Annotated in this window: 54 protein-coding genes, 1 tRNA gene and 1 riboswitch; of the genes, 48 read left to right on the top strand and 7 right to left on the bottom strand. The window is 39.5% G+C overall.

Annotated elements, in window-relative coordinates:
• The first annotated feature begins 255 nt into the window (after positions 1-255).
• The 11 genes from glnA to ACESTK_RS17175 all read left to right on the top strand — a co-directional run bounded on the left by glnA (position 256) and on the right by ACESTK_RS17175 (position 12,102).
• Complete coding sequence (glnA, locus tag ACESTK_RS17225) at positions 256-1,578, top strand: type I glutamate--ammonia ligase (RefSeq protein WP_148462972.1); 1,323 nt, start codon at positions 256-258, stop codon at positions 1,576-1,578.
• A gap of 19 nt (positions 1,579-1,597) precedes the next feature.
• Positions 1,598-2,152: an ANTAR domain-containing response regulator gene (locus ACESTK_RS17220; RefSeq protein WP_118578478.1), complete on the top strand. Its 555-nt coding sequence runs from the start codon at positions 1,598-1,600 to the stop codon at positions 2,150-2,152.
• Positions 2,153-2,256: 104 nt separating this feature from the next.
• Positions 2,257-3,588, top strand: a complete 1,332-nt coding sequence (gene aspS / locus ACESTK_RS17215; protein WP_148462913.1) for an aspartate--tRNA(Asn) ligase — start codon at positions 2,257-2,259, stop codon at positions 3,586-3,588.
• 78 nt (positions 3,589-3,666) lie between these two features.
• A complete protein-coding gene (gene gatC, locus ACESTK_RS17210; RefSeq protein WP_373120358.1) occupies positions 3,667-3,960 on the top strand; it encodes an Asp-tRNA(Asn)/Glu-tRNA(Gln) amidotransferase subunit GatC in 294 nt (97 codons plus the stop codon).
• Between the two features lie 11 nt (positions 3,961-3,971).
• Positions 3,972-5,444, top strand: a complete 1,473-nt coding sequence (gene gatA / locus ACESTK_RS17205; RefSeq protein ID WP_195991353.1) for an Asp-tRNA(Asn)/Glu-tRNA(Gln) amidotransferase subunit GatA — start codon at positions 3,972-3,974, stop codon at positions 5,442-5,444.
• Positions 5,441-6,880 carry an Asp-tRNA(Asn)/Glu-tRNA(Gln) amidotransferase subunit GatB gene (gene gatB / locus ACESTK_RS17200; protein WP_294423190.1) on the top strand — a complete coding sequence of 480 codons (1,440 nt, stop codon included), beginning with the start codon at positions 5,441-5,443 and terminating at the stop codon, positions 6,878-6,880. Before gatA ends, gatB begins: the two co-directional genes overlap by 4 nt.
• Positions 6,881-6,900: 20 nt before the next feature.
• On the top strand, positions 6,901-8,115 hold the full coding sequence (locus tag ACESTK_RS17195; RefSeq protein ID WP_195409683.1) for an LL-diaminopimelate aminotransferase: 1,215 nt from the start codon (positions 6,901-6,903) through the stop codon (positions 8,113-8,115).
• A gap of 83 nt (positions 8,116-8,198) precedes the next feature.
• Complete coding sequence (locus ACESTK_RS17190; RefSeq protein ID WP_178733193.1) at positions 8,199-8,528, top strand: cupin domain-containing protein; 330 nt, start codon at positions 8,199-8,201, stop codon at positions 8,526-8,528.
• 194 nt (positions 8,529-8,722) lie between these two features.
• Positions 8,723-9,985, top strand: a complete 1,263-nt coding sequence (locus ACESTK_RS17185; protein WP_373120357.1) for a M18 family aminopeptidase — start codon at positions 8,723-8,725, stop codon at positions 9,983-9,985.
• On the top strand, positions 9,978-10,847 hold the full coding sequence (locus tag ACESTK_RS17180; protein ID WP_373120356.1) for an HAD-IIB family hydrolase: 870 nt from the start codon (positions 9,978-9,980) through the stop codon (positions 10,845-10,847). The genes ACESTK_RS17185 and ACESTK_RS17180 overlap by 8 nt, the downstream gene beginning before the upstream one ends.
• 61 nt (positions 10,848-10,908) lie before the next feature.
• Positions 10,909-12,102 (top strand): M20 family metallopeptidase, encoded by a 1,194-nt coding sequence (locus tag ACESTK_RS17175; RefSeq protein WP_294423196.1) that lies wholly within the window; start codon positions 10,909-10,911, stop codon positions 12,100-12,102.
• A 9-nt stretch (positions 12,103-12,111) separates the two neighbouring features.
• Here the strand turns inward: ACESTK_RS17175 and ACESTK_RS17170 are convergent, their stop codons facing one another.
• Positions 12,112-13,056 (bottom strand): AEC family transporter, encoded by a 945-nt coding sequence (locus tag ACESTK_RS17170; RefSeq protein ID WP_294423198.1) that lies wholly within the window; start codon positions 13,054-13,056, stop codon positions 12,112-12,114.
• Positions 13,057-13,213: 157 nt separating this feature from the next.
• Here ACESTK_RS17170 and ACESTK_RS17165 point away from each other — a divergent pair, with 157 nt between their 5' ends.
• From ACESTK_RS17165 to ilvC, 3 genes are all read left to right on the top strand, one after another.
• Positions 13,214-14,293 (top strand): tyrosine-protein phosphatase, encoded by a 1,080-nt coding sequence (locus ACESTK_RS17165; RefSeq protein WP_195477482.1) that lies wholly within the window; start codon positions 13,214-13,216, stop codon positions 14,291-14,293.
• 194 nt (positions 14,294-14,487) lie between these two features.
• A complete protein-coding gene (gene ilvN / locus ACESTK_RS17160; RefSeq protein WP_118578468.1) occupies positions 14,488-14,985 on the top strand; it encodes an acetolactate synthase small subunit in 498 nt (165 codons plus the stop codon).
• 191 nt (positions 14,986-15,176) lie between these two features.
• Positions 15,177-16,196, top strand: coding sequence for a ketol-acid reductoisomerase (ilvC, locus tag ACESTK_RS17155; protein WP_118578467.1), 1,020 nt, complete (start codon positions 15,177-15,179; stop codon positions 16,194-16,196).
• Between the two features lie 133 nt (positions 16,197-16,329).
• On the opposite strand, the gene ACESTK_RS17150 is transcribed toward ilvC, so the two are convergent.
• Positions 16,330-17,205 carry a LysR family transcriptional regulator gene (locus ACESTK_RS17150; protein ID WP_373120355.1) on the bottom strand — a complete coding sequence of 292 codons (876 nt, stop codon included), beginning with the start codon at positions 17,203-17,205 and terminating at the stop codon, positions 16,330-16,332.
• 266 nt (positions 17,206-17,471) lie between these two features.
• On the opposite strand from ACESTK_RS17150, the gene leuC reads away from it, so the two are divergent.
• The 6 genes from leuC (at position 17,472) to ACESTK_RS17120 (ending at position 22,263) form a co-directional block, all read left to right on the top strand.
• Positions 17,472-18,740, top strand: coding sequence for a 3-isopropylmalate dehydratase large subunit (leuC, locus tag ACESTK_RS17145; protein ID WP_270413817.1), 1,269 nt, complete (start codon positions 17,472-17,474; stop codon positions 18,738-18,740).
• Positions 18,741-18,755: 15 nt separating this feature from the next.
• Entirely contained in the window at positions 18,756-19,244 is a 489-nt protein-coding gene (gene leuD / locus ACESTK_RS17140) for a 3-isopropylmalate dehydratase small subunit (RefSeq protein WP_118578464.1), read from the top strand.
• A gap of 345 nt (positions 19,245-19,589) precedes the next feature.
• A tRNA-Pro gene (locus ACESTK_RS17135) sits at positions 19,590-19,663 on the top strand.
• Between the two features lie 511 nt (positions 19,664-20,174).
• On the top strand, positions 20,175-20,360 hold the full coding sequence (locus ACESTK_RS17130) for a hypothetical protein (protein ID WP_347505972.1): 186 nt from the start codon (positions 20,175-20,177) through the stop codon (positions 20,358-20,360).
• A gap of 172 nt (positions 20,361-20,532) precedes the next feature.
• The gene (locus ACESTK_RS17125; RefSeq protein WP_373120353.1) at positions 20,533-21,909 is read left to right on the top strand and encodes a hypothetical protein; all 1,377 of its coding nucleotides are present in this window, start codon (positions 20,533-20,535) and stop codon (positions 21,907-21,909) included.
• 12 nt (positions 21,910-21,921) lie between these two features.
• Entirely contained in the window at positions 21,922-22,263 is a 342-nt protein-coding gene (locus tag ACESTK_RS17120; RefSeq protein ID WP_373120352.1) for a hypothetical protein, read from the top strand.
• A 155-nt stretch (positions 22,264-22,418) separates the two neighbouring features.
• On the opposite strand, the gene ACESTK_RS17115 is transcribed toward ACESTK_RS17120, so the two are convergent.
• Positions 22,419-23,393, bottom strand: coding sequence for an Abi family protein (locus ACESTK_RS17115; protein WP_373120351.1), 975 nt, complete (start codon positions 23,391-23,393; stop codon positions 22,419-22,421).
• An 860-nt stretch (positions 23,394-24,253) separates the two neighbouring features.
• Between ACESTK_RS17115 and ACESTK_RS17110 the strand changes: the two genes are divergently transcribed.
• Positions 24,254-24,718: a hypothetical protein gene (locus ACESTK_RS17110; RefSeq protein WP_373120350.1), complete on the top strand. Its 465-nt coding sequence runs from the start codon at positions 24,254-24,256 to the stop codon at positions 24,716-24,718.
• Between the two features lie 866 nt (positions 24,719-25,584).
• Here the strand turns inward: ACESTK_RS17110 and ACESTK_RS17105 are convergent.
• Positions 25,585-26,283 carry a hypothetical protein gene (locus ACESTK_RS17105; RefSeq protein WP_173770049.1) on the bottom strand — a complete coding sequence of 233 codons (699 nt, stop codon included), beginning with the start codon at positions 26,281-26,283 and terminating at the stop codon, positions 25,585-25,587.
• A gap of 184 nt (positions 26,284-26,467) precedes the next feature.
• A riboswitch (cyclic di-GMP riboswitch) is annotated at positions 26,468-26,543 on the top strand.
• A 70-nt stretch (positions 26,544-26,613) separates the two neighbouring features.
• Between ACESTK_RS17105 and ACESTK_RS17100 the strand changes: the two genes are divergently transcribed.
• On the top strand, positions 26,614-28,821 hold the full coding sequence (locus ACESTK_RS17100; protein ID WP_373120349.1) for a leucine-rich repeat protein: 2,208 nt from the start codon (positions 26,614-26,616) through the stop codon (positions 28,819-28,821).
• Positions 28,822-29,000: 179 nt separating this feature from the next.
• A complete protein-coding gene (locus ACESTK_RS17095; protein WP_373120347.1) occupies positions 29,001-29,243 on the top strand; it encodes a hypothetical protein in 243 nt (80 codons plus the stop codon).
• A gap of 1,568 nt (positions 29,244-30,811) precedes the next feature.
• On the opposite strand, the gene ACESTK_RS17090 is transcribed toward ACESTK_RS17095, so the two are convergent.
• Together ACESTK_RS17090 and ACESTK_RS17085 are read right to left on the bottom strand one after the other, a co-directional pair.
• On the bottom strand, positions 30,812-31,657 hold the full coding sequence (locus ACESTK_RS17090) for an ArdC family protein (protein ID WP_373120346.1): 846 nt from the start codon (positions 31,655-31,657) through the stop codon (positions 30,812-30,814).
• A 143-nt stretch (positions 31,658-31,800) separates the two neighbouring features.
• Complete coding sequence (locus tag ACESTK_RS17085; RefSeq protein WP_173767152.1) at positions 31,801-32,013, bottom strand: helix-turn-helix transcriptional regulator; 213 nt, start codon at positions 32,011-32,013, stop codon at positions 31,801-31,803.
• A gap of 367 nt (positions 32,014-32,380) precedes the next feature.
• Here ACESTK_RS17085 and ACESTK_RS17080 point away from each other — a divergent pair, with 367 nt between their 5' ends.
• From ACESTK_RS17080 to ACESTK_RS17010, 15 genes are all read left to right on the top strand, one after another.
• On the top strand, positions 32,381-32,659 hold the full coding sequence (locus ACESTK_RS17080; RefSeq protein ID WP_373120345.1) for a hypothetical protein: 279 nt from the start codon (positions 32,381-32,383) through the stop codon (positions 32,657-32,659).
• A gap of 45 nt (positions 32,660-32,704) precedes the next feature.
• Entirely contained in the window at positions 32,705-32,893 is a 189-nt protein-coding gene (locus ACESTK_RS17075) for a hypothetical protein (RefSeq protein WP_148462938.1), read from the top strand.
• A gap of 98 nt (positions 32,894-32,991) precedes the next feature.
• Entirely contained in the window at positions 32,992-33,159 is a 168-nt protein-coding gene (locus ACESTK_RS17070) for a hypothetical protein (protein ID WP_373120344.1), read from the top strand.
• A 74-nt stretch (positions 33,160-33,233) separates the two neighbouring features.
• Positions 33,234-33,554: a hypothetical protein gene (locus tag ACESTK_RS17065; RefSeq protein WP_373120343.1), complete on the top strand. Its 321-nt coding sequence runs from the start codon at positions 33,234-33,236 to the stop codon at positions 33,552-33,554.
• Between the two features lie 47 nt (positions 33,555-33,601).
• A complete protein-coding gene (locus ACESTK_RS17060) occupies positions 33,602-33,844 on the top strand; it encodes a hypothetical protein (RefSeq protein ID WP_373120342.1) in 243 nt (80 codons plus the stop codon).
• Positions 33,841-33,963 carry a hypothetical protein gene (locus tag ACESTK_RS17055; RefSeq protein WP_373120341.1) on the top strand — a complete coding sequence of 41 codons (123 nt, stop codon included), beginning with the start codon at positions 33,841-33,843 and terminating at the stop codon, positions 33,961-33,963. Before ACESTK_RS17060 ends, ACESTK_RS17055 begins: the two co-directional genes overlap by 4 nt.
• A 15-nt stretch (positions 33,964-33,978) precedes the next feature.
• Complete coding sequence (locus ACESTK_RS17050; protein ID WP_373120340.1) at positions 33,979-34,245, top strand: hypothetical protein; 267 nt, start codon at positions 33,979-33,981, stop codon at positions 34,243-34,245.
• A gap of 16 nt (positions 34,246-34,261) precedes the next feature.
• The gene (locus ACESTK_RS17045) at positions 34,262-34,417 is read left to right on the top strand and encodes a hypothetical protein (RefSeq protein WP_373120339.1); all 156 of its coding nucleotides are present in this window, start codon (positions 34,262-34,264) and stop codon (positions 34,415-34,417) included.
• Positions 34,418-34,521: 104 nt separating this feature from the next.
• On the top strand, positions 34,522-34,860 hold the full coding sequence (locus ACESTK_RS17040) for a hypothetical protein (RefSeq protein WP_373120338.1): 339 nt from the start codon (positions 34,522-34,524) through the stop codon (positions 34,858-34,860).
• A 9-nt stretch (positions 34,861-34,869) separates the two neighbouring features.
• Positions 34,870-35,148: a hypothetical protein gene (locus tag ACESTK_RS17035; RefSeq protein WP_373120337.1), complete on the top strand. Its 279-nt coding sequence runs from the start codon at positions 34,870-34,872 to the stop codon at positions 35,146-35,148.
• Entirely contained in the window at positions 35,145-35,657 is a 513-nt protein-coding gene (locus tag ACESTK_RS17030; protein WP_373120336.1) for an HNH endonuclease, read from the top strand. The genes ACESTK_RS17035 and ACESTK_RS17030 overlap by 4 nt, the downstream gene beginning before the upstream one ends.
• Positions 35,658-35,673: 16 nt before the next feature.
• Entirely contained in the window at positions 35,674-35,904 is a 231-nt protein-coding gene (locus ACESTK_RS17025; protein ID WP_373120335.1) for a hypothetical protein, read from the top strand.
• Between the two features lie 81 nt (positions 35,905-35,985).
• The gene (locus ACESTK_RS17020; RefSeq protein WP_373120334.1) at positions 35,986-36,222 is read left to right on the top strand and encodes a hypothetical protein; all 237 of its coding nucleotides are present in this window, start codon (positions 35,986-35,988) and stop codon (positions 36,220-36,222) included.
• Positions 36,223-36,327: 105 nt separating this feature from the next.
• Complete coding sequence (locus ACESTK_RS17015; RefSeq protein WP_373120333.1) at positions 36,328-36,873, top strand: Uma2 family endonuclease; 546 nt, start codon at positions 36,328-36,330, stop codon at positions 36,871-36,873.
• A 14-nt stretch (positions 36,874-36,887) separates the two neighbouring features.
• Positions 36,888-37,694 carry a Uma2 family endonuclease gene (locus ACESTK_RS17010; RefSeq protein WP_373120332.1) on the top strand — a complete coding sequence of 269 codons (807 nt, stop codon included), beginning with the start codon at positions 36,888-36,890 and terminating at the stop codon, positions 37,692-37,694.
• A gap of 51 nt (positions 37,695-37,745) precedes the next feature.
• Here the strand turns inward: ACESTK_RS17010 and ACESTK_RS17005 are convergent, their stop codons facing one another.
• Complete coding sequence (locus ACESTK_RS17005) at positions 37,746-38,765, bottom strand: helix-turn-helix transcriptional regulator (protein WP_347505609.1); 1,020 nt, start codon at positions 38,763-38,765, stop codon at positions 37,746-37,748.
• A 589-nt stretch (positions 38,766-39,354) separates the two neighbouring features.
• Here ACESTK_RS17005 and ACESTK_RS17000 point away from each other — a divergent pair.
• The 10 genes from ACESTK_RS17000 (at position 39,355) to ACESTK_RS16955 (ending at position 46,838) form a co-directional block, all read left to right on the top strand.
• Entirely contained in the window at positions 39,355-39,618 is a 264-nt protein-coding gene (locus ACESTK_RS17000) for a hypothetical protein (RefSeq protein ID WP_373120331.1), read from the top strand.
• 77 nt (positions 39,619-39,695) lie between these two features.
• Positions 39,696-39,962, top strand: a complete 267-nt coding sequence (locus ACESTK_RS16995; RefSeq protein ID WP_148462949.1) for a hypothetical protein — start codon at positions 39,696-39,698, stop codon at positions 39,960-39,962.
• Complete coding sequence (locus tag ACESTK_RS16990) at positions 39,959-41,026, top strand: hypothetical protein (protein ID WP_373120330.1); 1,068 nt, start codon at positions 39,959-39,961, stop codon at positions 41,024-41,026. The genes ACESTK_RS16995 and ACESTK_RS16990 overlap by 4 nt, the downstream gene beginning before the upstream one ends.
• 65 nt (positions 41,027-41,091) lie before the next feature.
• Entirely contained in the window at positions 41,092-41,283 is a 192-nt protein-coding gene (locus tag ACESTK_RS16985; protein ID WP_373120329.1) for a hypothetical protein, read from the top strand.
• A gap of 67 nt (positions 41,284-41,350) precedes the next feature.
• Positions 41,351-41,956, top strand: a complete 606-nt coding sequence (locus ACESTK_RS16980) for a hypothetical protein (RefSeq protein ID WP_195409649.1) — start codon at positions 41,351-41,353, stop codon at positions 41,954-41,956.
• 76 nt (positions 41,957-42,032) lie between these two features.
• Entirely contained in the window at positions 42,033-42,464 is a 432-nt protein-coding gene (locus ACESTK_RS16975; protein ID WP_373120328.1) for a hypothetical protein, read from the top strand.
• A 72-nt stretch (positions 42,465-42,536) separates the two neighbouring features.
• Positions 42,537-43,208 carry a hypothetical protein gene (locus tag ACESTK_RS16970; protein WP_373120327.1) on the top strand — a complete coding sequence of 224 codons (672 nt, stop codon included), beginning with the start codon at positions 42,537-42,539 and terminating at the stop codon, positions 43,206-43,208.
• Positions 43,209-43,255: 47 nt separating this feature from the next.
• Positions 43,256-43,444, top strand: a complete 189-nt coding sequence (locus ACESTK_RS16965) for a DUF5659 domain-containing protein (protein ID WP_148462956.1) — start codon at positions 43,256-43,258, stop codon at positions 43,442-43,444.
• 4 nt (positions 43,445-43,448) lie between these two features.
• Positions 43,449-45,023: a DEAD/DEAH box helicase gene (locus tag ACESTK_RS16960; protein ID WP_373120326.1), complete on the top strand. Its 1,575-nt coding sequence runs from the start codon at positions 43,449-43,451 to the stop codon at positions 45,021-45,023.
• Between the two features lie 1,200 nt (positions 45,024-46,223).
• Positions 46,224-46,838, top strand: coding sequence for a hypothetical protein (locus ACESTK_RS16955; protein ID WP_373120325.1), 615 nt, complete (start codon positions 46,224-46,226; stop codon positions 46,836-46,838).
• Positions 46,839-46,913 lie beyond the last annotated feature (75 nt).

Genomic DNA, 46,913 nt, shown 5'->3' with positions numbered 1-46,913 from the left:
CTGTTGATGGAAGCATTATACTACATTGGGACATTTTCCTTTATGGTATATTAGGACATTATCATAAATGGTTCATACTGATATGGTAAAGTGGTAAAAAATAAGTTGACAAAGCATGACCTCATTGCTATAATTACCTCCATGAACAAGGGCGTTCTTCAGAAGGGTATCTTTTTGAAGTGCGCCTTTTTTGTTTAAATAAGTCATGCGTAATGGATGGATGAGGGCATGAGAGTGAAAGAAGGAGAGAACACCATGGGGAATTACACCAGAGAAGAAGTGTTACAGATGGCAGAAGACGAGGATGTAGAATTCATTCGTCTTCAGTTTACCGATATGTTCGGTACTTTGAAAAATATTGCGATTACAGCTCGGGAGCTCCCCCGGGCACTGGATAATGAATATGTAGTAGACAGCTCCTACATTGCCGGAATAGCAGGGGAGAAAGAGCCGGATATGTATTTACATCCGGACTATAATACTTTCACCATTCTTCCGTGGCGTCCGCAGCAGGGAAAGGTAGCCAGACTGCTCTGTGATATCTACCGCTCAGATGGAACGCCGCTTGAGAAAAGCCCGAGATATATTCTGAAACAGGTGGTAGAGATGGCTGCTAAGGAAGGCTATGTTTGTGAAGTGGATCCGGAATGTGAGTTTTTCTTATTTCACACAGATGATAACGGAGTTCCCACTACACTGACTCATGAAAAAGCCGGATATCTGGATATCAGCCCGCTGGATCTGGGAGAAAATGCAAGACGTGATATGGTTCTGAATCTGGAAGATATGGGATATGAAATTGAATCTTCCCATCATGAAACCGCTCCGGCACAGCATGAGATTGATTTTAAATTTTCCGGTGCAAATGAAATGGCTGACTGTGTGATGACTTTCAAAATGGCAGTCCGCACCATTGCAAAACGGCATGGACTTCATGCAACCTTTATGCCAAAGCCGAGAGCTGAGGTGAATGGTTCCGGTATGCACATTCATTTTGCATTGTATAAAGATGGAAAAAATATATTTGCTGATCCTGATGATGTAAATGGTCTCAGCGAGGATGCTTATCATTTTATCGGTGGTCTTCTTGCACATAGTGAAGAGATGGCCGCCATTACCAATCCGCTTGTGAATTCCTACAAGAGACTTGTACCTGGCTATGATGCTCCTACAGAACTGACCTGGACAAAGAATAACCAGAACTCTCTGATCCGTATTTCCAATTTAAGATCAGACAGCCTGGCAATCGAGCTTCGAAGCCCGGATGCATCTGCAAATCCTTACCTTGTGTTTGCTGTTTGTATTGCAGCCGGTCTGGATGGAATTCAGCAGAAATTATATCCTACCAAGGCATCGGATCGTTCTTTTTCCGAATCTGACCAGAAAGCTATGAATATTGGAAATCTTCCGCTGAACCTGGATGATGCCCTTACACATTTCGAGAATAGCACCTGGATCCAGAGTGTACTTGGTAAAAAGTTCTGTGAGGAATATGCAGCTGCCAAGAAGGAAGAATGGCTGAATTATATGAGACAGGTAAGCGAGTGGGAAATCAGCCAGTATTTATACAAGATTTAAGATAAGAGAGTAGCATGGTATGAACAGCAGCATTGTAATTGCATTACCGAAAATCGATGACGCAAAGAAAATACGTACCATATTGAACCGGCACGGTTTTTCTGTAGCTGCGGTATGTTCAACTGCTTCAACAGCACTTGCCAGCATGAGTGAGTTGGACGGAGGTATTCTGATCTGTGGTTATAAGCTGACGGACCGGTATTACCGGGATGTGCTGGAAGATATTCCTTCATATTTTGAAATGCTGTTGCTGGCATCTGGAAGAGTGATTGCGGAAGCGCCTACATCCGTCCTTACTGTGGAAATGCCAATGAAAGTCAGCGACCTGGTAAACACGGTGGATATGATGTTGTCCCAGATCGAGCGGCGGCTAAAAAAAGAGAAGAAGAAACCGAAAACGCGTTCCTGGAAAGAGCAGAATTACATTTCCAACGCAAAGTTTCTTCTTATGGAGCGAAACCATTTAAGCGAAGAAGATGCATACCGGTACATTCAGAAATGCAGTATGGATTCCGGGACAAATATGGTAGAGACAGCTCAGATGGTTCTGATGCTGTTATATGATGAGGTATAGTCTAAGGCAGAATTCTAATCCTGTTGTATAGGATTTTTCAGAAATTCTGGCTGGGGTTTTTATAAGATATATTTTTATGATTTTAGGAAATGGAGGATGAGGAAATGGAGTTTTTGGATGGAAGCTGGAAAAAAGAAGTGAGCAGCTGGGATGCACTGATGGGAGAAGAACTTCTGAATCAGGAAGCCATCCTGGAGGGCGCCATTCACAGTATCCGCAACATGGGAGATGTTGCATTTGTAATTATCAGAAGAAGAGAGGGTCTGTTTCAGACCGTTTTAGTAAATGAGGATGTTGATTTTTCCATTCATGATCTGAAAGAAGGCATGACAGTAAGAGTAAAAGGTGTTGTAAATAAAGAAGAGAGAGCGCCTCATGGCAGAGAGCTTCACATTCGTGAAATTCAGGTGCTGTCTTCTCCGGCTGAACCTCTTCCTCTTGCAATCGATAAATGGAAGCTGAATACTTCTCTGGAAGCCAAATTAAATTACCGTTCCCTTTCCCTCCGCAATATTCAGGAGCGCGCAAGATTTAAAATCCAGGAAGCTTTGACAAGGGCTTTTCGTGATTATCTCTATGAAAATGGATTTACGGAAATCCATACGCCGAAGATCGGAGCCAGAGGTGCTGAGGGAGGCGCGAACCTGTTTAAACTCAGCTATTTCCATAAACCGGCTGTTCTGGCTCAGAGCCCACAGTTTTACAAACAGATGATGGTGGGAGTTTTTGACAGAGTATTTGAGACCGGACCTGTTTTCCGTGCTGAGAAACATAACACCAAAAGACATTTAAATGAATATACGAGTCTTGATTTTGAGATGGGCTATATTGATAGCTTTGAAGAGATCATGGCTATGGAGACTGGCTTTTTGCAGTATGCAATGAAGCTTTTAAAAGAGGATTATGCAAAAGAACTGGAGATCCTGAAGGTTGAGCTTCCAGATGCTTCCAGGATTCCGGCAGTTCGTTTTGATGTGGCAAAAGAGCTGGTTGCGAAGAAATACAACCGTCAGATCCGTAATCCATTTGATCTGGAGCCGGAGGAGGAAGCCCTGATTGGTCAGTATTTTAAAGAAGAATATAATGCGGATTTTGTTTTTGTTACCCATTATCCATCTAAGAAGCGTCCGTTCTACGCAATGGATGATCCAGAGGATACCAGATTTACGTTAAGCTTTGACCTGCTTTTCCATGGCCTTGAGATCACAACAGGAGGACAGAGAATTCACGATTACAATGCCCTTCTGAAAAAGATAGAGGACAGAGGTATGGAGACAGAAGGAATGGAACAGTATCTGGATACATTTAAATACGGTATGCCTCCTCATGGTGGTCTTGGAATCGGTCTGGAGCGTCTTACCATGCAGCTTCTCGGGGAAGAAAATGTCCGTGAGGCATGCCTGTTCCCAAGAGACCTGAACAGACTGGAGCCATAAAAAAGCTGGATATCCAGAAAAGATTTTGGTATGGATCCAGAGTGGAGCGTAATAATTTCTGTGCAGGAGGATGAGAAAATGGCAAAACAGATTGACGATGAAACCATGGAAAATGTCTGCATTCTTGCAAAACTTTCCCTTACAGAAGAAGAGAAGGAAAAGGCAAAAAAAGATATGCAGGAAATGCTTGATTATGTAGATAAGCTGGATGAACTGGATACATCCAGTGTTGAACCAATGTCCCATATTTTTGGCGACCAGAATGTATTTCGTGAGGATGAAGTTACAAATGGTGACAACAGCGGGGCAATGCTTGCAAATGCGCCAAAAGCCAAAGAAGGACAGTATCAGGTTCCAAAGACCATAGGATAGGAGACATTCACATGGAATTAGAAAAATTAACAGCCTTACAGCTGGCTGATAAGATTAAAAAACATGAGGTCAGTGTTCTGGACGGCGTCAAGGATGTCTTTTCTAAAATAGAGGAAAAAGATAACAGAATCCACGCATATCTGGACACTTATAAAAAAGAAGCGTATGCAAGAGCAAAAGAGGTGGAAAAAGGCATTGAGGACGGAACTTATACCGGTCCTCTTGCCGGTGTTCCCATTGCCATCAAAGATAACATTTGTGTACAGGGAAAACCTACTACCTGTGCGTCAAAAATTCTGGAAGGATTTGTTCCCCAGTATCAGGCAGAGGTGATCAGCCGGCTTGAAAAAGCAGGAATGATCATTATCGGAAAAACAAATATGGATGAGTTTGCCATGGGAAGTACGACGGAAACTTCTGCCTATGGCATTACCAGAAATCCATGGAATACAGAGCATGTTCCAGGCGGCTCATCAGGTGGCTCCTGTGCAGCTGTAGCAGCAGGAGAGGCTTATCTGGCACTGGGCTCTGATACAGGAGGTTCCATCCGTCAGCCAAGCTCTTATTGCGGTGTGACAGGAATGAAGCCTACTTATGGTACGGTTTCCCGTTACGGGCTGGTTGCATATGCCTCTTCTCTGGATCAGATCGGACCGATTGGAAAAGATGTGGCAGATTGCGCAGCACTTCTGGAAGTGATCGCTGGCCATGATCCGAAAGACAGTACTTCCATTGACCGAAAAGACCTGGATTTTTCCAGTGAGATGACAGATAAGATTACAGGAATGAAATTTGGTGTTCCGAAGGAATATCTGTCAGAGGGAATTTCGCCAGAGGTAAAAGATGCCTTTATGGAAACCTTGAAAGTGCTGACCCAGATGGGAGCAATTGTAGAATTTTTCTCTGTCAAAACTATGGAATATATGATTCCGGCATACTATATTATTGCCAGCGCAGAAGCAAGCTCCAACCTGGAGCGCTTTGATGGCGTAAAATATGGCTATCGTGCAAAAGAATATGACGGTCTTCATGATATGTATAAACGTACTAGAACGGAGGGCTTTGGAGAAGAAGTAAAACGTCGTATCATGCTTGGTTCCTTTGTTTTAAGCTCTGGTTATTACGATGCTTATTATCTGAAAGCCCTGCGCACCAAAGCACTTATTAAAAAAGAGTTTGATCAGGCTTTCGAAAAATACGACGTGCTTCTTGCCCCGGCAGCTCCTTATACAGCGCCGAAGATCGGAGAAAGCTTAAAAGACCCTATGGCAATGTACCTTGGGGATATTTATACAGTTGCCGTAAATCTTTGCGGACTTCCAGGAATTACAGTTCCCTGCGGAAAAGACAGTGCCGGACTTCCAATCGGAATCCAGATGATCGGAGACTGTTTTATGGAAAGGAAGATCCTTCGTGCTGCCCATGCCTATGAAAGCGTAAGAGGGAATTTTGGAACACCAGAGGAAGGAGGTAAGAGAGCATGAAACAGTATGAGACTATTATCGGACTTGAGGTTCATGTAGAACTTGCCACCAGAACAAAGATTTTCTGCGGCTGCTCCACAGCATTTGGAGGGGCACCCAATACCCACACCTGTCCGGTGTGTACTGGTATGCCAGGTTCTCTTCCGGTATTAAACAAAAAGGTGGTAGAATTTGCCCTGCGCGCAGGACTTGCCACAAACTGCAGCATCAATCAGTATTGCAAATTTGACCGTAAGAACTATTTTTATCCGGATAATCCGCAGAACTACCAGATTTCCCAGCTGTATCTGCCAATCTGCCATGATGGATTTGTGGAGATCGAGACAGAAGCTGGTAAGAAAAAAGTCCGGATCCATGAGATGCATATGGAGGAGGACGCAGGTAAGCTGATCCATGATGAGTGGGAGGACTGCTCTTTGGTAGATTACAACCGAAGCGGTGTTCCTCTGATCGAGATCGTTTCTGAGCCGGATATGAGAAGTGCAGATGAGGTTATCGCTTATCTGGAGAAGCTTCGTTGTACCATGCAGTATCTGGGTGTTTCCGATTGTAAGCTTCAGGAGGGCTCCATGCGTGCTGATGTGAACCTTTCTGTGAGAGTGGCAGGAAGCGATACACTTGGAACCAGAACAGAGATGAAGAACCTGAACTCTTTTAAGGCCATAGCACATGCTATTGAGGGCGAAAGAGAGCGTCAGATCGAGCTTCTGGAGATGGGTAAAAGCGTTACCCAGGAGACCAGAAGATGGGATGACAATAAAGAGTCTTCTCATGCAATGCGTTCTAAGGAGGATGCAAAGGATTACCGCTATTTCCCGGATCCGGATCTTCCGCCGATCCATATTTCCGATGAGTGGATCGCAAAAATCAGAAGTGAGCTTCCGGAGTTCCGGGAGGAGAAGGCTGCCCGTTATCAGAGTGTGTTTGGTCTTCCGGAGTATGATTCCCAGATTCTTACAGAGTCCAGACATCTGGCTGCTTTGTTTGAAGATGTGGCTACGCTGAGCGGCAACCCGAAAAAGGCGGCAAACTGGTTTATGGTGGAAGTGCTTCGTCTTATGAAGGAAAAAGGCATTGAGGCTGAGAAGTTAAGATTTACACCGCAGCATCTTGCAGATCTTCTCACTATGGTCGATAAGAAAGAGGTAAGCCCACAGAACGCCAAGAAGGTATTTGAAAAGGTATTTGATGAGGATGTTGATCCGGTAGCTTATGTGGAAGAGCATGGTTTAAAGATCGTGGAGGATACCGGGCTTCTTAGCAGCACCATCAGCAGGATTCTGGATGAAAATCCTGGACCGCTGTCTGAGCTTCTTGGAGGTAAAGAGAAGGTTATGGGCTTTTTTGTCGGTCAGATCATGAAGGAAATGAAGGGCAAGGCAAACCCGGCAAGCGTGAGAGAGGCGCTGCTGGCTGAGGTTGAGAAGAGAAAGTAGATTTACAGGAGGATAATCAGATGGTTACCGTTAATCATAATTATTTAAAACTGCCAGGAAGCTATCTTTTTTCTACAATTGGAAAAAAAGTGCGTGCCTATAAAGAAGAGAATCCGGATAAAGAGGTGATCAGCCTTGGTATTGGTGATGTGACACAGCCGCTGGTTCCGGCTATTATTGATGCTCTTCACGGGGCAGTCGAGGAGATGGCTCACGCAGAGACTTTTCACGGTTATGCGCCAGATCTTGGGTATGAATTTCTGAGAAGGGCAATCGCAAAGAACGATTACCAGGACAGAGGATGCAATATTGCAGCAGATGAGATTTTTGTTTCTGATGGTGCGAAAAGTGATTCTGGTAATATTCAGGAGATTTTTGGAACAGACAATAAGGTTGCTGTGTGTGACCCGGTTTATCCGGTTTATGTGGATACCAATGTTATGGCGGGCCGTACCGGAGAGTATAATACGGTTCATGAGAATTTTGACGGTGTGATCTATATGCCATGCCGCAAGGAAAATGGATTTTTGCCGGAGCTTCCATCAGAAGTGCCGGATCTGATCTATCTTTGCTTTCCAAATAATCCGACCGGTTCTGCTATTACAAAGGATGAACTGCAGAAATGGGTGGATTATGCCAACAAAAATGGCTGTGTGATTATTTATGATGCAGCTTATGAGGCTTATATCTCTGAGGAAAATGTACCGCACAGTATTTATGAGTGCGAGGGTGCGAGAACATGCGCGATTGAACTTCGAAGCTTTTCCAAGAATGCCGGATTTACTGGTGTTCGTCTTGGATTTACGGTTATTCCGAAGGAACTGGTACGAGATGGGGTATCACTTCACAGTCTGTGGGCAAGACGTCACGGCACCAAGTTTAACGGTGCTCCTTATATTGTACAGAAGGCTGGTGAGGCTGTCTATTCTGAGGCAGGTAAGGCTCAGCTGAAGGATCAGGTTGGCTATTATATGAGAAATGCAAAGCTGATCCATGATGAGCTGGCGAAAGCTGGCTTCTCTGTTTCCGGTGGTGTGAATGCGCCTTATATCTGGCTGGAAACACCGGATAAAATGACTTCCTGGGAGTTTTTTGATTATCTTCTTAAAAATGCAAATGTGGTTGGTACGCCAGGTTCTGGTTTTGGTTCTCATGGAGAGGGCTATTTCCGTCTGACTGCGTTTGGAACTTATGAGAATACTCTGAAAGCCATTGACAGGATTAAGAGTTTGTAATTATAATTGAAGAAGGCTGAAAAACAGGGCGCATCTCTGGCGAAAGCTGGGGATGCGCCCTTTTACGAAGGAGGAGTCTGGATATGAAGATTAATCGTGTTGAGCATATGTGCGAGGGAAATGGACATGTGATTATCAAGGAGCTGCTGGATGAGCAGCAGTTAAATGGGAAGTGCGGGCTTTATGCAGAGGTAACTCTGGAACCGGGATGTTCTCTTGGTTTTCATATGCATTATGGGGAGAGTGAGACCTATTATATTCTGACCGGGGAAGGGGAATATAATGACAATGGGACTTCCTGGAGACATGTGAAAGCAGGTGATATTACCTTTACACCAGATGGAAGAGGTCATGGACTGGCGAATACGGGGAATACGGATCTGGTGTTTATGGCGTTGATTATTAAAGATTGAGAGTGTTGCTATGCTCGCAAACCTGCCGAAAATCCCCAAGCCCCACAAGCAGTACCCGCTGCCACCTCCCCTGTGTATCGGTTGGAACTGGTTCAAATGTGGTATGACTTATCACTTTGGCGAGCGGGGCTCGCAAAACGATTGCGGGGGTGTGGCAAAGGGAAAAGTATAGAAAAATATTTAGGAGTTTAGAAATGAATCATACAGCAGAGAAATTACTTACATTTATCAAAGAGAGCCCTACTGCATTTCAGGCAGTGGAGATGATGAAAACAAGATTTACGGAGAATGGATTTACAGAGTTAAAGGAAGATGAGCACTGGGAGATAAAAAACGGTGGGAAGTATTTTGTGATCCGGAATCATTCGGCAATCATTGCATTTACCGTGCCGGAGGTTTCCAGCGACGTGTTCCATATTATTGCAAGCCACAGTGATTCCCCGTCTTTGAAGATCAAGGAGAATCCAGAGATGGTGGAAAATGGGTATGTGAAGCTGAATGTGGAACTTTATGGTGGTGCGCTTCTGGCTCCCTGGTTTGACCGCCCCCTTTCTGTGGCTGGACGTCTGATCGTGAAGGAGGATGAACAGATTTGTGAGAAGCTTGTGACTGTGGACAAGGATATGTTGATGATCCCGAATCTGGCTATCCATATGAATCGTGAGGCGAACAGCGGTTATAAGTATAATGTGCAGAAGGATATGCTTCCTCTTTATGGCCTGGAGAGCGCTAAGGGATCTTTCTTTAAAACTGTGGCAGAGGCAGCAGGGGTGAAAGAAGAGGACATTCTGGGACATGATCTGTTCCTTTATAACCGCATGCCTGGTACGGTTTGGGGCAGTGAGGAGGAATTTGTCTCTGCGCCAAGACTGGATGATCTGCAGTGCGCTTTTTCCTCTATGGAAGGACTGATTGCTGGAAAAAATGAGAAGAGCATCTGTGTACATATGGTAATGGATAATGAAGAGGTGGGAAGCGGCACCAGGCAGGGGGCTGCATCTACTTTCCTTCGGGATACCCTCCTTCGCATTAATCTGGGGCTTGGAAGAAGCTACGAGGATTATCTGATCTCTCTGGCAAAGAGCTTTATGATCTCTGCGGATAATGCACATGCGATTCATCCGAACTACCCTGAGAAGGCGGATCCGGTGAACCGACCGCATATTAATGCCGGAATTGCGGTGAAGTATAATGCGAACCAGAAGTATTGCACAGATGGTATTTCGGCAGCGATGTTTAAGGAACTCTGTAAAAAGGCAGGGGTATCCTGTCAGGTTTACGTGAATCGTTCGGACGTAGCCGGCGGCTCCACTCTGGGAAATATTTCCAATACGCAGGTGGCTTTAAATACAGTAGATATTGGACTGCCGCAGCTGGCTATGCATTCTCCTTATGAGACTGCCGGTGTGAAAGATACCTGCGACTTTGTAAAGCTTGCGGGGGTATTTTATGCCTGATAACATTTTCGAAAGAAGTTATAAAAGTGCTTCTTCTACAGGAAGCAGACAGCAGATTCACAAAAAAGCAGTGTTTTTTGATGCTGATGGTACGATCTGTGATATTGAAAAGGGGACACCGGCCAGTGCTGTAGAGGCGATTACAAAACTGGTAAAGAATGGCCATCAGGCATGGCTGTGTACAGGAAGAAGCAGGGCGTTTGTGCCTGATTATCTGGAACAGATCCCTTTTACGGGAATGATCAGTGCCTGTGGATGTACCATTGAGAAAGATGGCAAAAGGCTTTTTAACAAGGAGATGACCACGGAGGAGGCATGGCATTCGGTGGAGGTCCTTCGGAAATACGGCATGATTCCGGTGATGGAGGGTGCCGACTGGATGTACTACGATAAGGATGAGTATAATACAGATATTAACTGGTATGCTGATCTGATCACAAAGGCTCTGGGGGGGAAGTGGCGTCCTGTTAAGGGGTATGAACACGACCTTCATATTAATAAGATCAGTTCTAAGATCGTGCCGGGAAGTGATCCTGAGAAGGCCTGTGCGGAGCTTGAGGACTATTATGAGTTTATTGGCCATGTAGGGGAAGGTCTTGCCGGGGATACCATTGAGATGATCCCGAAAGGCTTTTCCAAGGCTGTTGGCATTGCAGCTGTATGCAGGATTTTTGATATTGCACATGAGGATACCATTGTATTTGGTGACAGCAATAATGACCTGTCTATGTTCGAATATGCAAAGACGAAGGTGGCAATGGGAAATGCGGCACCCGGAATCAAGAAGCTGGCTGATTACGTGACAACGGATATTTTTCATTATGGAATTAAAAACGGGTTGGAGCACCTGGGATTGATTTAGATGTTACTTTAGATCATTTCAGACAATTCGCGTACTCCGAGATAAGGGTAAAGGATAAAATATGGCAGAGCGATTAAATTACCAATGTAAATTTGAAAAATACAAAGAAGAGCTGATCAGATTGCGGCGTCATTTCCACAGGCATCCGGAACTGGGGCTTCAGGAGTTTGAGACATCTGCTTTTATACAGGAGTATCTGGGAAAATTAGGCTATCGGTTTCGGATTGTGGAGCCTACGGGGATCATTGCGGAGCATCCCTGTCAGGATGAGGCAGCTTTTGCCGGCAAAAAGAAGGTTGTGCTTCGCGCAGAGATGGATGCACTTCCTATACAGGAACAAACCGGACTGTCTTACGCATCGGAAAATGCCGGAGCCATGCATGCCTGTGGTCATGATGGCATAGTGGCTTCGGCGTTGGTGCTGGCGAGGATTCTGGCGGAAGAGGTAGAGGATTTTCCAGTGCGGATGCGGTTTCTTTTTGAACCTGCTGAAGAAATCGGTGAAGGTGCAAAGCGAATGCTGGCAGCAGGTGCCCTTGATGGAGAACCGGATTTTTTTCTAATGTTTCATTACGCAGTGGATCAGTCTTTTGGAATGGCAGTGCATGAGGGACAGGCTTCGGCTATGATCAATGGCATGGAAATCCGTGTTCATGGAAAATCCAGCCACTGGTGTGAGGCTCATAAGGGAATTGACAGTATTTATGCGGCTTCCCTGGTGGTAAAAGCCCTTCATGATCTTAATGAAGCGTATAAAGGAAAAGGTCCCTGCCTGATCGGAATCGGAACTATTCATGGTGGAGAGTACTCTAATATTATTACAGATCTTGTGACTCTGCGGGGAAATATCCGGGCTGCTTATGAAGAAGATTACCAGGTGCTGGATAAGCGGCTGAAGGAAACCTTGAATGAAATAGAAGCAAAGACGGGAACAAGGATCGAGTTGGAATATCCAAAGCCTGCGGTTCTGCCTTTTGCAAATGATCCGGAGCTTACCAGGATTGCGGAAACTGCAGGAAGGAAGATATTTGGAGAGCAGTTTCTTCTGGAAGGCGAGGAGCAGCTGTTTTTGTCCGGAGACAATGCCTATCGGTATTTTTTACATACAAAGGGCTTGTTCAGTGTATTTCTGGCAGGAATTCCTGATAAGGGTTATCCGCTGCATCATCCGAAATTTCAGATTGATGAGGATATTTTGCCATATAGCCTGGAGGCATTGTATGAGATACTGTCTGGCATTGACAAGGATATGTAACAGAATCCATTAAATCAATCCTAAACTCTTGCAAATGAACAGCCAGATAGTGAGAGTAAAAGCACTGAATAATGTAGTGAGCATAATGACACTGGAGGAAAAAGACCCTTCGTGCCCCATGTTTTTTGCCATGATATAACAGCTTACTGTGGTAGCAGAACCAAGCATGATCAGAATGGCAACCAGCTTGTCATGGGTAAATCCAAGTCTGACAGCAACTGGAAGAAAAATGGTGCAAAAGCCGATCAGCTTCATAAAAGTGCAGGCGATAGTTGCTTTTAATCTGGAAAAAGCTTTTCCAAAATGAAGGGCACCACCCATGGCCATCAGTCCAAGAGGTGTGGCTGTTTTTCCGAGGTTATTGACAGTACTGGAAAGGATCGTTGGAAGAGGCAGACGAAGGACAGACCAGATAAGACCTGCCAGGATTCCAAGAATAATAGGGTTGCTGGCAATTCCTTTTAAGGTTTTTAGGAGCATCTGTTTGTTCATTCCCTGATTGTCAGGCTTCATAAAAGAGAGAACCATGATTGCCATTACATTATAGAGAGGAACGCTTGCTATGATCATAAGAGGTGCCATACCGGCATCTCCATAAAGGTTCTGGATGATAGCAATGCCGAGGATTGCCGCGCTGCTGCGGTAAGAGGCCTGGACAAATTCTCCCTGTATGTCCCTTGGATTCAGTAGGAAGGAAAGACCGATAGAAATGGCAATGCTGCAAAACGTAGCGCCAAAACAGAAGAGAACAAACTTTGTATCCCAAACTTTAATAAAATCTGATTCAGCCACATTCATAAACAAAAGTGCGGGTAAGGCTGCCTTGAATACAAATTTGTTCATCTGTGCAACAAAGGAATCATCATAAAGATTAATTTTTCGAAGAAAATAACCCAGCATAAGGGTCAAAAAAATAGGAATGGTTGCATTGAGGCAAAAAATCAGATTATCCATAAATAATTCACCTTTCTAAGTTTGTCAACATGTTGCTGTTCATTCTGTTCACAGTAACCCCGACATATCTTTTTTGATTATAAACTTTTTCCAATAATTGTCAAATTTTGTTTTCTGTGGTATCGTAAGAATGAAAGGCAACGAATGGAGGAGAAATATGAGATACGGTAAGATTCGCGTAGAAGATGGAAATCTGATCTTTTTCAGACATATGATACAGAATAATCTTCCTTGCAGAGATATTGTCTGGGCGTATATCCATCGGGAAGGCGAAAATGCAGAAGAAGCAGTGAAGCAGATGATCTCTAATTATCTGGTGATCATTACCAGGAGAAAGAAGCGATATCAGTTTGAGATGACGGAGCATGAGGCACAGGACTGCCTGCGGATTCTGAAACTTTTCAATCCGGAAATGGCTACCGGATTTCCCAAGGGCGGACGGATTACGATGCAGAGTCTTTCCAATACAAGAGATCTTGGGGCAATCGCCACAAAGGATGGGCGTCATATCCTTCCCAGGAAGCTTATTCGAAGCGGAAATCTTTATCATGCTTCCATGGCTGATCAGCATGTTTTGCAGGAGGACTTCAAGCTGAAGACTGTGATCGATCTCAGAGACCAGCTGGAACGAAATGAAAGACCGGACATTGTGGTGAAGGGTGTGGAATATTATCACATCCCCATGATCGATGAAGAGACTATCAGCGATTCTCCGAAAAGTGTTTTGGGAATACTGCAGACAAATGATATGTTGAAAAAGGTTCTGGAGTATGATGGCGATATAGAGAGTCTGATCGAGCAGCAGTATGAGAATTTTGTAAAGGATCAGTATTCAGTGAAACAATGTGCCAGATTTATGGATGTATTGCTGCATCACGAAAATGGTGCTGCTCTCTGGCACTGCAGCTTCGGAAAAGACAGAGTAGGGGTAGTGACAGCCCTTCTTCTTTGTGCTCTTGGAGTTCACAGAGATGTGATCCGGGAGGATTTTATACGTTCCAATGTGTGCCTGGCAGGAGAACTGGATTATATGCTGCGTTACCTTGAGGCAAACAGACTGGACAGTATTGCAAATGTAAATAAAGTATCAGCGCTTTTCAGGGTAAAAGAGGAATATCTGGACAGAATGTTTCGGACGATTTATGCGGAATATGGAAATGTGGAGCGTTTTTTGAGAAGAGGACTTTATCTGAACCAAAAGACAGTGACAGACCTGCAGAGTAAATATCTGATATAAAATATTTACGTAAAATATAGATACTTCATACTGTGTAAATATGTTAATAGTGAAATGAAAGTGTGTTATATGAATAAAAATGCTTTAATGCTATAAAACATTAAAACTTTTTTGAAGTGTAGCATTGACAAAATAAATTATGTTGTTATAATGATAACCATATCAATCTGAAGCACGAAAGCAGGATTATATTTATGCAAAATAAGATTTTATCTTTACTAGTTGACAACACGTCAGGTGTACTCAGCCGGATTGCCGGAATGTTCAGCCGTCGTGGTTATAATATTGACAGTATCACTGCCGGAGTTACAGCGGATGTGAATTATACCCGCATTACAGTAGTGTGCAGCGGAGATGACGCAATTCTTGATCAGATTGTGAAACAGCTTGCGAAGCTTGTTGATGTAAGGGATATCAAAGTCCTGGATCCATCTGACAGCGTAGTTCGTGAGACTGTTCTTGTGAAGGTTGCAGCCGCACCGGAGCAGAGACAGGGAATTGTTTCCATTGCGGATATTTTCCGTGCCAAGGTTGTAGATGTGAGCAAGGATTCTCTCATTGTAGAAATGACAGGCAGCAAGACCAAGCTGGAGGCATTTATTAATCTTATGGGAGATTACGAGATTCTGGAACTGGCACGTGCCGGTGTTATGGGTCTTGAGAGAGGCTCTCATGGGGTGAAATTTTTGTAATTGCGGAAGCGCTGATCAGGCAGATGCCGCAGGAGGCAATCCGCCACAGGCGGAGAATTCTGAAGGCAGGATTATTTATTTGGTTTGCTAAGGGGCGTATTTCTGGAATGAATAATCATACACAGGATATGCATATATATTCCCTTAACGATATATATTTTTAAGTTTTAACACAGTAGGAGGAAACGAAAATGTCAGCAAGAATTTTTTACCAGGAAGATTGTAATCTCTCTTTATTAGATGGAAAAACAATCGCAATTATCGGTTACGGCAGCCAGGGACATGCTCACGCACTGAACCTGAAGGAGTCCGGATGTGACGTCATTATCGGTCTTTATGAAGGCAGCAGATCCTGGAAGAGAGCTGAAGAGCAGGGATTTAAAGTATATACAGCAGCTGAGGCTGCAAAGAAGGCTGATATCATCATGATTCTGATCAATGATGAGAAACAGGCTGATATGTATAAGAAAGATATCGAGCCAAACCTTGAGGAAGGCAATATGCTTATGTTTGCTCATGGTTTCAACATTCATTTCGGATGTATTGTTCCGCCAAAGAATGTAGATGTTACCATGATTGCTCCAAAAGCACCAGGACATACAGTAAGAAGCGAGTATCAGGCTGGCAAAGGAACTCCTTGTCTGGTAGCTGTTGAGCAGGATTACACAGGAAAAGCACTTGACAAAGCACTTGCATACGGACTTGCTATTGGTGGTGCAAGAGCAGGACTTCTTGAGACTACATTCCGTACAGAGACAGAGACAGACCTTTTTGGAGAGCAGGCAGTACTTTGCGGTGGTGTTTGTGCACTTATGCAGGCTGGTTTCGAGACTCTTTGCGAGGCTGGTTATGACCCAAGAAATGCATACTTCGAGTGTATCCACGAAATGAAGCTGATCGTAGACCTGATTTATCAGTCAGGCTTCGCTGGAATGAGATATTCCATCTCCAACACAGCTGAGTACGGTGACTACATCACAGGACCGAAGATCATTACAGAAGATACAAAGAAAGCAATGAAGAAAATCCTTTCCGATATCCAGGATGGTACTTTCGCAAAAGACTTCCTGCTTGATATGAGCCCAGCTGGACGTCAGGTTCATTTCAAAGCTATGAGAAAGAAAGCTTCTGAGCATCCATCTGAGAAAGTTGGCGAAGAAATCCGTAAACTCTACAGCTGGAACGGCGAAGATAAGCTTATTAATAACTAAGCAAAAAAATCCGGGGAAACCCGGATTTTTTTGCGCTACTTCGGTGTAGCGAAGCGGAGCCGAAGGGACCCGTAAAAATCCGGGGAAACCCGGATTTTTTTGCGCTACTTCGGTGTAGCGAAGCGGAATTTCTCTAGATTTCTGCCAGTTGTGTCAGAAGCTTCTGATTTTCGCTCCCTTTCTTGCATACAAATCCGATTTCCCTTGATGGGAAAGTCAGCCCCAGAGGCGCTTCCACAAGTATTTCTTTATCAAGATCATTTTGCACAAATTCTTTGATCACACAGGCAATTCCCAAGCCTACCTGCGCAAACTGGATTAAAAGATCCATGGAGCTGACTTCCAGAATGTGATCAAGCTGCATCTGGTGCTCATGAAGCATGGTATTGACGGACTGTCTGGTTATATTCTGTTCGTCAAGAAGCATGAAAGTAGCAGTGTGCTGAAGGGGTTCTGATGGAAAAAGCTGGTGCTGATTCTCCAGGTATTGGTGTGTAGCGACAAAGGTATTCTGGATCTGCAACAGGGGCAAAAATTCGTATCCGGATAGTTTCTGCGGTCGTCCGATCAGGCCGATGTCTATTTTGTCTTCCTCAAGAAGTTTCAAGGTCTGGTAGGTAGACTGGCAGGAGATTGTAATACGGATTTGCGGATTGGCAGCAATGAAATCTTTCAGCCTGGGCATAAGTACATATTTGCATAAAGTGGTGCTGGCACCAATGCGCAGCCTGGGAATCTCTCTGGAGCGATTGTGAAGAATGGAATCTTCTCCTTCGGAAAGAAGGTCGAAGGCTCCTTTTGCTTTTTCATATAGAATCTGACCGTCAGGAGTGAGTGTTACGCCTCGGGAACTGCGCTTGAAAAGAGTGGTGTCCAGATTGCTTTCCAGCTTCTTAATGGCGCGGCTGATGGCAGGCTGGCTGATGTACAGCTCCTTAGCAGCAGTTGAGATATTGCCAGTGCGGCTGACTGTGTAAAATATATGATAAAGAGACAGATTTTCCTGCATAAATTCCTCCTGAATATATAACAATATTGCTTACCCTTGTCCATGACAACATATCTTACAATGTACAAAAATCACGCATTCGAATGATTTTTCGCCAAGTTTCTCAGGTTTTTGTGAACTACGCTCAAAATAATACCTTACAGAATAGCACCAGTAAACAGTGATATATAACTACAAATTATAATAACTATGATTAATATGTATTTTTATTATAACAGAAAGTGTGCTAAAATATCAACATACAATGAATCAGGAGGAATACTAAAATGGGAATGACAATGACTCAGAAGATCCTGGCAGTGCATGCAGGTCTGGATCATGTAGAAGCAGGACAGCTTATAGAGGCACAGCTTGACCTTGTTCTTGGAAACGATATCACTTCTCCGGTAGCTATCCATGAGATGGATAAGATGACAGTAGATACCGTATTTGACAAAGATAAAATTGCACTGGTAATGGATCACTTTATTCCGAATAAGGATATTAAGTCTGCTGAGCACTGTAAATGTGTTCGTGAATTTGCCTGTCGCCACGATATCACCAATTATTTTGATGTAGGACAGATGGGAATTGAGCATGCGCTCCTTCCGGAAAAGGGTCTTACAGTTGCAGGCGATGTGATTATCGGAGCTGATTCACACACCTGTACATATGGAGCTCTTGGAGCTTTTTCCACTGGTGTCGGAAGTACTGATATGGCAGCTGGCATGGCTACAGGAAAAGCATGGTTTAAGGTACCGTCTGCCATTAAATTTAACATCGTTGGCAAACCGAAAAAATGGGTAAGCGGTAAGGATGTGATCTTACATATCATTGGAATGATCGGCGTGGACGGAGCCCTTTATAAATCTATGGAGTTCGTGGGAGAGGGAATTAAAAACCTGTCTATGGACGACCGTTTTACTATTGCTAATATGGCAATTGAGGCTGGCGGAAAGAATGGAATTTTCCCGGTTGATGATCTTGCAATCGAATATATGAAAGAGCATTCCAAGCGCCCGTATACAGCATACGAGGCTGATGAGGATGCTGTTTATGAAGCTGAGTACACAATTGATCTTAGCACATTGGAACCAACCGTTGCGTTCCCTCATTTACCAGAGAACACTAAGACCATTTCTGAGATTGGAGAGCCGGTTGTTGTAGACCAGTCTGTAATCGGATCCTGTACGAATGGCCGTATTGACGACCTTCGTGTTGCAGCTCAGATTCTGAAGGGACGCAAGGTTAAGAAAGGGCTTCGCTGTATTGTGATTCCTGCGACTCAGGCAATTTATCTGCAGGCAATGGAAGAGGGGCTTCTTAAGATTTTCATTGAGGCTGGAGCAGTTGTAAGTACACCTACCTGTGGACCGTGCCTTGGTGGATACATGGGTATTCTGGCCGCTGGTGAGCGCTGCATTTCTACTACTAACCGCAACTTTGTAGGACGTATGGGACATGTGGAGTCTGAAGTTTACCTGGCAAGCCCGGCAGTAGCTGCAGCAAGTGCAGTAACCGGTTATATTTGTGCACCGGAAGAATTAGGATTATAAGGAGGAGTACTTATCATGCAGGCAAAAGGCAGAGCTTTTAAATATGGAGATAATGTTGATACAGATGTTATTATTCCGGCACGTTATCTGAATTCTTCAGACCCGGCAGAACTGGCAACTCATTGCATGGAGGATATTGATAATACTTTTGTAAAAAGAGTACAGAAGGGTGATATTATTGTAGCAACTAAGAATTTTGGCTGCGGTTCTTCCCGTGAACATGCGCCGATCGCTATTAAGGCAGCTGGTGTCAGCTGTGTTATCGCAGAGACATTTGCCAGAATTTTTTACAGAAATGCAATCAACATTGGACTTCCGATCATTGAGTGCCCGGAAGCAAGCAAGGGCATTGATGAGGGGGATGAGGTAGAGGTGGATTTTGATTCTGGCATGATCTACAATCGCACCAAAGGAACTGAATTTAAGGGGCAGGCCTTCCCGGAATTTATGCAGAAGATCATTAAGGCGGAAGGACTTGTTAATTATATTAATGCACAGCATTAATATAATTGTTAACAGGCAAAGTAAAATATCCTGTTAAAGGGCAAAACTCCCAATCAATAGAAATTTGTCCAAGCATAAAAACTGACCTTGATGGACTGGGAAAACCAGCTGTCAAGGTCTTTTGGTATATGGGAGAAATATGGACGAAAACTTTAATTTCTGTGATTTTTCTCAATAAAATTGCAGTTTTACCTACGTTCAAGGTTCTTTCATAATTGGATAGGGGCGTTATACATGGGTTACCCGTCTGCTCCGTTCACAGTAACACTTACAGACGATTTTAATTTGTTTTTTGAAAAAACTGTTGATTTTTATTATAACATTTGATACAATATCAACTGTTCGCGGGGTATGGCGTAGCTTGGTAGCGCGCACGGCTGGGGGCCGTGAGGTCGCAGGTTCAAATCCTGTTGCCCCGATTAATGCAGTAAAATCAAGGGTTTGCGGACTTTCTGTTTTAATGAAAAATAGAAAGGTAATCAAAAAGGCAATCAAAAGTAAAAAAGATAATCATTTCTTATAAGTGATAAAATATATTTATAGGAGGATGAGCCTGCGAATGTGGTAAATTTATTAAGATTTCACAGAAAATTCACAAAATCACAGAGATTTTATCTGTGGTTATTTTTTGTTTAAAATTAAATATGAATACTTGAATAAGTCCATGAGTTTTTGATGTGTTACTCGTGGGCTTATTTTTGTGTTCATTTTTGAGCACAAATATGTGTCATCCTCTTTTATTAGCCTATGCACAGTAAATAACGCTGTGTATGGGCTAAATTTCGTTTATTTCATTTCAGACAACAATTTCCCCACTAATAGAATTAAAATCGAAATTTGAGCCGTATAATGCGTTTTAAAGCATTACTATAGAGCAAACTATAAAACTGTGATTTTATGGGACAATTTCAGAAAGGAATAAGACCAGATATGGATAAAAATGTAATACGCCGGGGCGAGATCGTATCAGACTCCGGTAAGCTGTATTCTGTGATCGGTGTACTGGGAACAGTGCTGTACATTCAAGAGACAGATGCAGGAAATAAAAAGGTGGACTATCAGCTGAAAGAGATAGAGCCACTTTTTAGAAAAATTGAATATGTGAAAAAGGCTTGAAAGGGTGTCGGTTGTTTCTACTCCCTTATAAAGTAAGAAATCGCAAGCCCTTAATGGGGTATGTGTTTTTATATTATGTATCAGTGCCACCTGGCAGCACTCATAAATAAAGCCAGGGCAGAAGGGCAGTCAAGATATGACTGTCTTTTTTGCTTAGAACGAAAGGAGACTTATGTTAAATGATAAGACAGTTACAGATAAGACGGAAGATGAAAAAAATATTGGGGAAAAGGCTGCTGCCCAAGAGGCAAAATTATGTACTAGATGCGGAAGGACATTACCGATAAGCAGTTTCTTTACCAGAAAATATGAATCTGGAAAGGTTGTACCACGTTCAGAATGCAAAGAATGTACAAACGCAATAAATAAAAAGAATAAGATCAAGAAACGTAATGAGAAATTGTATGGAGTACCGCCAAAACCAGATATTCCAGCTCCAAAATATGAACGGCAATATAAAACAATCAATTCTAAGAGAGAACTTGATTTGTCTAAAACTGGGCTTGATATTACATTACTTGGAACGGATGAAACTTTCATAAAACAGAATGATTATCAGGATATATGGCTGTCAAATTATGGAAGAGTAATACAGTTAGAGAATGAACAGTATCAGCTTGTACAAGGACAATATGACGAAAATACGAAACGATTATATTACATGCTAAAGAAAAATGTGTTCCGTAGAAACAAGTGGATTTTTGAAGAAGAAAAAGTGTATGCAGATGTTGCAGTTGTAAAAGCTTTTGTTGTAAATACAGATTGGCACAATAACATATATATTTGGCACTGTGATAATGCTATTGAAGATAACTATTACAGAAATTTATATCCGCTGAATCAGAAAGAATATGAGGCTGTACAAAAAGTGTTTGATTTTACTGGAAAAGTATCTGAGAAAGATATTGCAAATATAACAGAAAACAAGAAATATAAACCTAATGGCTGGGAAGCTGAGAATTTTATACCTACTGTTTGTAGCGTTGGATATATTGGCTGTTCAGATGAAAAGGGCAAGAGTAATACAACTGTTTATAAGAAGTGGAGAGCCATGTTAAATCGCTGCTATAATGAGAAAATCCAAAACAGACAGAAGACGTATAAATGCTGTACAGTATGCGAGGAATGGAAGAACTTCAGTAACTTTAAAGAATGGTATGAGAGTCATAATTGTGGTGATAGTTCCTTAAATTTGGACAAAGATATTTTAGTAAAGGGTAATAAAGAATATGGACCTGATAATTGCTGTATCGTTCCTGAATTTATTAATACATTATTTACGAATGGTAAAGCTAATCGTGGTAAATATCCATTAGGTGTACATGCGGAAAAAAGTAATGCTTGCGGAATCGTATATTATAGGGCTGCTTTTATGGCAAATCAAAGGAACATTAAACTTGGTACTTTCAAAACACCGGAAGAAGCATTTCAGAAGTATAAAGAGTATAAGGAACAATACATCAAGGACACTGCGAAGAGATACAAGGACAAGATTCCATACAGTGTGTATGAAGCTATGATGAACTGGAAAGTTGAGATAACAGATTGAGAGGGAGATATTATGGAACAAAATGAAGAATTACAGGGCTGTGTATTTGCAGTACCGTCCAAGACACCCTGGATTACAAGTAAGCCACTTGTACATAAGAAAAAGCAACATTCTAAAGAGTATTTGCGGATGAAACGAATTTTTAGAGAAAATGACTTTTCTGTGCATACTGATCCGGAAACAGGAGAAATTGTTTGCAAGGTGATTCCTAAAGACATGGATGCAGACCAGAAATCTAAAGCCGAACGTGCAGCCCAGCTTACAGCCCTCGCAGATCTCATGGATTCTAACGGTTACACAATTGAAGAGCTGAAGGAGCTTATGTCCATGCCGAAGCCAACGGTAGAAAACTAACACACCATAAAGCCTGGGCGAGTGCCTGGGCTTTTAAAAGTTTATATAAAACAAAAATGGAGAGCCACAGAGTGACTCCCCCAGTGCAGTCCGAAAACATACACCTCAATCCATATTTATATTATACACCAAATAGAAAAATATGCAAGATATTTTTAACGATTTATATATTCTTTTAATCCCTGTATTTTTTCTGGAACATTTTGTTGTATAATTATGTTATATATTTCTGGTGTTACATTATTTTGTAATTTTTTCGTCTCTTCCTCATATTTTCGTAGTAATGTTTTTGAACGCTCCTTACTAAATGAAATTCTTTTAAGAATACAGCATATAACAATTATATAATCAATTAATGAATATAATGTAATATTATTAATTCCTGTCTCATTTTCTGTCCATCTTTTTAAAATAGTTGAGACTTTTCGATCTTTGAAGCGTGCGTCAAAAATAATATTGTTATGAGCAACACTATTTCGCAAAGACTTCAAAGCGAAAATGGTAGAAGATAATAAATTTCCATTTGTATCTATTGAAGTATCATACATTTTTAATTGCTTCAATATTTTTATTCGAGTATTTTTATTTAGACAGAAGCAAAAATTTCCCAATTCGGACAAATAAAGTATTTCAAAAATCACCCATATTGGAGCATCTTGTCCTCTATTATAAAAATGTCTAACCATTTTATTATCATTGGTTTCTTCATGCTTATATGTATCAGATAATCTACTATATATTTTATTTCGCAAGCGTAAACGATTTAATTGTAGATTTGAGTTTGTTGTATCGTCATTCATACGTTCTTTGTAAATATAATCAAACGTACTATATTTAAGTCCATCTACAGATGCATTACATACAATATTTTTTAGAGCAGTTTCAATAAACATTAATTCAGGGTATAAAGCAGCTTTTAGGTTATTATCATATTCAATTACTGCAACAATTTCGCTAAAATTGGTAAATGGAATTCTAGTGCTTTTCTTTTTAAAAAAACGATATCCCTTGTATCCGTGGTAATATCCATAGCTTATCAATTGTTTTTTCTGTTTACTTCCATGAATTTCTATATTACATTCATTTCGTAAATGTTTCATTAGAGCATCTGTATTCTTAGGTTTAGTCATATATATCCTTCTTTCGCATATAAAAGTATAAGTTCAATTAAATATGTATATTATAGCAAAATTGTAATATATTGACAATAAATGGAAACAGATCATATTTATTTTGTTATTATTATATAAAAATAATTGCCTATTTTTGTACAATATGATATTCTGTATATAGAAGAGGAGATATCCCAACTGCATATATGTTTACCTATCACTGCAAAGTGTTTAGCTTCTTGTAAGAGATTTAATGTTTTAACTGTAATGGACTTTGAGCCATAAAAAACGTATAAGTTTTTATAAGCAGTCTCGCGAGCTGCTTTTTTTTACAAACTTTTCCAACCCACTAATCTATGCTATAATATCCCTAAAGAGATCCACCACTAATTCACCACACAATAAGAGGTTGCAGCAACCACAGACCATCCAACCACAGACAAGTCATCATCCGATCAAAACTAACATACTTAATACATAACCACACAAAAGATAGTCAGGCTCACGCAGCTTGGCTTTTAACATTTTAATCTCACACAAAATCCACAAAATAGAGTTTACATATGCTTGAATTGGGAGCTTTTGAATGGGAAGTTTTAAAGGTTTTTATATACTTCTTGGCTCAAGACTATATGCGCACTCTCTTTTATGGATTTTTTTGAAATGTGTTTTAGGTGTCTGGGTGTTACCGGAGTGTTGCAACTGGGTATAGAATAATAATAGGGTAGTTATGCAGGAAGCTGTGTAATTGCCCTATTTTTTCGCTTGTGATGGATTGACTTCTGCATTGACCGGACGTAATATAAATCTTATAAAAGTCCTTTCAACAGGGCTGATGATACATGCAAACGAAGTACCTTAAAAGGAGGCTGAAGCAGATGAAGAAATCAACATGGAAAGAAAGATTCAGTAAATTTATCCTCGCAGTGCTTGTAGTTGGTATCATATTTAGTTGCTCCAATATAGAGCAAGTACAAGCTGCATCAAAGAAGGGCACTTATTATTATGGAACTGTGCTTAACCGTACAAAGGGCGGTAAGAAATATGGTTCCTGGCAGCCTGGAACTAAAAAAGTGAAATACACCAGTAAGTCTATTACATTTTATGGCTCATTTATGAAGAGCAAAAAAGCATCTCTGGAATTTAATAAGAAAAACTTTGTGAAGTACGGAAAAAAGACCTTTAAATTAACATCTAAGACAAAATATTATTGGACGGACGAATACGGCAGAATACCTGCAAAAAAATATGAAGCTTTGAAATGCTGTAAGAAATTAAATGGTCTTATGGTGATTCTTAAAGTAACAAATGGAAAAGTTGTATCATTAACATTTTATTCATAAGAGCTGGTGGAAGAGGGATCAGAAATGGTCTCTCTTTTTTGCCCTACTGCCAGATTGGAAAATAATTTCTGCGGTATATACCGACATGTATTTGACCGGGGCATGTAAAAATTCCAGAGTTTATAAGTACCCCCTGGGGGAGCAGTGGTAGTGTTTTTATGGCTAGTAAAAAGTACCCCCTCCACCTTTAAATATATATTGTTAAAAAAATAACAATATAATCACATTTTGAAGCGTTGCGATAGCAGTATTTATAAGGGATTGCATGTACTTGCAAGTGTTTCAAGGTATCGACCATGGTATCGTATAAATCCTTATTTTTAAAGGGCTTGTGCAAAATTAGATTGTTAAATAAATAACAAAAATTGCACAAAATTTCATGTCTCATAGTCCGTAAACCCTTATAAACATTGACTTTTTTCGATACGGTTCGACTTTATTTTGACTCTCTGAGAAGCCAGTAAATATAAGGATTTGAAAGGGGCGATTTTTATACTGTATCGCCTTTGATTTATCGTGGCTCTGTGTGGCTGATATATAATATTCCTGGGAAGCTTGATCCAGGCAGAGTATCAACATTAGGAATTGCAGTAATTATTTCTTTGTTGGCTTCTTTCTTTTGTAAAATGGACAACGAGAAGAATCTATACATATTTTGCTGTCAAGTTTGCAAGATTTTTTATCTACTATATAATTTTCACAGTTGATCCCAGTCTTCCAGTTTTTCGTGTTTTATAGAAGTTGCATCCACTATCAGGCACATGCAAAACACTTTTCCTACCATCATACATGCGAGGCTTCTTCTTTTGGTAAACGGAATTGCTTTTCACGGTTGGAACCTCCATTATGTATTTTTATAACAGGTATTAATATTCGTTGTTTTCTTTCAGATGTTCAAAACAGTAATGTGTTCCACCATAACAAGGGGCACCGCATCTCCAGCAAGTGCTATATTTTTGAGGAGATATAGTATATCTATTTTTTTTTCTGGATCGATGGATTTTCATTTTGGTAAAAGCATATTTAGGAGAAGTTGTTAATGTTCTTCCAACCGGTGAAGATGTATTGTTGCTTACGCTGTTATTCTTCTTTTTGTGCCTTTTTTTGCTTGGAGACAAATTTGGTTTAGGGGCAACGTTTGGCACAATTTTAGCATTCGGGTGACGTTCAAAAATATTAGAGCTTTTATGCGTAATAGCTGAAGGCTTAATACGAGCTAACTTTTTGGCCGTTTCAAGTTGTACTATGGGTTTCGTTGGATCAATTTTTTTTAGGTGTTCGACATTTGGACATTTCTTTTTACGCTTAATAATTGTTATTGGTTTATTTTCTTTTGCTTTAGATACAAGTGTAGTGTTGGAGCCTTCGCAGTAGGCAATATTTTCACCCTTTTTTGGGAACTGTTCAAATTTTAAAGAACACACAAAACAATTTTGATTGTATTTATGACAAAATCTTGTACTTTCTGTAAGCTGCTCGCAGGTAATACGATATTCTCGAAAAAAGCGTTTGGTTTCGCCATTTATATTTTGCTCAAATATTTTGGAGATTGTTATTTCGCCCATATAAGATGCTCCTTTTCATTAATAACGTTACCACAATCTATTTTCCTCAAGTATAGCACCACTATCCTTAAAATACCATAAAAATTTATGAAAAACATCCAATATAAGACCAAACTGTACCATGTATTTGTTGACTTTCCCATACCATAAGCGTATAATTTTGCTTATATAAATCAAGCAAAAACCGAATATCAGGCAAAGTAGTCGAAAGGCTACGGCGCAAAGCTATAGGGCCTGTAAAATGGTAGCCAGTTGCAACGTGAAAAGAGCATTGCTTGTCTGAAATATATTCTGGTAAGTAGTGCTTTTATTTTAAGGAGGAAAAGAGATATGAGGAAGAAAAGGATTTTAGCAGTATTGTTATCATCTGCAATAGCATTTTCGGGAATGCCTGGTAATGTGTTCGCTGCAGAAGATGTTGCCTTGGAAGATGGATTCTCTGATGGTGAAGAGATTACAGAAGATGTAACTGAAGAATCTGTTGAAGATGTGAGAGAATCTGTACCGGAAATAGATCAAGGCTCAGAGGATTTCACTGGATTTTCAGATGGTGAGAGTGAAGATTTTGTAGCCGAAGAAGAGTTAGAAGATGAAACTGATCCAGAAACTCAGGTATTTGCTGATGCCGAAGGTGTTGTTGAGACTGGAAAATGCGGAGATGATCTGACTTATACAATTACCGGAGATGGGACTAATGGATATACATTGACCATTAGTGGTACTGGTAAGATGTATGATTATTATATAAATAAATATGCACCATGGAAATCAAAAAATATAATTAACATTATTATAAATAGTGGAGTAACAACAATTGGGGAGTGTGCATTTGAAAAGTGCACTAATTTGACAAATATTGTAATTCCAGAGGGTATAACAAGTATTGGTGGAAATGCGTTTGACACTTGTAATAAATTGGAAAATGTTGTAATACCAGAAAGTGTTGTTAAAATTGGACCATATGCATTTATTGATTGTAAAAATTTAACCAACATAATAGTACCAGAAAATGTTACTAGAATAGAAGATGGTGTATTTTGTGGCTGTTTAAATATGAATGATATTACTATTCCTAAAAACGTTAAATATATTAGTAATATTGCATTTCTTGGATGCGGATTAAAGGTGGTAAAATATACTGGCACAAGTGAAGAGTGGGATGCAATAGGTGTTATCGAAACAGAATTATGTAAAGCCAAAGTATATTATAATTATGATCCAAATCATACTCATGTATATGAAGAACAAATTACTAAGGCTGCAACATGTACTCAAGCAGGAGAAAAAACTGAAACTTGTAAATTCTGTGGAGATGCTTTAATCAAGGAGATACCTGCAACAGGTCATACAGTTGCAATAAATCCAGCTGTAGAAGCAACATGTGTACAGCCAGGTAAAACAGAAGGAAGTCATTGCTCGATATGTGGAGAAGTGATACTAGAGCAGAAAAGTGTTCCAGCATTAGGTCATATGTGGGATGAAGGAACGATAACCAAAGAACCTACTTGTACGGAGAATGGAGAAAAAACATATACTTGTAGCAGATGTAATGAAATCAAAATAGAAAGAATTGCTAAAATAGAGCATACCATTGTAGTAGATTCAGCTATAGAATCAACATGTACACTGGTTGGAAAGACAGAAGGAAAGCATTGTGCTGTATGCGGAAAGATAATACAAGCGCAGATGAATATTCCTAAAATTGCTCATACGATTGTAGTAGATCCTGCAATACCAGCAACTTGTACAATCCCAGGAAAGACAGAAGGAAGCCATTGTTCAGTATGTGGTGAGGTAATTACGCCGCAGAAAACAATTGCTAAAAGTGGAGATCATAATTGGGCGAGAGAAGTTGTAAAAGCTGCAACATGTACAACAAATGGAGAGGTATTATGGACATGTACATTGTGTGGTACAAAAAAAACAATGGAAATTATAGCTTCAGGTCATAGATGGGGAGAATGGGAAGTTATTAAAGAATCTACAGCAACAGAAGAGGGATGGCAGCAGCGTACATGTAAGATTTGTGGTATGCATGATGATGAAATGATTCCTAAATTAAGCCCAGCGCCAACGCCAACAGTAGATCCAATAAATCCATCTACCGTGATAATAACCAAGGGCAAAACTACCATATTGAAACCAGATTCTTCTTGGAAAAATGTTAAATATTCTTCATCCAATAAAAAAGTTGCTACAGTTGACAAAAAAGGTAAAGTAAAAGCAGTAGCGGCAGGTATAGCTAAGATTACTGTTAAGTCTGGTTCTGAGAGTATTGTCTATACAATTACTGTTCCAGGAACAACAGCTATAAAGGGCATTAAGTCTTCTGTTTCTATTAAGAAGGGCAAGCGTTATACTTTGAAGCCGAAGCTGAGTTACACAGAAAAAGCAGATAAAGTTACCTATAAATCTTCAAACAAGAAGATTGCTACTGTTTCGAAAAAAGGTGTTATAAAAGGCAAGAAAAAAGGTACTGCAACAATTACAATCAAGTCTGGTAAAATAACCAAGAAGTGCAAAGTAAAAGTTAAGTAACACACAACAGGGATGTAACCTCACACCGAGGCTGCATCCCTATTTTTTCGCTTCCAGGATCACCATAAAATTCGGTTTTTATCGGTGTGTATTCTGCTGATATTTTTATGCAAATTTATATCCATAATATCAAATTGTGCTATAATCAGCTTATATTTATGATCGGGAGGAAGGTACAAATGACAGTTGTTGAGCTTGGGAATAAGTTACGTGAAATGAGTGAGATTAAGAATGCAAAGAGAACAACTATGATATATCTTTTGGGTGTACTCTATGCAGATGAAATGAGGATAGCAGGAATATCCCCAGCAGCAGTGATTAAAGCCGCAGGAATACAACCGTCCTATGTGGTTGAAATTAATAAGGGAATAAATCTTGCAAAATACTTGGAGCTGAAACCGGAATATAAAGATCAGTTCTGATATCTTAATTGTGCAAAAAGAAATCCCCAGACTGCCTATATCTGGGGAAATCCGTGTTGCTACTCCTATACCGGCACGGAAAGGAGATGTTCATTGTGATCTGGCGTTATCCTTTTGCCTTTATAAGAATAGCACATACAGTTCTAAGAATCAATATAAGAAATGACGTTCCAAGTCCGTTATATCGTGCTGTGAGCATGATATAGTAATAATGTTGCTGAATCTCACTCTCGCAACAGAGAGGAGGTGATGGCGTTTGGATTTGATTACTTCTTTTATTCTCTCTGTTACGGCAAGTGTAGTTGCCTACTACATTTGCAAATGGTTAGACAGTGAGAAATAAACAGCAACTAGCCTAAACGGATTAGCTCACCGCAACGAGCAAGAAAGCCCTCAGAGATGCGACCTCTGGGGGCTTTTGTCTTGCGTTTGGATTCAATTTACTTCTTTGCCTACGGCAATTATAGCATATGCTTTTCTTGATTACAATATGCAAAATCAGCAGTCGATTCCGTTATTTTGGAATGGATCTCGTATCGTATCGGGCTATTTTTCCAGTCAGTGTGCAATTAAACCACATTCACCCATTCCGACAGAAACCAAACACCCAAATGATTAAAAGTACCCCCACCCACCTATACCATACTAAAATACTAGGATATATCAGCAGCAACACACATAAGCCCGACAGACCACACAATTAAAGGACATACACGATCAACAACATATATCAGAAAAAAGATTCTGCATAGCTTCCAGACTGACAACCACAGAAAAAGACATTCCCACAGCCTACCCATATATAGCAGACTGTACAATATCAGCCCAGATCACCCAAACCAGATAACCATACATCCCACAGCAGACAAGAACCATATAACGTTATCATGTCAGAGCGGATCACAGTACAAGTCCCAGATTTTCACATAGTAAATCAATCCACCCATACAACCACAGTCCAACACACCACACAGCATATACAGACCACATTCCCATTTTAGGAATCTGTGTCAATCTGGTATAACATTCTGCACTACTCAGTAATAAGCTCTACAATCAAACAAGATCCCACTCTTAGCAGAATACCACATATCTAATCATCATATCGCACCACAGCCCCCTTTTTCATTCACTAGGATTTTCCCAGTGAGTACCAGACAACCTGATATAACAATTCGTTCTGTCAGATTACATTACAGACATAACCAACGCCAGGTACACAGAACACCACACACCAGATCACAGCCCGACACAATAAAAAAGCCATAGGACAATATAAGCCTATGGACTGTATAACTCATGGATCATCACAGATAACACCATGTCATTGTATTGTATATCTCTTGTTATGGTCTGCATTATATCAACAGTATATACCATATCATTACACCACATTCACAGCAGATACCACAATTATTTTCTTTTTATCCGACACAGCGCAAGCATAACAGACCAGAACCGAACTACAGCAAACAGAAGCGGAAGCCATAGCAGACCAACACAACCGGAAGCAAACACCGAAAACCATAACGCAAAAAAAGAAGCGGTATGTTTCAACCGCCCCTTTATCATTTTATGCCTAATATGTAGTTGACCGCTTTTTCTGCTTTGCTTGAAGCTGATACAACAAACTTGTTATCGTTCCTGAGAACCTGAAGCCAACTTTCAATGTATGAAGCACTGTTTTGAAATGTTCCTTCTGTTTCAATTCCCAGATGATTTATAAGGAATGCACTTCCAAGTTCTGCAACTAATTCTTCTTTGCTGTAGATTTCAGAACCAAATGGAGCGAGTTCTTTTATATCTCTATCAAGTCTTTTCTGAGCGCCTGTTGAATGTGTAATTTCGTGGAATGCTACCTGATAGAATGAATTAGTGTTCTTAAATTGTTCTTTAAGCGGTACAACCACTGTATCGGTCATAGGTCTATAAAAAGCTTTATCACTTATACACTCTTTGAATGTGATATGCTCCCGATCCACATAATTTTTTATAACTCTGTCTGCTTCCTCAATCGGTTCGATTTCTGTATTGAGCTTTTCTTTCAGTGGCTCAACGCCTTCAACCTGTGAAATATGGAATACATTGTAATACCTAAGAAGTGGTAGCTTCTTCTTTTCAATCTCACCTTTATCATTCTTTTCTTCAACATCAATGATCTTCCAGAAAACTACTATTTCAGCTTTGGCACCTTTTTTAATGTGACCGCCTAAATCTTTCCATTGCTTGAAGGTTGCGTATTCGCCAGGTTTTTCCAATATAGCTTGGTTTATAAGGCTGTAAGGCTTTTTGCTAACTCTGTTGAATGCACCAGACCGAACACCAGTCCAAGGTTTTTGCCATGGAATTGTTCCCTGTTCTAACTGTTTAATGATTCTTTCCGTTACCATTTCATATACATTTAAGCTTGCCATATGCTTGACCTCCTATTATGTGGTGCTGTAGTTCATTTGTTGAGGTCAATTATACACTCAATACGAGTGCATGTATATTGGCAATGGTTCACAAAATAAACACTTAAAAACAGTACATAATATACACAAGAAACAAGTGCATGTTATTCTGTGATATCTTCAATATATTCTAAAATATCACCGGGCTGACACTGCAATAATTTACATATAGTATTTAATGTTTCTTTACTGGCAATTTCACCATTTCTGATTTTCTGAATTTGTGCTTCGCCCATGATTTTGTCTTTTCTTAGCTTATAGGAAGTATATCCTTTTTCTTTTAATTCTTCTAATATATCAATCTTATATTTTAACATTGTAGAAACCTCCGTTTTTCTTATATTCTATCACAAATCTACACTTAGAACAAGTGTTTTGTTTTGCGTTGAAAACAACATACACTTATAACAAGTGCACAATATGCACAAAAAACAAGTGTATATTTTGGCTGATCCGTCAATAGACATACACCTAAAACAAGTGTATTATTAAGCCATAAACAAAACAGCAACACACAAACGAAGAACACAGCGAAGGGTGAAAACGAAGTAGCACAAGCACACCGGAGACACCTACATAATACTGGAGAGAGATAAGCAAAGATGCCTAGCAGTCGAGATTGGTTTAAAGCTCACCGGAGCTGAGTTCTTCCAATAAGAATAAAAGGACATGGAGGAAAAACATATGTGTACAACAATGAACGAATTAGAAAAAGTCGTAGCTGATTACAGAAGCTTAAAAGCAATGAAAGAAGAGCTTGATGCACAGCTGAAAGATGCAGAGCGTGAGATGATTTCTTACTTGGATAGCAACAACAAACTTTCAGAATCCGGCAAAGACTTTACAATTAAGGTTTCAACTTGCGAGCGCCGAACACTGGACAGTAAACAGCTTGAAGCTGATCTCGGATCACTGGCAGATTATCAGAGGGTTTCCCAGTACCGCAGATTATATGTAAGATAAATTCCTTATCCTTGCGGTGGAGGTCAACCGCAGAAAGGTGAGAACATGAAACTTCAGGATTTAACATTTGAAAGAATTGAACACTATGATCCTTTAAATTCAAGAGCTAAAAAGAACGGTACCGTTTCAGAGTGGGTCGCAAGAAATGATTGGGGTAATGCTGTAGCTTTTGGAAACACTAAAGCAGAATGCTTGCAGGATGCTCGTAGATACATAGCACTTCAGAATAGTTAATCATCAAAGTGGTCACAGCCACTATAAACAGGGCTTTAAGCTGTGAGCGTTGACCGTCAGAGATGGCGGTCAAGTAGTCAAACATAAGGAACAACAACATGAAAGAAACAAAATATATCAGCTATGAAGAGCCGATAAATGGCAGAAGTTTTACATACAAGCAAATGCAAGAAGTTTACCGTGATCTGGTTAATAAAGAAGAATATCAAGATTTTGACTGTTGGTTTACCGATATGTTGAAATCTGGCGTGTTTGAAACAATTTAATAGTAACAAATGGGGCTGTCAATTAGGCAGTCCCGACAATATAAAATCAATCAACCAACAGGAGGAATAAAACAATGATGTATTGCGAGTTTATTGACATTTCCGAATACGGAGAAAACTATATCACCTTCACAGAGTACCAGGATTACGTGGAGCCTATTTACATGGAGTGTGACATGTCCAAACAGGATTTTGTAGTATTACTGAAGGAGACTATACACCAGATGGTTGAGCCAGTAGTACAGCGAGCAATCCATAATATACCTTTACCGGATAAGTTAGCAATCGCATTCAGTGACGAAGAGCCGGTTGAGCTTCTGGATCACATTGCAAAGATTGACTTTGAAGCAAGAAAACTTGTGTATCAGTATTTGAAGCTGATGTTGACAATCTAACATTAAATAGCTGTCCTATCGGCTGATCGGGGAGAAAGGTGTAGCTCATGAGGGACGCAATAAAGACCTTGTATGAACATTGGGTGAACGTGCATACCACATCTTCAGATGAACAGTCAGCTTTTGAAGTAATCAATGAAGCTGCTAAAGGTCAAGCAGAACATGATCCGTTGTACACAGCTATTGTGGATTATTCAGAAGTAATTCAGTATGAAGCATTCAAAGAGGGTGTGCTTATAGCTCTAAGCTTATTACACCCATTGCCAGAGCAGGAGGACTTACAAGCATGAAAGACTATGGCTTAACAGACGAAGAATTAAGAGCTTTAGGCGAAGATCCAGAGCCTAAGCAAGAACCGCAAGAAATGTGGGATGGAGATTTTGATTTCTTGATGGACTTCTGGTTTTAGAAAGGGGGCAGAGCAATGACAGACTTAGGAAATAAAGTAATGGAATCCATGTTTGACGCATGGTGTGATGATAGATGCAAAGAAATCACGCCAGATCACAATGATTACAGTCATAACTTGGATGATGTTGTGCAATACATATGTGAGCTAACCGGAGCTTCCAGAGAGCAGAAATACCGAATTGAACATGAGCTTGAAGAGCTTGTAAATCGTACTGAAAAGAACACTTTTGCAGATGGCTTTTACATAGCTATGGCAGTAGCAACAGGAAAAATATTTTAATAGCGAGGTGGCAGATATGACGCAGAATGTAAATATTGCAATAAAAACAGAATCGGGACAAGTAAAGAAGATAAGTAATGGTGTGATTTTCCAGCCTGAGACACAATTCAAGGGTGGATCTGTTAAATGGTTTGATGATTCTAAGCTTATCAAGCCAGAATACAGAAAATAGAACAGTCGTTTGAGCGACTATAAATAGGACTTTAGGCTCAAAGCGTTCCCATCTACATAAGATGGGAGATAGTCGGCTAATACATAAGTAGGAGGGAATTAAAAATGGAAGCGGTAAGAGAACCCGAAGTAATCCGGTTATACAGAGAAGATGAAGTTGTTGAGCTTGTTGCAAATTATCTTCTGGAAAATAAGAAGCATGAGCAAGAGAGACAGCGTAAACAGAAAGTAAAGCAGATTGTAAGCAGACAACGTAAACGCCAGCTGTTAAGGGAATTGTTGATCTCATTTCTGAAGCAGATCATGCTGATTGTATTTGTGGCACTGTTTCCGTGGGTTATCTGCAAAGTAACCGGCGATCCAGAATATTACAATATGTATTTAATGGCTGCGCCGATTGCGCTAGGAATGATTTATCAGTTAATCAAGGGAAATTGGAGGTAATAAGGCAAAATGAGAAGATTACATTGTGTATTTCAGGACGGATTGATTCTTGGAATCTGGATGTGTCCTGATGAAAGATTCTATTACCATATTGCAGAGGCAGACGCAACAGAACCACTCACAAAAGAAGAGATTTGGGAAATGCTTGATTATGCTATAGCATTTCATAAGGGAACTGGTACAGTCAACTATTTCTGGGATATGATAGCAGAATTAGTAAAGCCTGAAGATTTACAGATATTAAAGGAACGAGCAGAAGCAAATGCAAAAGGGAGAGCAGACAAATGATAGTTATTACAAATGGAACAGAGTACATATACTTGGACGAAGAGCACCAGATCCAGAAGACAACTGATCTCACAAAGGCAAAGACATTTACATTTCAGGGATGCAGTATTTTTATAAGGGAAAATGTCAAGGCTACCAAGGGCTTTTATGCCTACGATACGGAAACACAGCGTATCTGTTACAGACGAAAGAAGAAAAAGTGTTTCCCAAAGACCACAAGAATGATGATTTACAATCAGGCAGACGGACGCTGTGTATTATGCGGTAGAAAAATCAAATATGAGGACATGACAATAGACCATATCAGACCTACGTCATTGGGTGGATCAGATTCAGTGGAAAATCTTCAGTGCACATGTCGAACATGCAACACCTTTAAAGATAAAATGCTCCCGGACACATTTTTTGACCGGATCAACGAAATCTATTTGTATCAGATGGAAAAGAAGTATGGCAAGAAATTGAAATGGAAACTGGCGAATAAGTTAATTAAGAGTGTGGCACGGTAAGGGAAGGAGCTACAACATGAGCTTACAGGGAATCATTGACTATGCAATTCAGAATAATTGGGAGACTAAGAATGTACCGGAGCGGATCAGATGTTTTTTTACTACATGGGCGCATGAATATTTACTTGGAGCAGATAGCGAAGAATGCAAAGCTGCATTAAGAAAGATTTACAATCAGGCAGCCATAAATGAGCTTATCGAATATGAAGAGTTTACGTATTTTATGATGCGGTACATCATTGAATAATGCGATTAAGGGAGTCGCAAAACACGACTCCCTACAGAAATCGGGAACAGGTAGCAGGACATAAAAAGGAGTAGAAGCACAATGAGCGGAAAACTTGATAGACGAGATGAAGTCCGGTTTATTGCCTATCTGGAAGCAAACCATTATATTCCAGATAATAAAAAAGGCAGTGGAGGTAGCCATTACAAGTACATATCAATACTGACAGGATATCATGTAGAGATCAAGCACAAGCAGAATATTATGATAACTAAAAGGCTGATAAGGGAAGTAAGACAGGATTTAGAGTGGAACGGCTACAGCTGTATTCCATACTGATTCACTGCGGCCTGGGCGAAATTACGTTGATAATGCAATGGAAAACAGCTATAATGGGAGTAGATTAAAATAAATGTTGGAGGACAAAAAGGAAGGTGACTGTAAATGCCAGCTTTAAAGGAAAATAAAAAGTATACTATAGAGGATATCATGGCATTGCCAGAGAATGAACATGCAGAACTGATTGACGGTCAGATTTATTATCAGGCAGCTCCAAGCCGTAAACATCAGGATATATCAGGTGAACTGTATGCAACTATCCATGATTATATCAAGAGAAATGGTGGACAATGTAAGGTATATCATGCTCCATTTGCAGTATTACTTAATGATGATGATTCTGTTTATATTGAGCCTGATATTTCGGTAATCTGTGACCGTAACAAATTATCAGATCGTGGCTGTGAGGGTGCGCCCGATTGGATCATTGAGATAGTTTCACCAGGAAGCCGCCGTATGGACTACATGATTAAATTGTTTAAATATCGTACAGCAGGAGTCCGTGAGTATTGGATTGTGGACTATGCAAAAGACATGGTAATGGTATATAACTTCGAGCAGAACGAAATGGAAACTTATACCATGGCAGATAAAGTACCAGCAGGTATATATGATAATCTGGTAATTGATTTTGCGGAAATGGATATATAAGGGAGTTGGTTTGTATGATGTACCCATATATTACATTGCCAGATGAAACAGAGATTGTACATTCGCAGATTGTAACTGAATCTGGAAAACAGAAAGTAATTGTTAATTTTGAACGTCCGACAGAAACAGGATTTGACTCTGCTAGGTGTGAGATTCCAGAGAATACGTGGATTTCTGTTGTAGGATATTCTTCTGAAGAGATCAGAAGATTTGAGGAATTTCTACAAGATAATACGGAGAATATTATAGAGAAAGCAAAAGCCAAACAGAAATCTTACTGTGACAGCAACATCAAAGAAGAGAAGATAAACGGCGTGATCTACACAATCCCAAAAGCTGAAGCATACCAACATGGTATTGTAGCTGGGAACATTAGCACAGCAATTCACTATGGACTTCCAAAAGGAAGCTTGGTCTTTACTGGTAATCTAGATTACAGATATCATCCAGTAGTAAATGATGATTATGTTGTCCCGGATGTGCTTGTGGTACATGACCGGGAAAACCTTAGAGACACATATTATTGTGGAATCCCAAAGTTTGTTGTGGAGATTGTAAGCCCAGCCACAGTTTTACATGATCGGAGGGATAAACTGAAGATTTATCAGGAAGCAGGTGTTCAAGAATATTGGATTGTATCATCAATGGAACGGTCTGTAGAGATTTATTATCTGGTAGCAGGACGGTATGTGTTGCAAGATTGTTATATTCTCCAGGATGATCCGGAAGAAGATTATTACAATGCAGATCAGATGATTACTCTGAGAGAGTTTCCGAATATCAGTCTGACGCTGGCAGAGATATTTGAGAATAGGGATTGAGCATAATAAGAGGGCTGCCGGGATGATCGGTAGCCCATGGGAAGAATACGGCTATTGAATAGTGGAAACCTCACGAAGTAAATGAATTACTCTCATATATGTTGAAATTTGTTCTCGGGTAGGTGGCGATAGGTTGTAGTCATCTTGTAGCAAAATTAGTAATTTAGAGCAGTACATAATTAGATCACAAAAATTATCGCCGTTTTTAATTTCGTTAATATCTGGAAGCTCATTTTTTAAGTTATCAGACACAAGTCTTTTGAGAGATTCCACAATACTTGAATAAAACATATTTAAAAAATTAAAAAGGTTATTATACTGTCCATTTACTAGTTGATCTTTAAGTAGTGATAGTAGATTATAATAATTAGTGTTCACTTGTTGGGCGGTTTGATAATTTTCTTCTTCAAGTTGTTTATTTATATTTTCTTCGATATATAGTTTTTGACGAATATCTTTTCTATTTGCAAAATCATTATATTTTGCAGCTAATGCTGTCAAGTCATTAATGCAAGTACAATATTCATTAGAGTTCTCAGAATCTACCCCAAAAAGTGGAATATTAATTAAAGCTAAACTAAGCTCTGGATTAAAATATACTGATCGGCGAAAAGTTTCCAATGCATTTAATGCAGCTTTTTGGTTCTCTTGGGGCTGATCTGAAATTATTTTGAATAATTGTTGTTTTATGTTTGAAAATTCGCTATTAATTACAAGTTTTAATTGCTCTGGTGAATGAGACTGAGGAATATATTTGTTATGAAGTATATTCGATTCTTGTACTGAATGTAATTGATACCATGATGTATCGGAACTAAGTGGCTGTTGTATAATTTGTTCAATATATGGTATAACAGCGGAATCCTCATTTTTATTTAATAGAATACTATAAATAGACAATAAATCTTCTTTACTTATTTTTTGGGTTTTACCATTTTCAATATTAGGAAGCCAATATTTTGAGTGACCACTTTTTTCAGATAATTCATAAGCGGAGAGGCCATTTTTTTTCCTAAGCTCAACAATATTTTGGCGTAAATTATCAGTAATTAAAAGTTTATCCATTTTCATATAATTCACCTGCTTTCTAATGATGTTAGTGTAATATAAAAAATGAAGAAAGTCAAACAAAGAATAAATAAGTAAAAAAAATACTTATTAAGTATTGACACAAGTTATTAGGTGTGATATTATGCTAGACATAGAAACAAAAAAAGAGATCAAAGCTCCTGGCAGAGCAATGACCTCTCAATATGCACAGATCATCAAGAATGAAGAATCCATACATAACCTTCGACAAGTTAAGTATAGTCTATTTTTCATTTAGTGACAATCCGAAACGTTTGTTCGGATATTCTGTCATATTACCCAATACATAAACACCTATATAAATAGGAAGAAACAGCAACAAGCAATACAATCAGTACCATGACAACTTTATACCTACATCTATACCACAGCCCACAGGACTATTTTTATATCTTTCAGTGAGACTGCTTTATTTTTTGCACCCTTTTTTAGGAAAAACAGCAATGTGCATTTTTGCAGAATGAAATTCCTGAGAAATCGGAAGTAAGGAATGAACAGATCACCATATTTTTTTACACAGTGGGTTACAGCTGAGATAAAGGTAGACAAAAACTTAATAGGGAGGAACTTTATGGAACTATCGAGATCAGATTTTCAGATCCTGAACGTACTGAAAGAGCACCGGTGTACGAATTATCAGGAGAGCATGACACTACAGGAGATTATACCAGAATTACCATTTTCCAGGGTTACTGCTTACAAGCGTTTGAAGAACCTTTGTGATATGGGATATACCGCAAAGGGCTGTCAAGCAGAGCAAGCCGATACTTATTACATCCTGGAAAAAGGCATTCGTGCAGCAGACATAAAAGATATGACAGAGTTGGAGTCGTGATATGTTGGTGTAATGTTCACGCAATGTCAAGATACATAAAAGTCAATATGAAGATATAGGAAGGATAGATTGTATATATGACAAATAAATTAAACAGATCAGATTACCTCATTCTGGACACACTACATGGCTCCAATATGACAGATCAATTTCACAGTATGACAATTGAAGAAATCATGGAAGAGACAGGAAATGTTCTTGGAGTTCGAATGACAGTATACCGCATGGTAACTAAGCTGGTAAAGCTTGGGTATCTTGAAAAAGGCGTTATGGACAACCATGCAAACACCTATTATTTAACAAATGATGGTCGCAAATTATTCAAGGAGGATAAAGCAGAATGAAGATCAGAGAGAATTGTTACATGTTAGGGATTGGAAGCACCGGAGGAAAAATCTACAAAGAATTTGTACAGCGTCATTATAAAGGCGCTGCTGCAAATGGTAGCGAACAGGATCACAAAGCTCTTGGAGACGTACCAAACAAGTATACCTTACAAGGCTTTGATGGATTTGGTGGACACCGTGAAAGAGCTATGGATTGTCTGGCTGGAAACGAAGATTTCATTAAATTTGTTGAAGAAATCAAAGAAGACATTGTGTTTATTCTCTTTGCCGGAGGCGGTTCTACTGGATCAGGCTGTGCGCCAATTGTTGCAGAAATGCTCCTGGAAGAAAAAGACGAAGAGGGTAATCCGGTGAAGACAGTGTGTCCGGTGATTGCGTTACCTGCATCTGGTGAGTCCTTGGCAAAACATAAGAACGCTTATGAGACAGTGCAGGAGCTTCAGGAAATAGAAGGTTTGGGAGCAACATTTTTCTTAAATAATGACAGCAACGAGAATTACGATTATATCAACAAGAATTTTGCAAGTATGCTGGATGAATTTCTTTCAAATGAGAGTTACGGCAGACAGAACAATTTTGATGAATCAGAGCGTCTGGAAATGTTGAAAGACAGCGGAGCAATTGTCCTGAGCGTAACAGGAGATGGAACAGACAGTAAGATCAAGCTTGAAAAGCTGACTAAGAGTGGAATCTTTGCACCAATCGAGGACAACTACATCTGTGAGAATATCGGTATCATTCATTCCAAAAATGACAAGTCAGATATTGATTCTGAGGATGTAATTGCAGAAGTTGGGAAGCCAGATAATGTATTTGAGGGGTTCAATGGCAGGAAGACAATCATTGCTGCAAGTGGCTTGGATTATCCGGTATCTCATGTAAAGAAGCTTGGCGAATTGGCTGTAAAAGCTAATGCGGAACGTATGAGAAATAAGAAAAGCACCAGAGCAAAGCTTGGTTCACTGGAATTACCGGAAGTAGATATAACAGAGCAGAAAGAAGAACCTACAAAGAAGAAAATGACAAAGCTGGAACTTCTGAAAAAGAGAAGAGGACAGTAAAGGTTAAGTACATCTTATGTTATGTCAGAGAAAAGTCATGTATCAATGGTGAGGATAAATGAGATATGGAGAAGCAGCATAATGACTTAGTTGTGTTACAAGCTAACGGTTTAATTCATCTGGTCGGAAAATCTGAAAATAGAATGCCAGAATCAAGATTCGTAGGCGGTACAATTCCATGGTTTGACGACAGCAAACTGTTGAAGACCAACCGAACCGGAAAGTCAACTAGAGGATATGAAGCAGTAAGCAAATAACCTGATTTAGGCGGTAGATATAAAAGCTGCTGCCTGGACAATTAAAGAAGAGAAGGAGAACATGGATATGAGGACACCTAAAGAGTACACGCAGAATTTGAAACAGAAAATCATCACTAAACAGATGTTAGCCGATTGCCTTTATAGCGTGAATAAAAGGGCAAAGAACTGTAGAGACAATGAGCATAAGTATTCCAAATATAGAACCGATTACTACGGTAACGCAGACAATTATCGTCAGCAGAAAGAGGAATACTACAGCCAGAAAGATAAAATGCTTACATTACTGAAGCCAAATTGCATCCATGAAACAACAGAGTACCACAAAGAGCGTGTATACGACTATGAGCCAGAATATTATGAGATTTACGATAGCGGTAATTATTTGAGAAGTAGTGGTTACTATGATAAGGAATTACACGAATATGTAGAGTTTGTTGTGGTCAATGTTCCGCATACCTCATATTATCTGTTCTATGATTTAGGAACCCACAGTTTCCATACACCAATTGAACAGTCTGATTTGAAGAAATATCCGGAATTGCAAGTTGTCGATATTGGAGAACTGAATACATACGGCGAAGAGATTACAGAGCTGGTATCTAATCAGTTTGTTGCAAAGTTAATGAGTCTGATTCGAAGTGGTGATTTCAGATTAGTTTTTTCGGAATAAAACGGAATCAAAAACAGAAGTAAGTAACAGCCGAAAGGCATTATATAAAATTTCAAAATCAAAGGAGAATACGACTATGAGTAACAAATTAGTGAAGAGAAACAATATGGAGAACGTAACTTTTGAGGCACTGGGACTGGATAGCACTAAGAATTTCTTAGTAGCGCCGAAATCTGAAGGAAAGAAATACTTTATGCGAACTGAAGATATTAAACAGGCAAGCGGAGATATGCTTATGGAACAAGATTTTCAGGTAGGCGGTATTCTGGTACTCAGAAAGAATGGTGATGTACTGTTTACACTGAAGAAAGGACTGACAAATAATGACATCCTGTTCTGTACACTAGATATTGGTAGTGATCCAGTGGAAAAGTGCAACCAGTATTTGCAGGAATCCTTGCAGACTATGGAGAAAGAGTTAGGCATGGAAGCAGGATATCTGGATTTGAAGCATTGCGGTATTCTGGTCGAAATTGCCAAAGATACCTACAAGGTGATCGAAGAGTAATTACCCATATAAATAAGATGTAACCCACACGGCGGTAGACCTACCACAATCTACCGCCAGAAAGGAGAGAGCATGAAACCACCAAAAGAATACCTGAAGAATCTGAAGAACCACACGATCACAGAACAGATGTTATCCGATTGCCTGTTTAGCGTAAACAATAGAGCATTAAACAGTCGTGATAACGAGCACAAGTATATACATTACATCCCTGATCCATACGGCAATGCAAATAAGTACCGCAAGAAGAAACAAGAATACTACAGCATGAAGAGAGTCCTGTTATCAGTCCTGGAACCAGCCCATATCCAAAAGGGTGAAGTCCTGCAACGTAAGCGTACATATGACTATGAGGAAGGTTACGAAGAAATCCTAAAATCTGGAAACTACGTCAACAACAGTGGCTTCTACAATCCAGACAGAAAGGAACATGTTGAATTCGTGGTGCAGATGATTCCAGAGACAGTCTACTATCTGACCTATACAGTAAGTAACCGGACATTTCGTGTGCCTCTGGAAGAATCTGAGATTAAGAAATATCCAGATTTAGAGATTGTGGATGTAGGACGGATAACTCCTGTTTATGGTGACATTACCGCTGATATGTTATCGGTTCAGTTTGTAGATAAGATTGTGCAGCTGATAAAAGGTAGAAAGCATGAGTTAATTTTTCAGAATAAAACGAAACAGAAAACAGAAGAAAAAGATGAACTGGCAGTAGAACCGGTTACTGTTGACGCATGAAAGCCGGCCGTGCTGGAAGAACAATTAAGAATGAGAGGAAAACAAACATGTATAAAGGACCAAAGACAACAATGTATATTGTACGTTCACTGAATATGGTGAACTGGCTGTGTAGCCACGGATTCAAAATTTTAAAAGTGGAAGATTCTGAGAAAGATGAAAAGTTAAAGGTGTTCTTTTTTGAAGAATCTCCGGCCTTACATCACACAATGATGATGTACCGAAAGGAAGTGTGATTGTATGGCAAACGGCAAAGCAGCAATTAGTCAGTATTTCTCAGAACTTATCGGAGATTCATATAAAACCTGGAAGAATACAAAAATCGTCATGGACGGTGGTACTGGTACTGGAAAAACATTTTTCAATCTCAATATACTTGGAATATACGCAAAAGATCAGAGAAAACGTGTACTTTATTTGTGTAATCGAAAGGGGTTAAAACACCAGATTATCCGTGAAGTACGTGCTTTAGAGTTAAAAGAGACAGTATATGTAATGACATATCAACAGCTGGAAAGTTTTATAAATTCTAATACAATAATTGGTGATTTTGATTACATTATTGCTGATGAATGCCATTATTCCACGAATGATGCAAGATTCAATGATTACACGGATATATCATACAATTTCCTGAAGAACCAGAGCGGAAATGTAGTTATCTATGTCAGCGCAACGGCAAAAGTCTTTTTTAATCATTTACTGAAAGAGAAAGTTTCACCGGATCATTATTTTAACATTACTAAGAAATATGACTATGTGAAGAAATTCTACTTCTATCAAAAGAAGGCTTTAGTAAAGAAGGTTGAAGATATTCTGGCACAGGAAGAAGATAGTAAGATTGTGATATTCTGCAATGCCTATGACAGAGTATTGGAATTATATAAGGTGTTCGGAGATAGAGCTTCTTATTGTGCTTCCAAGAATGCAAAAAAATTGCAGGCCATTATAAATGAAAATGTAATCTACGAGCATGAGGATGGAACAGTAACATTTGATAAGAGAATCCTGATTACGACAAAGGTACTGGATAATGGTATTGATATCAAAGATAAAATGGTGAAACACATTTTCAATGAAATTTTTGATGCAGATTCAGCTATTCAGGCATTTGGAAGAAAACGTCCGGTAGATGCAGATGATACTTGTACATTTTACCAGAAACTTTATACCAAACAGGCAATCCAAAGTATGCTGAATACTGACAATAACTATGTGAAGCAGATTGATTTGTTTAAAAATGATTACGACCAGTTTTATAAAATCTACGGAAATAATCGTAGAGTGATGCAAAGAAATCCTATCTTTTACTGTAATTTTGGCAAAAACAAAGCTGATGGTAAACCGGACTATCATCATATGAGATATAACAAATACAAGATGGATATTGAAATTTACAATGACATGAAAAAAACGTCATATGAAGATGTGATTCTAAATTTATTCGGTGATGATATCCGATCCAAGGCTGAGTGGTTGGATATATACATAAATGAGAAGGATGAATTTCTGGATTACCTGCATACTCTGGAAGGAAGATGGTTATTTGCAGAGGATCGCAAGGAGCTTGTGAAGTGGTTTGAGAAAATCGGAGTGAAACTTAGACGTGCAGGAATTAATACTTTGAACGGTGCACTGCAAGATTATTATGGTAACAAGTATAAATTCAGATTCCGGGATTGTGTATTGGATGAAAATGGAAAGCCTACTAAGAAAAAATTGACAGATAACCGTAGAATTTTAGAAGATGGTACATCCAATCCAAATAGAAATAAGAAATATTGGATTCTTGAAGAATCCTCATATAAAAACTGAAAAATATTTTGGCGTCGGATTGACCAATCACTAAATATTATAGTGAAATGCCAAAACGACGCCAAAGAATAAATATTTGTATTATCAACATCTAAGTAATAATTGGATTCAAAATTGTTATGTCACTGAAAAAGCAGCATAAAATAAAAATGTGCAAAATGAGCATCAAAAACTGCACATTTTGATTTTTAAACCCTTTATTTTACTGGGATTCCGAGCCTCTTTTGTAAAGAATAAAGATGGAAAAAAAATATATAGATAGAATATTCAAAAACATCAAAAATGTTAATATTGTTATAATTACATGATGAATCAACAAACAATCAATTTCGAACGAACCAGCTGTGAAGCTTTAGCGAACAGATGGTGAAGTGATGACAAGCATCTTTAGATGCGCGGCAGCAAACTGGTGGAACACCAGGCAAGTATAATAAAAATCACTTAACTTATCTGTCGTTCCGACAGGTGCTGACGCATTCACTACGCTAAAGCTACGTTCATTTGTCATCACTTCTGAAATGTTCGCTAAAGCTTCACATTTCATTCGTTCTAATCAGATTAACTCTCAAAATAATAAGTTGTAGAAAATAAAAATGTGCAAAATGATGAATAAAAAATGCACATTTGAGTCTGGAAAGCCGCATAAACACTGGGTTTCTGAGCCCTTTTCGTAAAGAAGAGAATAGGGGAATATAAGCTATTATTCTGTGTGCCGGGAAGTAAATTTGTGTGTTTGCACTGAATAATTTATCTGATCTGCAAGGAGTCTCTAAAACGGAGATACCTATATTCTCAAGTATCATTTCTTTGGAACATACAGATGGGAAGCCAAAATGGACACCCATATATCAATCTTCTATGACAGGATCAGCGGTAGCAGCTGTTTCTATAGCAATGACTATTTTATATGAAAACGAAGGTAAAAACGGACGAAGATTTTCCAGACTGACAATTTAGCACTGCTTGATATCTGGGTGAAATTTGTGTTGAATTGATGGATATATATGCTTACTGAGAGAGTAAGAATTTTGAACTGATGGCAGAACCATGTTGGGCTTCCGGAATTTGTTGCTGTGAGATTTTGCAGAATAAATGAAAAACTAAATAAGAAGAATTGTATGTAACTGGATGAATGATCTCTACGGAGAAATTCCCAGTGAATGATAAAAACAAAATTTAAAATCAAAGGAGAGTAACATTATGGCAAGTAAAAATTTACAAGGAACTGTTGATTACTACATCAGAGGACAGTATGGAATCCTCAAAGGTGATGATGGTAAAGAGTATTGTTTTGGCAGGAAGGCAGTAGGCGATAGATCCAAGCTTGTTAATGGTGATGTAGTGAAATTTACAGTGGATCAGAATCATCCTATTCTAGTTTCAAAGGTTACATCTTATGTGGCTGTCAAATCAAGACTTATAAAGTCACTTGCAAAGAAAGGGTATGGTTTCCAGATTGAAAAAGATGGTAAATGGAATATTCTTGTGAGACATGGTGATAAGAAGATGATCCTGGAAGAGCTTGGACATATGACTATATTGGAAGCTACTGAATGGGCGCAGAGAGCAAAAAAATTAACTACGGAGGATATTGATAAGATGTTTGTAAAGAATGATATGAAGAGCAATGTAAATAAAGAGAAGAGCAATATGAAGAATGATGATTGCAAGATTGGTGGACACGTTGTACCGGATAATATGGCAAAGAATTTTGGTGCTGTTGAGGTTGATGGTGCTGTAGATGTGCCAGATCATACTTGGGATGAAGAGGCAGAAATGAAGAAGGACACAGATAGATTCTATGTCCTTGCCTGAGACCGTTTCAAGTTTTGTGTAAACGTTAAAAACTGATATAAGATTTGTGAATAGTTACAAATGGGCAGAGCTGAT

The sequence above is a fragment of the Ruminococcus sp. Marseille-P328 genome, assembly GCF_964249465.1.
GTDB lineage: Bacteria > Bacillota > Clostridia > Lachnospirales > Lachnospiraceae > Blautia_A > Blautia_A faecis.
This window is presented reverse-complemented; position numbering and strand designations above follow the sequence as displayed.

What these genes read in the sequence shown, in the direction of transcription:
- glnA (WP_148462972.1), top strand. Translation starts at nt 256, where the DNA reads ATGGGGAATTACACCAGAGAAGAAGTGTTACAGATGGCAGAAGACGAG.
- ACESTK_RS17220 (WP_118578478.1), top strand. Translation starts at nt 1,598, where the DNA reads ATGAACAGCAGCATTGTAATTGCATTACCGAAAATCGATGACGCAAAG.
- aspS (WP_148462913.1), top strand. Translation starts at nt 2,257, where the DNA reads ATGGAGTTTTTGGATGGAAGCTGGAAAAAAGAAGTGAGCAGCTGGGAT.
- gatC (WP_373120358.1), top strand. Translation starts at nt 3,667, where the DNA reads ATGGCAAAACAGATTGACGATGAAACCATGGAAAATGTCTGCATTCTT.
- gatA (WP_195991353.1), top strand. Translation starts at nt 3,972, where the DNA reads ATGGAATTAGAAAAATTAACAGCCTTACAGCTGGCTGATAAGATTAAA.
- gatB (WP_294423190.1), top strand. Translation starts at nt 5,441, where the DNA reads ATGAAACAGTATGAGACTATTATCGGACTTGAGGTTCATGTAGAACTT.
- ACESTK_RS17195 (WP_195409683.1), top strand. Translation starts at nt 6,901, where the DNA reads ATGGTTACCGTTAATCATAATTATTTAAAACTGCCAGGAAGCTATCTT.
- ACESTK_RS17190 (WP_178733193.1), top strand. Translation starts at nt 8,199, where the DNA reads ATGAAGATTAATCGTGTTGAGCATATGTGCGAGGGAAATGGACATGTG.
- ACESTK_RS17185 (WP_373120357.1), top strand. Translation starts at nt 8,723, where the DNA reads ATGAATCATACAGCAGAGAAATTACTTACATTTATCAAAGAGAGCCCT.
- ACESTK_RS17180 (WP_373120356.1), top strand. Translation starts at nt 9,978, where the DNA reads ATGCCTGATAACATTTTCGAAAGAAGTTATAAAAGTGCTTCTTCTACA.
- ACESTK_RS17175 (WP_294423196.1), top strand. Translation starts at nt 10,909, where the DNA reads ATGGCAGAGCGATTAAATTACCAATGTAAATTTGAAAAATACAAAGAA.
- ACESTK_RS17170 (WP_294423198.1), bottom strand. Translation starts at nt 13,056, where the DNA reads ATGGATAATCTGATTTTTTGCCTCAATGCAACCATTCCTATTTTTTTG.
- ACESTK_RS17165 (WP_195477482.1), top strand. Translation starts at nt 13,214, where the DNA reads ATGAGATACGGTAAGATTCGCGTAGAAGATGGAAATCTGATCTTTTTC.
- ilvN (WP_118578468.1), top strand. Translation starts at nt 14,488, where the DNA reads ATGCAAAATAAGATTTTATCTTTACTAGTTGACAACACGTCAGGTGTA.
- ilvC (WP_118578467.1), top strand. Translation starts at nt 15,177, where the DNA reads ATGTCAGCAAGAATTTTTTACCAGGAAGATTGTAATCTCTCTTTATTA.
- ACESTK_RS17150 (WP_373120355.1), bottom strand. Translation starts at nt 17,205, where the DNA reads ATGCAGGAAAATCTGTCTCTTTATCATATATTTTACACAGTCAGCCGC.
- leuC (WP_270413817.1), top strand. Translation starts at nt 17,472, where the DNA reads ATGGGAATGACAATGACTCAGAAGATCCTGGCAGTGCATGCAGGTCTG.
- leuD (WP_118578464.1), top strand. Translation starts at nt 18,756, where the DNA reads ATGCAGGCAAAAGGCAGAGCTTTTAAATATGGAGATAATGTTGATACA.
- ACESTK_RS17130 (WP_347505972.1), top strand. Translation starts at nt 20,175, where the DNA reads ATGGATAAAAATGTAATACGCCGGGGCGAGATCGTATCAGACTCCGGT.
- ACESTK_RS17125 (WP_373120353.1), top strand. Translation starts at nt 20,533, where the DNA reads ATGTTAAATGATAAGACAGTTACAGATAAGACGGAAGATGAAAAAAAT.
- ACESTK_RS17120 (WP_373120352.1), top strand. Translation starts at nt 21,922, where the DNA reads ATGGAACAAAATGAAGAATTACAGGGCTGTGTATTTGCAGTACCGTCC.
- ACESTK_RS17115 (WP_373120351.1), bottom strand. Translation starts at nt 23,393, where the DNA reads ATGACTAAACCTAAGAATACAGATGCTCTAATGAAACATTTACGAAAT.
- ACESTK_RS17110 (WP_373120350.1), top strand. Translation starts at nt 24,254, where the DNA reads ATGAAGAAATCAACATGGAAAGAAAGATTCAGTAAATTTATCCTCGCA.
- ACESTK_RS17105 (WP_173770049.1), bottom strand. Translation starts at nt 26,283, where the DNA reads ATGGGCGAAATAACAATCTCCAAAATATTTGAGCAAAATATAAATGGC.
- ACESTK_RS17100 (WP_373120349.1), top strand. Translation starts at nt 26,614, where the DNA reads ATGAGGAAGAAAAGGATTTTAGCAGTATTGTTATCATCTGCAATAGCA.
- ACESTK_RS17095 (WP_373120347.1), top strand. Translation starts at nt 29,001, where the DNA reads ATGACAGTTGTTGAGCTTGGGAATAAGTTACGTGAAATGAGTGAGATT.
- ACESTK_RS17090 (WP_373120346.1), bottom strand. Translation starts at nt 31,657, where the DNA reads ATGGCAAGCTTAAATGTATATGAAATGGTAACGGAAAGAATCATTAAA.
- ACESTK_RS17085 (WP_173767152.1), bottom strand. Translation starts at nt 32,013, where the DNA reads ATGTTAAAATATAAGATTGATATATTAGAAGAATTAAAAGAAAAAGGA.
- ACESTK_RS17080 (WP_373120345.1), top strand. Translation starts at nt 32,381, where the DNA reads ATGTGTACAACAATGAACGAATTAGAAAAAGTCGTAGCTGATTACAGA.
- ACESTK_RS17075 (WP_148462938.1), top strand. Translation starts at nt 32,705, where the DNA reads ATGAAACTTCAGGATTTAACATTTGAAAGAATTGAACACTATGATCCT.
- ACESTK_RS17070 (WP_373120344.1), top strand. Translation starts at nt 32,992, where the DNA reads ATGAAAGAAACAAAATATATCAGCTATGAAGAGCCGATAAATGGCAGA.
- ACESTK_RS17065 (WP_373120343.1), top strand. Translation starts at nt 33,234, where the DNA reads ATGATGTATTGCGAGTTTATTGACATTTCCGAATACGGAGAAAACTAT.
- ACESTK_RS17060 (WP_373120342.1), top strand. Translation starts at nt 33,602, where the DNA reads ATGAGGGACGCAATAAAGACCTTGTATGAACATTGGGTGAACGTGCAT.
- ACESTK_RS17055 (WP_373120341.1), top strand. Translation starts at nt 33,841, where the DNA reads ATGAAAGACTATGGCTTAACAGACGAAGAATTAAGAGCTTTAGGCGAA.
- ACESTK_RS17050 (WP_373120340.1), top strand. Translation starts at nt 33,979, where the DNA reads ATGACAGACTTAGGAAATAAAGTAATGGAATCCATGTTTGACGCATGG.
- ACESTK_RS17045 (WP_373120339.1), top strand. Translation starts at nt 34,262, where the DNA reads ATGACGCAGAATGTAAATATTGCAATAAAAACAGAATCGGGACAAGTA.
- ACESTK_RS17040 (WP_373120338.1), top strand. Translation starts at nt 34,522, where the DNA reads ATGGAAGCGGTAAGAGAACCCGAAGTAATCCGGTTATACAGAGAAGAT.
- ACESTK_RS17035 (WP_373120337.1), top strand. Translation starts at nt 34,870, where the DNA reads ATGAGAAGATTACATTGTGTATTTCAGGACGGATTGATTCTTGGAATC.
- ACESTK_RS17030 (WP_373120336.1), top strand. Translation starts at nt 35,145, where the DNA reads ATGATAGTTATTACAAATGGAACAGAGTACATATACTTGGACGAAGAG.
- ACESTK_RS17025 (WP_373120335.1), top strand. Translation starts at nt 35,674, where the DNA reads ATGAGCTTACAGGGAATCATTGACTATGCAATTCAGAATAATTGGGAG.
- ACESTK_RS17020 (WP_373120334.1), top strand. Translation starts at nt 35,986, where the DNA reads ATGAGCGGAAAACTTGATAGACGAGATGAAGTCCGGTTTATTGCCTAT.
- ACESTK_RS17015 (WP_373120333.1), top strand. Translation starts at nt 36,328, where the DNA reads ATGCCAGCTTTAAAGGAAAATAAAAAGTATACTATAGAGGATATCATG.
- ACESTK_RS17010 (WP_373120332.1), top strand. Translation starts at nt 36,888, where the DNA reads ATGATGTACCCATATATTACATTGCCAGATGAAACAGAGATTGTACAT.
- ACESTK_RS17005 (WP_347505609.1), bottom strand. Translation starts at nt 38,765, where the DNA reads ATGAAAATGGATAAACTTTTAATTACTGATAATTTACGCCAAAATATT.
- ACESTK_RS17000 (WP_373120331.1), top strand. Translation starts at nt 39,355, where the DNA reads ATGGAACTATCGAGATCAGATTTTCAGATCCTGAACGTACTGAAAGAG.
- ACESTK_RS16995 (WP_148462949.1), top strand. Translation starts at nt 39,696, where the DNA reads ATGACAAATAAATTAAACAGATCAGATTACCTCATTCTGGACACACTA.
- ACESTK_RS16990 (WP_373120330.1), top strand. Translation starts at nt 39,959, where the DNA reads ATGAAGATCAGAGAGAATTGTTACATGTTAGGGATTGGAAGCACCGGA.
- ACESTK_RS16985 (WP_373120329.1), top strand. Translation starts at nt 41,092, where the DNA reads ATGGAGAAGCAGCATAATGACTTAGTTGTGTTACAAGCTAACGGTTTA.
- ACESTK_RS16980 (WP_195409649.1), top strand. Translation starts at nt 41,351, where the DNA reads ATGAGGACACCTAAAGAGTACACGCAGAATTTGAAACAGAAAATCATC.
- ACESTK_RS16975 (WP_373120328.1), top strand. Translation starts at nt 42,033, where the DNA reads ATGAGTAACAAATTAGTGAAGAGAAACAATATGGAGAACGTAACTTTT.
- ACESTK_RS16970 (WP_373120327.1), top strand. Translation starts at nt 42,537, where the DNA reads ATGAAACCACCAAAAGAATACCTGAAGAATCTGAAGAACCACACGATC.
- ACESTK_RS16965 (WP_148462956.1), top strand. Translation starts at nt 43,256, where the DNA reads ATGTATAAAGGACCAAAGACAACAATGTATATTGTACGTTCACTGAAT.
- ACESTK_RS16960 (WP_373120326.1), top strand. Translation starts at nt 43,449, where the DNA reads ATGGCAAACGGCAAAGCAGCAATTAGTCAGTATTTCTCAGAACTTATC.
- ACESTK_RS16955 (WP_373120325.1), top strand. Translation starts at nt 46,224, where the DNA reads ATGGCAAGTAAAAATTTACAAGGAACTGTTGATTACTACATCAGAGGA.